Annotated in this window: 51 protein-coding genes and 1 riboswitch (2 of these 52 only partly in view); of the genes, 26 read left to right on the top strand and 25 right to left on the bottom strand. The window is 73.6% G+C overall.

Annotated elements, in window-relative coordinates:
* Positions 1-2002 carry the 3' portion of a M1 family metallopeptidase gene (locus HN031_RS16040; RefSeq protein ID WP_172272269.1) on the top strand. Its footprint begins 983 nt before the window's first position, so only the last 2002 of its 2985 coding nucleotides appear in the window; its start codon lies beyond the left edge, outside the window; it ends in the stop codon at positions 2000-2002.
* 101 nt (positions 2003-2103) lie between these two features.
* Positions 2104-2541 carry a YiiD C-terminal domain-containing protein gene (locus tag HN031_RS16035; RefSeq protein ID WP_216652513.1) on the top strand — a complete coding sequence of 146 codons (438 nt, stop codon included), beginning with the start codon at positions 2104-2106 and terminating at the stop codon, positions 2539-2541.
* A gap of 85 nt (positions 2542-2626) precedes the next feature.
* Here HN031_RS16035 and HN031_RS22375 read toward each other — a convergent pair whose 3' ends face one another.
* Positions 2627-3493: a carbohydrate kinase family protein gene (locus tag HN031_RS22375; RefSeq protein ID WP_172272266.1), complete on the bottom strand. Its 867-nt coding sequence runs from the start codon at positions 3491-3493 to the stop codon at positions 2627-2629.
* Complete coding sequence (locus HN031_RS16025; protein WP_172272264.1) at positions 3490-4245, bottom strand: hypothetical protein; 756 nt, start codon at positions 4243-4245, stop codon at positions 3490-3492. The genes HN031_RS22375 and HN031_RS16025 overlap by 4 nt, the downstream gene beginning before the upstream one ends.
* Positions 4246-4318: 73 nt before the next feature.
* Here HN031_RS16025 and HN031_RS16020 point away from each other — a divergent pair, with 73 nt between their 5' ends.
* A complete protein-coding gene (locus HN031_RS16020; RefSeq protein ID WP_172272262.1) occupies positions 4319-4942 on the top strand; it encodes an SGNH/GDSL hydrolase family protein in 624 nt (207 codons plus the stop codon).
* Here HN031_RS16020 and HN031_RS16015 read toward each other — a convergent pair.
* Positions 4930-6138: a radical SAM protein gene (locus HN031_RS16015; RefSeq protein WP_253943490.1), complete on the bottom strand. Its 1209-nt coding sequence runs from the start codon at positions 6136-6138 to the stop codon at positions 4930-4932. The two genes, HN031_RS16020 and HN031_RS16015, sit on opposite strands and share 13 nt — an antisense overlap.
* A gap of 72 nt (positions 6139-6210) precedes the next feature.
* Between HN031_RS16015 and HN031_RS16010 the strand changes: the two genes are divergently transcribed.
* From HN031_RS16010 to HN031_RS22050, 3 genes are read left to right on the top strand one after another with little or no spacing between them, the layout of a single operon-like run.
* Positions 6211-6633, top strand: coding sequence for a hypothetical protein (locus tag HN031_RS16010; protein ID WP_172272260.1), 423 nt, complete (start codon positions 6211-6213; stop codon positions 6631-6633).
* 35 nt (positions 6634-6668) lie between these two features.
* Positions 6669-7508, top strand: a complete 840-nt coding sequence (locus HN031_RS16005; RefSeq protein WP_172272258.1) for an aldo/keto reductase — start codon at positions 6669-6671, stop codon at positions 7506-7508.
* Between the two features lie 25 nt (positions 7509-7533).
* Entirely contained in the window at positions 7534-8259 is a 726-nt protein-coding gene (locus HN031_RS22050; RefSeq protein WP_172272256.1) for a peptidylprolyl isomerase, read from the top strand.
* Here the strand turns inward: HN031_RS22050 and HN031_RS15995 are convergent.
* Positions 8246-8680, bottom strand: a complete 435-nt coding sequence (locus HN031_RS15995) for an OsmC family protein (RefSeq protein WP_172272254.1) — start codon at positions 8678-8680, stop codon at positions 8246-8248. The genes HN031_RS22050 and HN031_RS15995 overlap by 14 nt on opposite strands.
* Positions 8681-8778: 98 nt before the next feature.
* On the opposite strand from HN031_RS15995, the gene HN031_RS15990 reads away from it, so the two are divergent.
* Complete coding sequence (locus HN031_RS15990) at positions 8779-10848, top strand: carboxypeptidase regulatory-like domain-containing protein (RefSeq protein ID WP_172272252.1); 2070 nt, start codon at positions 8779-8781, stop codon at positions 10846-10848.
* 24 nt (positions 10849-10872) lie between these two features.
* Here HN031_RS15990 and HN031_RS15985 read toward each other — a convergent pair whose 3' ends face one another.
* On the bottom strand, positions 10873-11016 hold the full coding sequence (locus HN031_RS15985; protein WP_172272250.1) for a hypothetical protein: 144 nt from the start codon (positions 11014-11016) through the stop codon (positions 10873-10875).
* Between the two features lie 169 nt (positions 11017-11185).
* On the opposite strand from HN031_RS15985, the gene HN031_RS15980 reads away from it, so the two are divergent.
* Positions 11186-12016, top strand: coding sequence for a formate dehydrogenase accessory sulfurtransferase FdhD (locus tag HN031_RS15980; protein WP_172272247.1), 831 nt, complete (start codon positions 11186-11188; stop codon positions 12014-12016).
* A gap of 304 nt (positions 12017-12320) precedes the next feature.
* Here HN031_RS15980 and HN031_RS15975 read toward each other — a convergent pair whose 3' ends face one another.
* A complete protein-coding gene (locus HN031_RS15975) occupies positions 12321-13745 on the bottom strand; it encodes an HNH endonuclease signature motif containing protein (protein ID WP_172272244.1) in 1425 nt (474 codons plus the stop codon).
* A gap of 220 nt (positions 13746-13965) precedes the next feature.
* On the opposite strand from HN031_RS15975, the gene HN031_RS15970 reads away from it, so the two are divergent.
* The 4 genes from HN031_RS15970 to HN031_RS15955 all read left to right on the top strand — a co-directional run bounded on the left by HN031_RS15970 (position 13966) and on the right by HN031_RS15955 (position 21142).
* A complete protein-coding gene (locus HN031_RS15970; protein ID WP_172272241.1) occupies positions 13966-15150 on the top strand; it encodes an exonuclease SbcCD subunit D in 1185 nt (394 codons plus the stop codon).
* A complete protein-coding gene (locus tag HN031_RS15965; protein WP_172272238.1) occupies positions 15147-18128 on the top strand; it encodes an AAA family ATPase in 2982 nt (993 codons plus the stop codon). Before HN031_RS15970 ends, HN031_RS15965 begins: the two co-directional genes overlap by 4 nt.
* Before the next feature lie 81 nt (positions 18129-18209).
* A complete protein-coding gene (locus tag HN031_RS15960; RefSeq protein WP_172272234.1) occupies positions 18210-19730 on the top strand; it encodes a TldD/PmbA family protein in 1521 nt (506 codons plus the stop codon).
* Positions 19730-21142 carry a metallopeptidase TldD-related protein gene (locus HN031_RS15955; RefSeq protein WP_172272231.1) on the top strand — a complete coding sequence of 471 codons (1413 nt, stop codon included), beginning with the start codon at positions 19730-19732 and terminating at the stop codon, positions 21140-21142. The genes HN031_RS15960 and HN031_RS15955 overlap by 1 nt, the downstream gene beginning before the upstream one ends.
* 33 nt (positions 21143-21175) lie before the next feature.
* Here HN031_RS15955 and HN031_RS15950 read toward each other — a convergent pair whose 3' ends face one another.
* The 13 genes from HN031_RS15950 to HN031_RS15890 all read right to left on the bottom strand — a co-directional run bounded on the left by HN031_RS15950 (position 21176) and on the right by HN031_RS15890 (position 33998).
* Positions 21176-22462 (bottom strand): serine hydrolase domain-containing protein, encoded by a 1287-nt coding sequence (locus HN031_RS15950; RefSeq protein ID WP_172272228.1) that lies wholly within the window; start codon positions 22460-22462, stop codon positions 21176-21178.
* 31 nt (positions 22463-22493) lie between these two features.
* Positions 22494-25316 (bottom strand): aminomethyl-transferring glycine dehydrogenase, encoded by a 2823-nt coding sequence (gcvP, locus tag HN031_RS15945; protein WP_172273683.1) that lies wholly within the window; start codon positions 25314-25316, stop codon positions 22494-22496.
* Between the two features lie 124 nt (positions 25317-25440).
* Positions 25441-25548: riboswitch (glycine riboswitch) on the bottom strand.
* Between the two features lie 93 nt (positions 25549-25641).
* Positions 25642-26253 (bottom strand): MerR family transcriptional regulator, encoded by a 612-nt coding sequence (locus tag HN031_RS15940; protein ID WP_322424249.1) that lies wholly within the window; start codon positions 26251-26253, stop codon positions 25642-25644.
* 212 nt (positions 26254-26465) lie between these two features.
* Positions 26466-26933, bottom strand: a complete 468-nt coding sequence (locus tag HN031_RS15935; protein WP_172272225.1) for a bifunctional nuclease family protein — start codon at positions 26931-26933, stop codon at positions 26466-26468.
* Between the two features lie 252 nt (positions 26934-27185).
* Positions 27186-27926 carry a MerR family transcriptional regulator gene (locus HN031_RS15930; protein WP_172272222.1) on the bottom strand — a complete coding sequence of 247 codons (741 nt, stop codon included), beginning with the start codon at positions 27924-27926 and terminating at the stop codon, positions 27186-27188.
* Between the two features lie 3 nt (positions 27927-27929).
* A complete protein-coding gene (locus HN031_RS15925; RefSeq protein WP_172272219.1) occupies positions 27930-28442 on the bottom strand; it encodes an FHA domain-containing protein in 513 nt (170 codons plus the stop codon).
* Between the two features lie 107 nt (positions 28443-28549).
* A complete protein-coding gene (gene gcvH / locus HN031_RS15920) occupies positions 28550-28936 on the bottom strand; it encodes a glycine cleavage system protein GcvH (RefSeq protein ID WP_172272216.1) in 387 nt (128 codons plus the stop codon).
* Positions 28937-28981: 45 nt separating this feature from the next.
* Positions 28982-29749, bottom strand: a complete 768-nt coding sequence (locus tag HN031_RS15915) for a DUF881 domain-containing protein (RefSeq protein ID WP_172272213.1) — start codon at positions 29747-29749, stop codon at positions 28982-28984.
* Positions 29742-30074, bottom strand: a complete 333-nt coding sequence (locus HN031_RS15910; RefSeq protein ID WP_172272210.1) for a small basic family protein — start codon at positions 30072-30074, stop codon at positions 29742-29744. The genes HN031_RS15915 and HN031_RS15910 overlap by 8 nt, the downstream gene beginning before the upstream one ends.
* Positions 30071-30970 carry a DUF881 domain-containing protein gene (locus HN031_RS15905; protein WP_172272207.1) on the bottom strand — a complete coding sequence of 300 codons (900 nt, stop codon included), beginning with the start codon at positions 30968-30970 and terminating at the stop codon, positions 30071-30073. Before HN031_RS15905 ends, HN031_RS15910 begins: the two co-directional genes overlap by 4 nt.
* Positions 30963-31568, bottom strand: a complete 606-nt coding sequence (locus HN031_RS15900) for a CDP-alcohol phosphatidyltransferase family protein (RefSeq protein WP_172273677.1) — start codon at positions 31566-31568, stop codon at positions 30963-30965. The genes HN031_RS15905 and HN031_RS15900 overlap by 8 nt, the downstream gene beginning before the upstream one ends.
* Positions 31569-31582: 14 nt before the next feature.
* Positions 31583-32644: a hemolysin family protein gene (locus HN031_RS15895; protein ID WP_172272204.1), complete on the bottom strand. Its 1062-nt coding sequence runs from the start codon at positions 32642-32644 to the stop codon at positions 31583-31585.
* Positions 32634-33998 carry a hemolysin family protein gene (locus HN031_RS15890; protein WP_172272201.1) on the bottom strand — a complete coding sequence of 455 codons (1365 nt, stop codon included), beginning with the start codon at positions 33996-33998 and terminating at the stop codon, positions 32634-32636. The genes HN031_RS15895 and HN031_RS15890 overlap by 11 nt, the downstream gene beginning before the upstream one ends.
* A gap of 232 nt (positions 33999-34230) precedes the next feature.
* On the opposite strand from HN031_RS15890, the gene HN031_RS15885 reads away from it, so the two are divergent.
* The 3 genes from HN031_RS15885 to HN031_RS15875 are packed head-to-tail and all read left to right on the top strand — an operon-like array spanning position 34231 to position 37784.
* A complete protein-coding gene (locus tag HN031_RS15885; RefSeq protein WP_172272198.1) occupies positions 34231-35724 on the top strand; it encodes a sulfatase-like hydrolase/transferase in 1494 nt (497 codons plus the stop codon).
* A gap of 5 nt (positions 35725-35729) precedes the next feature.
* Complete coding sequence (locus tag HN031_RS15880) at positions 35730-36815, top strand: SLC13 family permease (RefSeq protein ID WP_172272195.1); 1086 nt, start codon at positions 35730-35732, stop codon at positions 36813-36815.
* Between the two features lie 42 nt (positions 36816-36857).
* Positions 36858-37784: a threonine/serine dehydratase gene (locus HN031_RS15875; RefSeq protein ID WP_172272192.1), complete on the top strand. Its 927-nt coding sequence runs from the start codon at positions 36858-36860 to the stop codon at positions 37782-37784.
* Between the two features lie 32 nt (positions 37785-37816).
* On the opposite strand, the gene HN031_RS15870 is transcribed toward HN031_RS15875, so the two are convergent.
* Positions 37817-38950: a CDP-glycerol glycerophosphotransferase family protein gene (locus HN031_RS15870; RefSeq protein WP_172272189.1), complete on the bottom strand. Its 1134-nt coding sequence runs from the start codon at positions 38948-38950 to the stop codon at positions 37817-37819.
* A gap of 57 nt (positions 38951-39007) precedes the next feature.
* The gene (locus tag HN031_RS15865) at positions 39008-40486 is read right to left on the bottom strand and encodes a glutamine synthetase beta-grasp domain-containing protein (RefSeq protein WP_172272186.1); all 1479 of its coding nucleotides are present in this window, start codon (positions 40484-40486) and stop codon (positions 39008-39010) included.
* 133 nt (positions 40487-40619) lie between these two features.
* Here HN031_RS15865 and HN031_RS15860 point away from each other — a divergent pair, with 133 nt between their 5' ends.
* The 4 genes from HN031_RS15860 to HN031_RS15845 are packed head-to-tail and all read left to right on the top strand — an operon-like array spanning position 40620 to position 48130.
* Entirely contained in the window at positions 40620-41531 is a 912-nt protein-coding gene (locus HN031_RS15860) for an ATP-binding cassette domain-containing protein (protein ID WP_367650786.1), read from the top strand.
* Positions 41528-42214, top strand: coding sequence for an ABC transporter ATP-binding protein (locus tag HN031_RS15855; protein WP_322424258.1), 687 nt, complete (start codon positions 41528-41530; stop codon positions 42212-42214). The genes HN031_RS15860 and HN031_RS15855 overlap by 4 nt, the downstream gene beginning before the upstream one ends.
* Before the next feature lie 10 nt (positions 42215-42224).
* Positions 42225-45434, top strand: coding sequence for an FtsX-like permease family protein (locus tag HN031_RS15850; protein ID WP_172272183.1), 3210 nt, complete (start codon positions 42225-42227; stop codon positions 45432-45434).
* Positions 45434-48130, top strand: coding sequence for an FtsX-like permease family protein (locus tag HN031_RS15845; RefSeq protein ID WP_367650819.1), 2697 nt, complete (start codon positions 45434-45436; stop codon positions 48128-48130). Before HN031_RS15850 ends, HN031_RS15845 begins: the two co-directional genes overlap by 1 nt.
* Before the next feature lie 35 nt (positions 48131-48165).
* Here HN031_RS15845 and HN031_RS15840 read toward each other — a convergent pair whose 3' ends face one another.
* Both HN031_RS15840 and HN031_RS15835 read right to left on the bottom strand, forming a co-directional pair.
* Complete coding sequence (locus tag HN031_RS15840) at positions 48166-48630, bottom strand: SRPBCC domain-containing protein (protein WP_172272177.1); 465 nt, start codon at positions 48628-48630, stop codon at positions 48166-48168.
* 64 nt (positions 48631-48694) lie between these two features.
* Positions 48695-49609 carry an EamA family transporter gene (locus HN031_RS15835; protein WP_172272174.1) on the bottom strand — a complete coding sequence of 305 codons (915 nt, stop codon included), beginning with the start codon at positions 49607-49609 and terminating at the stop codon, positions 48695-48697.
* A 73-nt stretch (positions 49610-49682) separates the two neighbouring features.
* On the opposite strand from HN031_RS15835, the gene HN031_RS15830 reads away from it, so the two are divergent.
* Complete coding sequence (locus HN031_RS15830; protein ID WP_172272171.1) at positions 49683-50612, top strand: LysR family transcriptional regulator; 930 nt, start codon at positions 49683-49685, stop codon at positions 50610-50612.
* Positions 50597-52354: an acyl-CoA dehydrogenase gene (locus HN031_RS15825; RefSeq protein WP_172272168.1), complete on the top strand. Its 1758-nt coding sequence runs from the start codon at positions 50597-50599 to the stop codon at positions 52352-52354. Before HN031_RS15830 ends, HN031_RS15825 begins: the two co-directional genes overlap by 16 nt.
* 30 nt (positions 52355-52384) lie before the next feature.
* Here HN031_RS15825 and HN031_RS15820 read toward each other — a convergent pair whose 3' ends face one another.
* Together HN031_RS15820 and HN031_RS15815 are read right to left on the bottom strand one after the other, a co-directional pair.
* On the bottom strand, positions 52385-53452 hold the full coding sequence (locus HN031_RS15820; RefSeq protein WP_172272165.1) for an AI-2E family transporter: 1068 nt from the start codon (positions 53450-53452) through the stop codon (positions 52385-52387).
* A 269-nt stretch (positions 53453-53721) separates the two neighbouring features.
* Positions 53722-54048 (bottom strand): hypothetical protein, encoded by a 327-nt coding sequence (locus tag HN031_RS15815; protein WP_172272162.1) that lies wholly within the window; start codon positions 54046-54048, stop codon positions 53722-53724.
* A 191-nt stretch (positions 54049-54239) separates the two neighbouring features.
* Between HN031_RS15815 and HN031_RS15810 the strand changes: the two genes are divergently transcribed.
* The 5 genes from HN031_RS15810 to HN031_RS15790 all read left to right on the top strand — a co-directional run.
* Positions 54240-54422, top strand: coding sequence for a hypothetical protein (locus HN031_RS15810; RefSeq protein ID WP_172272159.1), 183 nt, complete (start codon positions 54240-54242; stop codon positions 54420-54422).
* A 69-nt stretch (positions 54423-54491) separates the two neighbouring features.
* Positions 54492-55226, top strand: coding sequence for a TetR/AcrR family transcriptional regulator C-terminal domain-containing protein (locus HN031_RS15805; RefSeq protein WP_172272156.1), 735 nt, complete (start codon positions 54492-54494; stop codon positions 55224-55226).
* Positions 55227-55374: 148 nt separating this feature from the next.
* A complete protein-coding gene (locus HN031_RS15800) occupies positions 55375-56067 on the top strand; it encodes a GAF and ANTAR domain-containing protein (RefSeq protein WP_172272153.1) in 693 nt (230 codons plus the stop codon).
* 190 nt (positions 56068-56257) lie between these two features.
* Positions 56258-56764: a general stress protein gene (locus HN031_RS15795; RefSeq protein ID WP_172272150.1), complete on the top strand. Its 507-nt coding sequence runs from the start codon at positions 56258-56260 to the stop codon at positions 56762-56764.
* 98 nt (positions 56765-56862) lie between these two features.
* Positions 56863-57671: the 5' portion of an AGE family epimerase/isomerase gene (locus tag HN031_RS15790; protein WP_172272147.1), read on the top strand. 1342 nt of this gene lie beyond the right edge of the window; 809 of the gene's 2151 nt are visible here — the first part of the coding sequence; the start codon lies at positions 56863-56865; its stop codon lies beyond the right edge, outside the window.

The raw sequence follows: 57671 nt of genomic DNA, 5'->3' as shown, positions 1-57671 counted from the left end.
CGGCGTCGTGGTCGACACCGTGCCCAGCGGCATCAACTACGCCCTCGAGACGCAGGACCGCTCGTTCTTCCCGAGCACCGGCTCGGTCAACGGCAACACGCTGATCCACGAGCTCGTCCACCAGTGGTACGGCGACAACGTCACGCCGCAGCTGTGGACCGACATCTGGATGAACGAGGGCATGGCCACCTGGGGACCGAGCTGGTACACCAACGTGCTGGCGTCAGCCACGCCCAACCCGGGCGCGACCGAGACGACGTACTTCAACAGCTGGAACAACACGGCCTCGACGAGCCCGAACTGGGCCACCCCGCCCGGCGCGCAGACGAATCCCGCGAACATCTACGGCTACCAGACCTACACGCGCGGCGCCCAGTTCTGGGAGGCGCTCCGCACGGCGCTGCGCAACGACGCCTTCCTCGAGGTCGTCCGGGAGTGGCAGACCCGCCACGCGGGCGAGAGCCGCAGCGGGGACGACCTGAAGTCCCTGGCCGAGGAGGTCTCGGGACGCGACCTCGACGCGTTCTGGCAGGACTGGATCCTCGACGGCGACAAGCCGGCCTGGCCGAGCAAGTACGACCTCACCCTGGCCGGCGAGCCTGCGTCGACGCCGCAGCCGGGCGGCACGCTGACCTACCAGCTCACCGCGGCCAACGTCGGCAAGGTCGCGCTGACCGACGGCATCGTGGAGGTCGACCTGGTCGACGTCCTGGACGACGCGAGCATCGGCACCCTGCCCGACGGCCTGGTGCTCGACGGCACCACGCTGACCTGGACCGTGCCCTCGACCGCGGCCGGGTCCTCGGCCACCGCGACCTTCGACGTCGTCGCCGACGGTGACGTCTCCGACGAGACGCTGCGGGCGACCGCGGTGCCCACCGGCCTCGGCGGCCTGTGCTCGACCGCAGGCTGCGCCAGCGAGGCAGCCGTCGGCGTCCAGCCGCTCACCCCGTCGGGCGCGCCGGAGGTCACCGGCACGTTCGCGGTCGGAGGCACGGTCACCGTCAGCACGCCCGGCTGGCGTGACGGCACGAGCCTCTCCCACCAGTGGCTGGTCGACGGCACTCCCGTCGAGGGCGCCACCGCGGCGACCTTCACGCTCCGCCCCGACGACCTGGGCAGGACGGTCTCGGTCGCGGTCACCGGCAGCCACCCCGACTACTCGCCCGTCACCCGGACCAGCGCTGCGGCGACCGTCGCTGCGGGCACGCTCGGCAGCACCCCGACGCCGACCATCCAGGGCGACGCGGTCGTCGGCGCCACCGTCACGGCGCTACCGGGTGCCTGGGACGACGGCGCCGCGCTGACGTACGAGTGGTTCCTCGACGGCGAGCCGGTCGGCGCAGGCGCCAGCCGGACCCTCGGCGCGGCCGACGTCGGCAAGCAGCTCGAGGTCGCGGTGACGGCGACGAAGGCGGGTTACACCGGTGTCACCCGGCGGAGCGCCGCGGCGACGGTCTCCGAGGGCCGCCTCCAGGCCACTCCCGCACCCGTGGTGTCCGGGACGGCGACGTTCGGCGAGACGCTGACCGTCAGCCCCGGCACGTGGGACGGGGGAGTCTCGGTGGGCTACCAGTGGCTGCGCGACGGCGTCCCGGTCGCCGGCGCCACCGGTGCGTCGTACGTCCTCGGGCTCGACGACGTGAGGACGCGCATCAGCGTGGCGGTGACGGGGACCAAGCCGGGCTACGCCGCGGTGACCACCAGGAGCGCCACGACGTCGGCCGTCGCCCGGGCCCGGTTCGGCACCGTGGTGGCGAAGATCGCCGGGAAGGCACAGGTCGGCCGCACGCTGAAGGCGCGGGTCCGGGGCATCGGCACGGATCCGACCGTGCGCTACGCGTGGTACGCCGGCAAGAAGAGGCTCGGCAGCACGCCGACGCTCGAGCTGCGCAGGGGACTCCTCGGCAGGAGGGTGACGCTGCGCGTGACCGTCCGCGAGGCGGGCTTCGTCACCACGACCGTGAGGAGCAAGCCGACCACCAAGGTCACGCACAGGTGATCCGCGTGTGTCCCCGGGCGTCCGTGAGTGCCCGGGGACACAGGGTTCCCCGCATCGTCCGCACATTGCCGCACGCCGCCGGATGGCCTATACCTGCGTAGGTGGAGGCATCCCCGTCCCTGGCATCGGTCCCGATCCTCGAGGCGATGGGGATCCGGGTCGTCGAGCTGCGGCCCGGCTTCGCTGCCGCCGAGCTCCCGCCCGAGCCCAACACGAACCACTTCGGTGTGACCTACGCCGGCTCGCTGTTCAGCGTCGCCGAGATGCTCGGCGGCGTGCTCAGCCTGGCGACCTTCGACCTGGAGGGTGAGCTCGCGGGGTTCGTGCCGCTGGTGAAGGAGTCGACGATCGGGTTCCGGCGACCCGCGCTGGGCGTCGTACGCGCCACGGCGTCGCTGGCCCGGGACGAGGTCGATCGGGTCCGCCGCGAGGCGTCGGCGACCGGCAAGGGCGAGTTCGTCCTCGAGGCGACGCTGACGGACGCCCGGGGCGAGGTCGTGGCGTCGACGGTCGGGACCTACCAGCTGCGGCGCTTCTGAACGGTCCCAGGAGGGGCTCCACCCACATCGAAATATCGCCGATAACTGACATTATGTCAATAAGCGTTCATCGAGGACGCCCCGGTCAACCCTCGTGCAGTCCCCCCACCTCACCGGCCAGGTGCGGACCACTGAGGCAGACGACAGCCCGCGCTGCTCCCGCGTCCAGTGACCCACGCAGGTCGGAGCCGTTCCACCGGGCGACGAGGAAGCCGGCGAAGAACGCGTCGCCGGCGCCGTTGGCGTCGACGACCTCGACGTCCTGAGCCTCCGCATCCACCCACGCGCCGCCCGGACCGACCGCCGACGAGCCGTCCGCGCCGTGCGTCACGACGACGGTCCTGCCGTCGGCGGCGACCCGCTCGGCGTACGCCCGCCAGTCCGGCATCCGCTCCGACGACAGCTGCAGGTGGTCCGCGTGGCTGAACGGCTCGTGGAAGGCGGACGTGCCGTCGTAGTCGTGCAGGTCGCTCCACGTCGGCACGCCCGCATCGCGCGCCCATGCCACCCACGGCGCGGACGCCTCGGACAGGTCGACGACGACGAGATCAGCGTCGAACAGGTGTTCGTCCGCGTCCCGCGACGTCCACGGCTCGGCGGGCGAGGGCAGGTGGGTGTAGATGGAGACGCGCTCCCCCGCGTCGGTCATCAGGTTGACGTGCCGCTCGCACCGCCCGCTGCGACTCGGTCGCGCGACCACGCGGACCCCCGCCGCCTCGAGGCTCCCCCGCACCCGCGCGCCCACGTCGTCGGTGCCGAGCACCGTGAGCAGCGTCACCCGGGCGCCGAGGGCGGCGAGGTTGAGCGCCTTGCCCGCGGACGTGCTTCCGAGGGTGCTCCAGGAGCGCTCGGCGAAGTGCGTGCCCGGCACGGGGTCCGGGAGGGCGGCGAGGTGGATGATCTCGTTAGCGCTGGCCGGGCCGACGACCAGCACGCGCGGCGCGGTGGTCACCGGACCTCGCGCCGGGCAGCGAGCGTACGGCGGCTCACGACCGCCGCTCGCCAGAGGATCACCAGGAAGCCGATCGTCACCGCCCGGACGAGCCACGCCAGCCACGGCTCGCGCGGCTCGGTCGTGCCGACGACGACCCCGATCCACTCCACCAGGTGGTCCCCCCGCGTCATCGGCTCACCGGTGTCGGGAACCGCCCATGCCAGCGACGACGCCACCACGGCGACCCACGGCATCAGGGCCGTCATCGCCGCGACGTCGTACCACTGTGCGTCAACCCCTGGCCGTCGGACGTCGGTGAGGAGCACGACCGGTCCGACGACGAGCAGCAGGGTCGGGATCGGGAGCAGCATCGTGCCGATGCCGGCGCTGATGAGGAGCGCGCTGCCCCACGACGTGCCGTCGGTGAACAGGCTGACGATCGTCAGGACGACGCCGATGGCGAAGACGAAGAGCAGCTGCCAGCACGCCCGGAGCCACGCTGCGCCCTCGACCGGCGCGCGGTCCTGACGACGCGGCCACCACGCGGCGACGAGTCCACCGGCCAGCGGAATCACCCCGCTCGCGGCTCCGGCGACGTCGGCCCACCACGGGGCGTCGAGGCCGTCGTCGTACCAGTCCGACCACAGCACGGTGGCCGCAGCGACCGCCGCCACCTGCAGCGCCACCCCGCCCCACAGCGCGGGGTGCCACGGCTCGCGTGCGACGAGGCCGAGATCGGTGTCGCTCGCCGTCGTGGTGGTCTCGTGCATGCTCTCCCCCGCCGACTTCCGGAGGCGCCAGCGTGCCACAACGGGCCTTGGTCGCGTCTGCTGTGCTGGGGCCATGACGGCTCGGCTGGCGCTCCTCGGTGACTCCATCGCGTGGGGGCAGGGCGCTGCCCGCGAACGGGACCGGCTGGGGCCCCGCCTCGTGGAGGGCCTGGCCGTGCGCGCGATCGACGTCGAGCTGCGCACCTTCGCCGTTCCCGGGGCCCGCAGCTCCGGGCTCGCCGCCCAGGTCGACTCGGCCCTCGGGTGGGCCCCCGACGTCGCCGTGGTCGTGATCGGTGCCAACGACCTCACCCACCGCGAGCCGGTCGCCCGGGCCGTGCGCGCGCTCGCGGACGCCGTACGACGCCTGCGTGCGGCCGGCAGCGAGGTGGTCGTCGCCCCGGCCCCCGACCTCAGCGCCGTCCCGCACGTGCCCGTGGCGCTGCGCGGGGTGGTCCGTGCCGCGGGCGACGCCTTCCGGGCCCAGCAGGCCGCGGCCACGAACGCCGAGGGCGGCCTGGTGGCCGACCCCGACCAGCGCGCGTCGCACGCCTTCGCCGCCGACCCCTCCCTGTTCTCGGCCGACCGCTTCCACCCCTCGAGCGCCGGCTACGCCGTGATCGCCGACGCGCTGCTGCCGGCCGTCGTGGACGCCGCGTCGGAGGTGGGCGCCGGCGGTCGGAGTCAGGTCCAGTAGAGGACCCGGCACTGCGGCAGCCGTTGCGCGAGCTGGTCCTCGAACCACCGGCGCAGCTCGCCCATGACCTCCTTGGGGTAGACGTGCTTGCTCGTGCCGAACCGGCCCCTCTTGACGGACCTCCGGGCCTCGTCCATCTCGAGGGTGGTGCGGGGGTACCAGCCGAGCAGGACCTCCTTGCTGCTGGCGGTGAACCGGTGCGTGATCAGCTCGGCGGTCAGGTCGAGCTCGGGCACCTCCGCGACCGCGGCTTCCACGAGGTCGAGAAGGTGGCCGTAGTGCTCGCGCCAGCCGTCGAGCGGCATGATCGGTGCGATGGTGAGCCCCACCGGGTAGCCCGCGGAGGCGAGCCGGCGCAGCGCGGCGAGGCGCTGCTCGAGGGTGCTCGTCCCGCCCTCCCATCGACGGGTCACCGGCAGGCAGTTCACGCTGAACCGGACCCGGGTCCGGCCAGCGTGGGCCAGGTCGACGAAGCGGTCGACGTCGCCGTACTTCGTCGTCCACCGCAGCTGCACCGGCGCGTCCCAGGCGCCGAAGTGCTCGACCGCGCGCTGCCAGCTGCCGGTGACGTGGTCGAGCGCCAGGGGGTCGGTGTAGCAGGACGCCTCGAACGTCGTCCCCTCCGCGCTGCGTGCCCGGGAGCGGCTGGTCACCGTCCCCGTGCCGACGTAGTCGGTCAGGCCGGCGAGGATCCCGTCGAGGTCGGCGTACACGCGGGTGACGGGTGGTCCGGACAGCGAGCCGGCCAGGTAGCAGTACTGGCAGTGCGCCGGACAGCCCTCGGCGAGGTCGACGCGCCAGTCCGCGCTGGGGGCGATGGGCTGCAGCGTGCGACGGCTCGGCGGGCTCACGACCACGGCCAGCGTCGACTTGGCCCGCGCGTACGTCTCCCGGTCCGTCTCGCCGCGCACGCCCGTCAGCCGGTTGGCCCTGAGGCGCTCGACCTCGATGCCGAGCGCCTCCACGCGCTCGACGATCCGCCGTCCGTGCTCCTCGTCGAGGGCTGCGGGGGTGACCACCACCCGCTTGGGGGTCCAGCGCCGCGCGGGGCGGCTCGGCGGCGCCAGCGCCGACAGGTCCGTCTCCGCCGTGACCTCACCGCTCGCGCTGTGCGGCAGCGGCTGGTCATCGCGCGCCAGTGGCTCGGTCAGGTCCACCTCCGCGTCGGTGGCGGGAGTCGCTGCGTCGTCGGGCATGTCTGGGCCGTTCCCCTCCGCGGGCTCGGCATGCCCCCGCGTAGTCGTCGCGCCACGGGGTACCGGGCCCCCATGTCGACGCTCGTGATGATGCTCCTGGTCGTGCAGGTCGTCGGGGGCGCCTACCTCTTCGGCGCCGTCTCCACGGCGGGTGCCAGCTTCAGCACCGCACGCGCCACCCGGCTGCCACCCCTGCTCGTGTTCGGCCACGCCATGCTCGGCCTGGCCGCCCCGACGTTGTGGATCGGCTGGATGGTCACCCGCGCGGACCCCATGGTGTGGGTGACGCTCGGGTCCCTCCTGCTGAGCATCGCCGGCGGCATCGTCATGCTCTCGCGCACCGCCGGCCACTCCGCGACGCTGGAGCGACCCGCGACCGACCCGGCCGACGTGGCGGTCGTCGAGAAGCAGATCCCCAAGCCGGTGCTGGCCGGCCACGGCCTGCTCGCGGCGGTGCTGGTGGCCTGCGTGGTGGCCGTCGGCCTGGGCGTCTGACCCTCCTCCTCGCGTGCCCCCCTAGGTTGGAGCGCATGGCTGAGATCCCGACCCACACCCTCAACGACGGCACCACGCTGCCCGCCATCGGCTTCGGCACCTACCCCCTCCGCGGAGAGGACGGCACCGCCTCGATCGTGAGTGCGCTCGAGGCCGGCTACCGGCTCGTCGACACAGCGGTCAACTACGAGAACGAGACCGAGGTCGGCGAAGCCCTCCGTCGGTCGGGGCTCCCCCGCGACGAGGTCTTCGTGACCAGCAAGATCCCCGGTCGCCACCACGGCTACGACGACGCCGTCGCATCGGTCAGGTCCTCGCTCGAGCGGCTGGGGCTCGAGCGCACCGACCTCCACCTCATCCATTGGCCGAACCCGGGCCAGGGCAGGTACGTCGAGGCGTGGCGGGCCCTGGTCGCGCTCCGGGACGAGGGCCTCGTCCGATCCATCGGTGTCTCGAACTTCACCGAGGAGCACCTCGAGCGGATCATCGACGACACCGGTGTCACGCCGGCCGTCAACCAGGTCGAGCTGCACCCCCGCTTCCCGCAGGAGCACATGCGGGCGGTCCACGACCGGCTCGGCATCCGCACCGAGGCGTGGAGCCCGATGGGCAAGCGCCGGGCCCCGCTGGAGGAGGACGCCGTCACGTCCGCGGCGCAGGCGCACGGTGTCTCCCCGGGCCAGGTCATCCTCCGCTGGCACGTGCAGCTCGGGTCGCTGCCAATCCCGAAGTCGGCGGACCCCGGCCGGCAGGCGCAGAACCTCGACGTGTTCGGCTTCGAGCTCACTTCCGAGCAGGTGGCGGCGATCTCCTCGCTCGCCGAGCCCGACGGCCGGCTGTTCGGCGGGGACCCCGACACCCATGAGGAGATGTGACCCGCGGCTCGTTACGATCGGCGCCATGCTGAAGCGACTTGCCGCCGTGGCGACCTGCCTGTCCGTCCTCGCCCTCGCCGGGTGTGGCACCGAGAACGACGTGGCGGACGACGTCGCGGAGGACACCTCGAGCGCCTCGCCGTCCGAGAGCGAGTCGCCGGAGGCCTCGGAGACCGCCGCCGGTGAGACCGCGACGTGCGACTACCCCGCCGACGGCCAGCAGCCGGCGCGCGAGGTGGAGGCTCCCGACACCGAGGCGCAGGCCGAGGGCACGGTGGCAGCGACCATCACCACGAACTTCGGCGACATCGGCCTCACCCTCGACGCGGCGGCCGCCCCGTGCACGGTGAACTCGTTCGTCTCGCTGGCCGAGCAGGGCTTCTACGACGACACCCCGTGCCCGCGCATCGGTGACCAGGAGGGCTTCGGGATCCTGCAGTGCGGCGACCCCACGGGCACCGGCTCGGGCGGCGCGGGCTACTCGTTCGCCGACGAGCTCACCGGCGACGAGACCTACCCCGCCGGCACGCTGGCGATGGCCAACGCCGGGCCGAACACCAACGGCTCGCAGTTCTTCCTGGTCTTCCTGGACTCGCAGTTCCCGCCGAGCTACACCGTGTTCGGCACGATCGACGAGGCCGGCATCGGCGTGATCGAGGACATCGCAGCGGAGGGCAACGACGCCTCCAGCCCGGCCGGTGGCGGTGCGCCCAACAAGGACGTCACCATCGAGAAGGTCACGGTCGGCTGACCGGGTCGTAGACGACCTCCTCGCCGAGCTGCACGGTCCTCGAGACCGAGCAGAGCCGGTCGCGCGACATCTCGATCGCCGCCTGCACCCGGTCGCGGGCCGCGTCGCCCTCGGGTCCGTCGGGGAACCGCACGTCGAAGGACACGCGCAGCCCGGTCATGTGGTTGCCGAGGTCGTCGCGCACCTTGTGGCCCTCGGCGTGCACCTCGAACGTCGTGCTGGTGGTCCGCTTGTGCGTGATCGCCTCGACGTCCAGCGCGCTGCACCCGGCGATGGCCGCCAGCAGCAGCTCGACCGGCGTGAAGTCGGGGTCCTCTCCCCCGGTGCCGAAGAACGTCTCCCCGCCGCGGGCGTTCGTGGCCTTGAACCGGGCCGGTCCGATGCGGGTGAGCTCGATGCTGCGCAGGCTGTCGTCCGTCATGGGCGCCACCCTGCCAGAGCCGCGGAAGCGCGCCCTTCCCGCCACGGCGGTGCCTCGCTACCCTCCTCGGGAGGCAGGTCCACCGGGGGGAGCCGCGCATGGCACGCAGGTCCGCACCGCTCCTGGCTGCGCTCGTGGCCGGGCTCGTGGTCGTCCTGGCGGTGGGTGCACCCGCGCTGGCCCTGACGGACCGGTGGGCCGCCTGGGCCCCCGTCCAGGGGTCGTCCAACGCGTTCCGCACCACGATGACGCAGCAGTCGCCGGGCTTCCCGGCCGCCGCCGTCGCGTCGGACTCGCGCTCCCCCGTGTCGCTGCCCGCCGGCACCAGCGCCGTCCTCGGCGCCGGCACGCCGCCCGGCCAGAAGTACGGCACGAGCAGCGGCAGCCCCTACCTGCTGCTGCGACCGAGGGCCGACACGGCGACCTCCCCCTCCACGACGACCTACACCTTCGACGCCCCGACGCCCGACACGGGCTGGGCGTTCGTGCTCGGCGACGTCGACGCGGACGCCGTACGCGTGGGCGCCACCGACGCCGAGGGTGACGCCGTGCCGGCCGCCGAGGTCTCCTCGTGGTTCGCCGGCGCCTTCAACTACGCCGGCGGGACCGACGTGCCGACCTGGAACCCCGCGACATCCACCCTCGGCGGCAACGCGGCGGCGACCGACACCGACGGTGCCAGCGGCTGGTTCGAGCCCGACATCCGGCTCACGAGCCTCACGCTCACCTTCACCCGCCGCGCGGGCTTCCCGGTCTACCAGACCTGGTTCGTCAGCCGTGCCCGTCCGGTCGGCGGCACCGTGACGACGCCATCCGGTGACGCCTGCACCCCGGACCGGACCACGCTCACCCTCCTCTCGCCGTACGGCGAGGTGCTCGGCACCACGACACCCGCTCCCGGCGGGACCTACTCCTTCGGGGAGGTCGCGACGCAGGCCGGCTACGTCGTACGCCTCGACGCGCCGGACGACTGCGCGGTCGTGGGTCCGGCGGAGCGCACGGTGTCCAACCGGGGCAACGACGACGATGCCGCGTCGCGCGCGGCTTTCGCCGTGCGGGACATCGTGCCGCAGCCCGTGAGCGGCACCGTCCGTGACGCCGCCGGCGGGGTGGCGGGTGTCGTCGTCAGCCTCACCGCACCCGGGGGCGGCGTGGTCACCACCACGACGGGCGCGGACGGGACCTACCTCTTCGACGCCAACGCCGTGGGCACCGGCTACACCATCTCCATCGGCGTGCCGGCCGGCTCCGGCGCCGGTCCGGCCGGGACCAGCATCACCGGCGTCGAGGTCGCCACCCAGCCGGTCGAGGACCAGGACTTCGTGCTCGTCGACCTGCCGTCCGTCACCGGCACCGTGACCGGCGGCGGCCAGGGGCTCGGCGGGGTGCAGGTCGTGCTGACCCCGGCCGGCGAAGGACCTCCGTTGACGGTGGCGACCGCCGGCGACGGCACCTACGAGCTCGACGGCGTGCCGCCGGGCGACTACACCCTGGCGGTCGTCGCACCCGCGGGGTACGACGCTCCTCCCCCACGCGCGATCACCGTCCCAGCCAGCGGCCTGGCCGCGCAGGACGTCGCCCTGACCCGACCCGGTGCCGTGGGCGGCACGATCACGCGCGACGGAACGCCGGCGGCCGGCGTCGAGGTGGTCGTCGACGGTCCCGGTGGCCAGCAGGTCCTGGTCACGGACGCGGAGGGCGGCTACTTCCTCAACCAGCTCGTGGCCGGCACCTGGACGGTGACCGTGCGCGCCCCCGACGGCACCGTCGTGACGGGCGCGTCGGCGCAGACCGCGTCGATCACCGTGGCGGGCGAGGTGCGCGGCGGGCTGGACTTCGTCCTCGCCACCGCTCCGACGACGTCTCCCTCCCCCACGACGTCGCCGACGCCCACGCCGAGTCCGACGACCGCCGGCCCGTCACCGACCGCATCTCCGACTCCCACCCCGGAGCCGACCCCGGAGTCCACGCCGACCGTCGATCCCACCGACGAGCCCACTGACGAGCCCACGGACGAGCCCACGGACGAGGACGGCGGCGACACCGACCAGCCGGTCGTGCTGCCGGACACCGGGGGCCCCTCGCGGTGGCTGGGGGTCGCCAGCGCCGGGCTCGTCCTCCTCGGGCTCGCCCTTCTGGTGGTCAGCCGACGCGGGCTGCGTCCCTGACCTCCGTCGCTTACCTCCCCAGGATCAGCGGGTGGCGCGGCGTGCGGCGCGGCGGGCGCGACGCTCCTCGCGACGGGCGATCTCCACGTCCCGCAGGAGTGCACGGTCCTCGGCCGAGTGAGCCCGCGCATCGACGAGGCTGAGGGCGAGGTGCACTTGCGTGGTCATGGAGGTCGATCCTTCCGAGGGCTGATGGCCCTCGCGTCGCGAGCGGGAGTGTAAGAAGCGGCCGCACCGTTGCGGCTCTTACATCCTACGAGCGCCGCACCGCCCGACCGGCATCCCCGGCGGGGTGACGTCGACCACCACGCGCAGCCCCACCGGATAGTCTCGTGGAGTGACGAGCGAGCGTGGGAGGCGGCCGGGGCCGTCGGTCCGGACGCGCGTCGTGGAGCACACCACCGACGCGGAGATCCCCCGCGAGGACCGGCTCATCACCGAGGAGCCCCTCGAGATCCGCGTGCGCGCCGGGGTGCTGGAGCCGCGTCGCGCATGGGTGACCATGCGGACGCCGGGACACGACTTCGAGCTCGCCGCCGGCTGGCTGGTCAACGAGGGGCTCGCCACGGCGGACTCCCTGGCCCAGGTCGCCTACTGCACCGACGAGGACCTCGCCCCCGAGCAGGAGTTCAACGTCGTGACGGTGTCCGTCACCGGCACCGCCGCCGACCTCCCCCACCGCCACGTGGCCGCGTCCGCCGGGTCGTCGGCGTGCGGCGTGTGCGGCAAGGACAGCGTCGCGGAGGCGCTGGAGACCCGGTCGGGGACGGCCTGGCCCGGCCCGCGTCCCGGTGCGGACGTCGTACGACGCCTGCCGGAGGCGCTGCGGGAGCGACAGCAGCTGTTCGCGAAGACGGGCGGCGTGCACGCGGCCGGGCTCGCCGCAGCGGACGGAAGCATGTTGGTGGTCCGCGAGGACGTCGGGCGCCACAACGCCGTCGACAAGGTCGTGGGCGCCCGGGTGCTCGCCGGCGAGCCTTCAGCGGCCGCCTGCTTGGTCCTCAGCGGACGGGTGGGCTTCGAGCTCGTGCAGAAGGCCGCGGCCAGCGGCATCGGGTCCATCGTCGCCGTCGGCGCCCCCACCAGCCTCGCGGCTCGGCTGGCCGCCGAGGCGGGCATCGACCTGTGGGGCTTCACCTCGCCGGGGCGGACGGTCCGCTACTGCTGATGTCCTTGGCCGGGGTCGGTCCCCCCGGCGATCGAACAGCCGGGATCGCCGTGGTCGACAGGGGCCGACCGGACCAACCGGGAGGACCACCTCACCGTCCTACCTGACAAGGCGAACGTTGTGGGCTTCGTGGTCGCGTAGCCCCGTGCATGGGATCCGTTGGTCGCAAACTGGACGCCGGCGGAAGTCCGTCGTCCCTGAGGCGGCGTTGAAGCGGTGACGAGGCTTCTCGCGGCGGGCGTTCAGCTGACGGAGCGCCACGAAGCCCCCGCCGGCAGGTTGCTCGGCGGGGTGTGGAGCGGGGTCATGGTCGGTCGGGCGGGTCCGCCCCAGCAGCAGCGCCACTGATCCGGGTGGTCCCGGTGCGGTCGCGTCGGTAACGATGGCCGTGGGGGCTGGTCCACTCGTAGACGCCGATTCCGGTCACCTCGTAGCGCCAGCCGGTGTGGGTCTTGAGGCGGTGGTGCCAGCGGCACTCCGGTGCGAGGTTCGAGGACACGGTCGGCCCCGGCTGGGGAGTGCCCTCGGCGTCGGCGTCGTGGTCGTACGGGACGACGTGGTCGATGTCGCAGGCTCGGGCTGGTCGGGTGCACCACGGGAAGACGCACGTGCGGTCGCGGAGGATCACCTGTTCGCGGATCCGGTCGGGGATGTCGTAGCCGGGTGCGGTGAGCTCCGCGTTCAGGTCGATGACCGGCTTGACGGTCACCTTGGTGCGGGAGTCGCGGCACCAGTCCTTGACTTGCCCGAGGAGGACGAGCCGCTGGCCCTCCTCCATCCGGCCGGTGGGACCGAACACGGTCTCCAGCCCGTCGAGCCCGTCGAGGCTGGCGTCGAAGTGGGCGTGCAGGACGACTTCCCGGGCGATGGGCAGGCCGTCCTTGCTCCTGGCGGCGGTCGAGCCCTGGGTGTGGAGGTCGAGTGCGGTCTGGGTGCGGGCCAGGTCGCCCAGCGCTGCGGACCGTCGGGCGTCGAGCGAAGCGTGTGAGCCGAGTGTTTTCAGCGTCTCGGCGCCGTGGGCGAGGGCTCGGTCGAGGTCGAGGGCGTCGGCGATGTCCAGCTCGGCCTCGAACCGCAGGGTTCCGGCGTAGTGCACGTCCTGGTCGTGCACCGTCGCGTGGCGCGGGTCGACCGCCAGGTAGCCGTCCTCGGGATCCGCAGTCGGGTCGAGGGTGTCGAGGTGGTGGCGCTTGATGGTCTCCGCGACCAGCCGGTCGAGCTGCGCGGGACCGACCCGGCCGGCGACGGCCGCGACTTGGGTGTCGACCCACCGCGCCGCCTCGATAGTGAGGGAGGGGGTGGCGTGGATGGTGGCTTCCGCGACGGTGCGGGCCCGCCAGGCCGGCACCGCACCGGCGTGGACCTGTGCCCACAGGCGTGGGAGGCGGTGCCGCAGCTCGAGGGCGTGACCGATGAGCCGCTTCGCTGACGTCGACGAGATGCCGAGGACGGTGCCGAGCTCGGCGATGCAGAACTCCGCCACCGCCGGGCACCCCTCGCCGGCGATGGGCTCCTCGTGCTCGAGGCCGTACCGGCCACCGTCGCTGAACACCGCGGCGCTGTGGATTGACTCCGGCGGGTGCAGGTCGGCCCAGCCGGCGGCGAGGTCGAGCTGCCGTGCAGCCGCGGCGTCTTCGTCACTTCGAGCGGAGCGGATCGAGGCAAGCAGCGCCGAGGCGGAGAGGTCCTCGACCTCAGCTCCGGGTGCCGCTGCCAGCGTCTCGATCATGTGTTCGATTTTACGGACAACCACCGACAACGGACCACGGCCGTATAGGGCGGTAGTGCCAGGCGCACGACCGCAGGAGCCGCCCGAGGGCACGCCGGTGGAGCCGGGACGCCCGCCAGACGACAAGAACCAGCAGAGAGTGAGCCGGCCCTCCCACACCACACCCCCGGCCCGGCGTGGTGAGCCGACGGGTGTCGGTGCGGCGATCTACGGTCGGCGTGTGCGCATCCTCCACACCTCTGACTGGCACCTGGGGAGGTCCTTCCACCGCGAGGACCTCCTGGGGCACCAGGGTGCGTTCATCGACCACCTGCTCGAGGTGGTCGAGTCCGAGAGGGTGGACGTGGTCGTTGTGTCCGGCGACGTCTACGACCGCGCGCTCCCCCACGTCGACGCCGTCACCCTGGCCGACGAGGCGTTCTCGAGGTTGGCCGCCTCGCGTGCCCGGGTCGTGGTGAGCAGCGGCAACCACGACAGCGCCCGGCGGCTGGGCTTCGGGTCGCGGCTGATGGACGCCGCCGGTGTCTTCGTGCGCACCGACGCCTCGACCGTCGGCACGCCGGTCGTCCTGGGCGACCGTCACGGCGACGTGGCGATCCACGCCATCCCCTACCTCGATCCTTCCGCGCTGCTCCACCCGTGGGGCCTCGGGCACCGCAGCCACGAGGCCGCGCTGAGCGAGGCGATGACCCGCGTACGCGCTGACCTCGCCGCGCGTCCCCCGTCCACCCGCTCGGTCGTCCTGGCTCACGCGTTCGTCGCCGGCGCCACCCCGTCGGAGTCCGAGCGCGACATCAGCGTCGGCGGCGTCTCACGGGTCGCCACGAGCGTCTTCGACGGCATCGACTACACCGCTCTCGGGCACCTCCACGGTCCCCACGTGCTCTCCGACGCGCTGCGCTACTCCGGCTCCCCGCTCGCCTACTCCTTCTCGGAGGCCGACCAGGCCAAGGGCACGTGGCTCGTGGAGCTCGATGCGACCGGCTTCTCGTCGGCGACGTGGATCAGCTCGCCGATGCCGCGCCGGCTGTCGCGGATCACCGGCACCCTCACCCAGCTCCTCGAGGACGCCTCGCTCGCCGACGTCGAGCAGCACTGGGTGCAGGCGACGCTCACCGACGAGCGCCGACCGGCTCGCGCCATGGAGCAGCTCCGCCGCCGCTTCCCGCACACCCTCGTCCTGCAGTTCCCCACGCCCCCGGCCGAGCCGGCGGCGCCGACCCGGCCGGCCACCGGCACGAGCGACCACACCATCGCGCTCGACTTCGTCCGCCACGTACGCGGGTCCGCGGCGACCGACGCCGAGACGGCCCTCCTCCAGGAGGCCGTCGACGCCTGCTGCCACGACCCCGACCAGGACGTGCTGGTCGGGGCGCCGAGTGGTCGCGCGGGTGAGGCGACATGAGGCTGCACCGCCTCGAGGTCGAGGCGTTTGGGCCGTTCGCCGACCGCGCCGAGGTCGACTTCGACGCGCTCTCCGACGCCGGCCTCTTCCTGCTCAGCGGACCGACCGGTGCCGGCAAGTCCAGCGTGCTCGACGCCGTCTGCTTCGCCCTCTACGGCGACGTGCCGGGCGACCGCTCGGCGGCCAAGCGGCTGCGCTCCGACCACGCGGCAGCGGACGCCGTCCCCCGGGTGGTCCTCGAGGCCACGCTCGCGGGCCGACGGTTCCGGATCGACCGGTCGCCTGCGTGGACCCGCCCCAAGAAGCGGGGCGTCGGCACCACGACAGAGCAGGCGCGCGTCGTCATCTCCGAACGGCGTCCCGCCGCCGACGGCGCCGTCGAGTGGCACCCGCTCAGCACCCGGCTCGACGAGACCGGCCACCTGGTCACGCGCCTGGTCGGCATGACGCTCCCCCAGTTCTGCCAGGTCGCACTGCTCCCCCAGGGCCGGTTCCAGGCCTTCCTCCGGGCCCGGTCCGATGAGCGCCACGCCCTGCTCCAGCAGGTGTTCCAGACCGAGCGCTTCGACCGGATCGAGAAGTCGTTGCGCGACCGTCGGGTCGAGCTGCGGCGCGCGTCCGAGTCCCACCACACCACCGTCGCCGACCTCGTCAGCCGGGTCAGCGAGGTCGGTGGTGATGACGCACCGGCCGAGTGGCCCGCGGACCCCGAGCTGCTCAGCGGCTGGATCGAGGCGCTCGGGGCCGCCGCCGGCGCGGCCTCGGCGGCGCAGGCCGCCGAGGTCGAGCGAGCCGCCTCGGCCGAGGTGGCCGCGGCGGCAGCCTCCGCCGCCGGCATCGAGCTCGCCGGGCTGCGCGCCACGCACGCGGCCGCCCACCGTGCCCGGTCCGACCTCGAGGCCGCCGCTGCAGGGCACGCCGAGCGCCGACGACGCGTCGACCGGGCGCACCGGGCGCGCGCGGTCAAGCCACTCCACGAGCTGGCGGTCCGCGCCATGGCGGACGTCGCCGACCTGCAGAGGCGACAGTCGACCGCACACGCCGCGCTCGAGGACCTGCTCGGCACGTCCCTCGACGACCAGCAGGTCGCCGAGCACCGCACCGCGGCGGCGCGCACCCTCGCCGAGGTCGTACGCCTCCGACCGCTGCAGCGCCAGGCTGCCGACCTCGAGCGCGAGCTGGCGCGTTGCACGCGCCGGAGTGCCGAGACCGACGCCGAGCTCCTCCGGGTCGCGGCCCGGGCCGACGCCGTCCCGATCGAGCTCGAGCTCGCCCAGCCCGCACTGACGGCGGCACGCGACGCCGAGGTCCTCGTTGCGGCGCTGGCCGGTGAGCTCGAGGTGGTCCGCACCCGGATCCGGGCTGCGCGGTCCGCCGAGGCCCTCGACTCCCAGCTGCGCGCCGCCGAGCGGTCCCTCGCCGAGGCGACCGAGGCGCGCCTGCTGGCCCGTGAGGCGCTGGTGGAGATCCGCGAGCAACGCCTCGACGGCATGGCCGCCGAGATCGCGGGGCGGCTGGCGGTCGGCGCGAGCTGCCCGGTCTGCGGGTCGGCCGACCACCCCCACCCCGCGGCGCCCGCGCCGGGCGCGCCCGACGAGGCCACCGAGCGCGCGGCCCGACGGGAGGTCGACGACCTCGAGGTCGTGGTGGAGGCTCACGCCCAGCAGGTCCGCGGCATCGAGTCCCGGCTGGCGGCCCTGCGCGCCGAGGCGGGCGCGACGGCCGCGCACCTCCTCGCCGAGGAGGAGGACGCCCGCACCCGTCTGCAGCGCGCCCGCGCCGAGGCATCGCGGGTCGGCGACCTCGCTGCCCGCGTCGAGGCCCTCCTCGCCGAGCGCGAGTCCCTGGCCCGTGACCGCGAGTCGCTGGGAGCGACGGCGGCAGCACTCGAGACCGAGGCGGCGGTCATCGCGTCCCGCCTGGCGTCGCTGCGCGACCAGCTCGCCCTGGTCGTCCCGGACGGGTCCGACCTCGACCGCGTCACCGCCTTCCACCAGCGGGTCGAGGCGCTGGCCCACCAGTGCGCCGACCTGGCCGCCGACCTGGCGCGGGCCCGGTCCACGTCCGACAGCACCCAGCTGGCAGCCGACGAGACGGCCGCGCAGGCGGGTTTCGAGTCCTCGGTCGCAGCGGCCGCCGCGTGGCTCCCCGACGACGCGGTGGCGGACCTGCACCAGCAGGTCGAGCGCCACGAGCGTGAGGCCGCGCGACTGGCCGAGGCGCTCGCGGACCCTGAGCTGGCCCGGGCAGCGGCTGGCGAGGCGCCCGACCTCGAGGCGCTCGCCCGGGCCCACCACCGGGCCAAGGAGGAGCTGGCCACCGCTCGCCTCGAGGAGCTCGGACTTCGCGAGCGCGTCGAGCGGCTCCGCGGGCTCGCGGCGACGGTCGAGGCGGGACTCGCCGCCTGGTCGCCCGTCCGGCGCGAGCTCGACCTGGTCGCCGACCTCGCCGCCCTGGTGGAGGGCAAGCACCCCGACAACCGGCTCCAGATGCGGCTCTCGGCCTACGTCCTGGCGCACCGCCTCGGGCAGGTCGTCGACGCGGCCAACCTGCGCCTGTCCTCGATGAGCGACCAGCGCTACTCCCTCGTGCACACCGGCCGCCGCGGCGCCGGGGAGACGCGCGGCGGGCTCAGCCTGCTCGTCCGCGACGACTGGACCGGCGACACCCGCGACCCGGCGACCCTGTCGGGCGGTGAGACGTTCGTCGTCTCGCTCGCCCTGGCGCTCGGGCTGGCCGACGTGATCACCGACGAGGCGGGAGGCACCGACCTCGACACCCTCTTCGTCGACGAGGGCTTCGGGTCGCTCGACGCCGAGACCCTCGAGGACGTCATGGACACCCTCGACACGCTGCGCGACGGTGGTCGGGTGGTCGGTGTGGTCAGCCACGTGCCCGAGCTCCAGACCCGCATCCCGACCCAGCTGCGGGTGCACCGGGGCAGGGCGGGCAGCCGGACGACGCTCAGCCTGGCCTAGCGCCGACGGCCCACGGCAGTCCCGCACGACACCCCGGCCACCCGTCGTGCGGACCACGTGGCTCGGGATAGGTTCGTCCGCATGAGTGCGCCCGGGCTCGACCCGACCTTCAGCGACCTGCCGCACCGTCGCCTCGGCGACGTCGCCCTGGCCCGAGCGCAGGAGCTCGGTGCCAGCCACGCGGACTTCCGCCTGGAGCGCAACCGCTACCAGTACCTCGGCGCCCGCGACGGCGTCCTCCAGACCGCCAGCGACGCCGAGGACCTCGGCTTCGCGGTGCGCGTCGTCCACGACGGCGCCTGGGGCTTCGCCTCGGGCGTGGTGCTGACCGACGACGAGGCCCGCCGCGTCGCCGAGACGGCCGTCGCGGTGGCCAAGGTGGCCGCGGCGATGACCACGACGCCGGTCGAGCTCGCGCCCGAGCCGGTCCACGACGACGTCACCTGGATCTCGGCCTACGAGACCAACCCCCTCGACGTACCCACCCCCGAGAAGGCCGCCCTCCTCGTCGACTGGACGCAGCGGCTGCGCAGCGGTGCCGCCGTCGCCCACGCGACGGCGTTCCTCCAGCAGGTGCAGGAGAACAAGTACTACGCCGACCTGTCCGGCACGCGCACCACCCAGCAGCGCGTCCGCCTGCAGCCCGGCTTCGAGGCCACCGGCGAGGACGCCGAGAGCGGGATCTTCGACTCGATGGCCTCCATCGCCCCGCCGGTCGGGCGCGGCTGGGAGTACCTCACCGGCGGGCACTGGGACTGGGACGCCGAGCTGGCCGAGGTGCCCGAGCTGCTCGCGGAGAAGCTGAAGGCGCCCAGCGTCGAGGCCGGGACGTACGACCTGGTCGTCCACCCCTCCAACCTCTGGCTCACGATCCACGAGTCGATCGGCCACGCCACCGAGCTCGACCGCGCCTTGGGCTACGAGGCCAACTACGCCGGCACGTCGTTCGCGACCTACGACAAGCTCGGCACCCTGCAGTACGGCTCGCCCGTCATGAACGTGCAGGGCGACCGCACGCAGGAGCACGGCCTGGCCACCGTCGGCTACGACGACGAGGGCGTCCAGACGCAGAGCTGGGACATCGTCCGCGACGGCGTCCTCGTCGGCTACCAGCTCGACCGGTCGATGGGTCACCTCAAGCCGGAGCTCAACGACGGCCGCTCCAACGGCTGCGCGTACGCCGACTCGCCGGGGCACATCCCGATCCAGCGGATGGCCAACGTGTCCCTCGTGGCCGGTGCCGACGACCTCACCACCGACGACCTCATCGGGCGCGTCGAGCGCGGCATCTACGTGGTCGGTGACAAGTCCTGGTCGATCGACATGCAGCGCTTCAACTTCCAGTTCACCGGCCAGCGGTTCTACCGCGTCACCGACGGCAGGCTCGACGGGATGCTGCGCGACGTCGCCTACCAGGCGACCACGACCGACTTCTGGGGCTCGATGGAGGCGGTCGGCGGCCGGGACACCTGGGAGCTGCACGGGGCGTTCAACTGCGGCAAGGCCCAGCCCGGCCAGGTTGCCGCGGTCAGCCACGGCGCCCCGACCGCGCTCTTCCGGGGCGTCAACATCCTCAACACCATCGACGAGGCAGGCCACTGATGTCCCCCTCCCTGCAGCCCTCCGCGCACCTCACCGCCCAACAGCTGGTCGAGCACGCGCTCGCGACGTCGAGCGCCGACGACTGCATCGCCATCGTCCGCGACACCACCAGCGCCAACCTGCGCTGGGCCAACAACACGCTCACCACGAACGGCGTGATGACCGAGGTCTCCATGACCGTCGTCAGCTTCGCCGCCGTCGGCGGAGGCGTCGCCACCGGCTCGGTCTCCGGCAGCGCCTCCACCCTCGAGCAGGTCACCGCCCTCGTGACCGCGGCGGACGCGGCGGCGCGCGCCGGCTCGCCCGCCGAGGACGAGGCGGAGCTCGTGGGCGACGTGACGTCCCCCGACTGGGAGACCGGGCCCGAGACCACCGACATCGGCGTCTACGACGCGTTCGCCCCGGCGCTCGGCGAGGCGTTCGTGCAGGCCACCGCCGAGGACCGGCTCCTCTACGGGTTCGTCAACCACGACGTCGCTACGACCTACCTCGGCTCGAGCCGCGGGCTGCGGCTGCGCCACGTGCAGCCCACGGGCCACTACGCCTGCACCGGCAAGGACACCTCGTTGACCCGCAGCGCCTGGACCGGAGGTGCCACCCGCGACTTCCGCGACGTCGACGCGGCGGCGATGGCCGCCACCGTCGCGCAGCGGCTCCGGTGGGCCGAGCGGCGCATCGACCTGCCCGCCGGTCGCTACGACACCATCCTGCCGCCGTCGTCGGTGGCCGACCTGATGATCGACGCCTACTGGGGCGCCGGCGCCCGCGTCGCGCACGAGGGCGAGTCGGTCTACAGCCGCCGCGGCGGCGGCACCCGGATCGGCGACAAGGTCGCCGCGCCCGGGGTGAGCCTGTTCTCCGACCCGGCACACCCGGGACTGGAGTGTGCGCCGTTCGTCATCGCCGGCGCCTCGGACAACACCGACTCGGTCTTCGACAACGGCCTGCCGCTCGGGCGGACGGACTGGATCCGCGACGGGCTGCTCACGGGCCTCCTCCAGACCCGCCACTCGGCCGGGATGACCGGACAGCCCGTCACGCCGATGGTCGACAACCTCGTCCTCGAGGTCGGTGACGGTGCCGGCACGATCGGCGACATGGTCTCCGGCACGCAGCGCGGCCTGCTGCTCACCTGCCTGTGGTACATCCGCGAGGTCGACCCGCAGACCATGCTCCTCACCGGCCTGACCCGCGACGGCGTCTACGTCGTCGAGGACGGCGAGATCGTCGGCGCAGCCAACAACTTCCGGTGGAACGAGAGCCCGATCGACCTGCTCAACCGGTTCAGCGCCGCGACCGAGTCGGTGCCCAGCTTCAGCCGCGAGTGGGGCGACGACTACTTCTCCCGCACCGCGACGCCGGCGCTGCGGATCCCCGACTTCAACATGTCGAGCGTGTCCCAGGGCGTCTGAGGCAAGCGTCCGGCCGGGGCCTCCCACCGCGCGTCAGCGTGGGTGGCCGCCCGGGATGTCGACATCGGGGTCGTAGGGCGTGCGCGTGTAGACGAACGTCGCGCACTCGAGGTTGCGGATGCTCCCGTCCGGTCGGCGTACGACGTCGAGGCGCTCGCCGCGGTGGTAGCCGAGCACCCCGACCAGGGCTCCGTCGACGAGCTCGAACCGGTCGGTGACGACCCCGCCCCGCGCCATCGCCCGCAGCTCGAGGCCGTCGTTGTGCCAGCGCACGTCGTAGGCCGTGTTGCCCCAGAACCAGACGCCGGGCAGGCCGTGCACCGGCCCGGGCAGCACCACCGTCGGCCGCCACGGCGCCGGCCGCCCGTCGTCGGCGTCGGGGTCGCCCTCGATGAGCGACACCGCCAGCTCACGCGGGTCGATGCCGGTCGTGGCGTTGGTGAGCACCACCGAGCCGATCCCGCTGTCCGGGTCGACGTGGAGGGCGGCCAGGAAGCCCGGCATCGAGCCGTTGTGCCCGACCAGCCGGCCACCGGGGTGCAGTCCCAGCATCAGGCCGAGACCGTAGTCCGGGGTCACCGGGCGGTGCATCTCCGCCAGCGTCGCCGGGGCGAGGACGTCGGGGCGGCCGCCGCCCAGCACCTGCCCCCACGTGACGAGGTCGGCCAGGGTCGACCACAGCTGACCGGCCGGCGCCATCGCGCCGGTGTCGGTCAGCGGCTCGTGCACGCGGATGCCGGTGAAGTGGTCGACGCTCCACCCCGCCTGCGCGCCCGGGCGCGGGAGGTACGACGTCGTACGCATCCCCAGCGGCCGGAGGAGCCGCTCGGCCACGAGGACCCGCCACGGGGCGCCGAGCCGGCGCGCGACCACCTCGCCGAGGAGTGCGTAGCCGAGGTTGGAGTAGTGGAACCACTCCCCCGGGCCGGCGACCCGGCCCGCACCGTCGTTGGCCGCGGCCAGCGCTGCGAAGTCCCCACCGCGGGTGCGTTCCCACCACGCCCCGCGCGGCTCGCTCTGCATGCCCGAGGAGTGCGCCAGCGCCTCACGGATCGTCGCCTCGCCGTAGCCGACGTCGCCGAGGTGCGCCGACAGCGGGTCGTCGAGGTCGAGCAGACCGGCGTCGCGGGCCTGCATCACCAGGACCGCCGTCATGGTCTTGGTGATCGACCCGATCCGGTACTGCCCGTCGAGGCCCGGCGCGTCCCCGGCGCCACCGGCCCACACGGCGCCGTAGCGGTCGAAGACGGCACCGACCACGGACGTCAGCCGGCCCTCGGCCTGCGCGACGTCCAGCAGGCGCTGTCGTTGGTGGCTCACGGGGAGACCCTAGACGGCGCCTGCCGCACGGTCAGTCCTGGGCGAACGCCTCCGGCGGCGGGCAGGCGCAGACGAGGTTGCGGTCGCCGTAGGCCTGGTCGATGCGCGCCACCGGGGGCCAGTACTTGTCGGAGTCGATGCCCTGCGGGAAGACGCCGAGCTCGCGGGAGTAGGGCCGCTCCCAGTCCCCGACCAGCGCGCGGGCGGTGTGCGGGGCGTGGCGCAGCGGCGAGTCCTCGGGCGTCCACTCGCCCGCCTCCACCCGCGCGATCTCGCCGCGGATCGCAATCATCGCGTCGCAGAACCGGTCGATCTCGGCCAGGTCCTCGGACTCGGTCGGCTCGACCATGAGGGTGCCGGCGACCGGGAACGACATGGTCGGCGCGTGGAAGCCGTAGTCGACCAGGCGCTTGGCGACGTCGTCGACGCTCACGCCGCTGGCCTTGGTGATGCCGCGCAGGTCGAGGATGCACTCGTGGGCGACGAGGTCGCCGTGCCCGCGGTAGAGGACCGGGAAGTGCTCGCCGAGGCGGTGCGCGACGTAGTTGGCGGACAGCACCGCCACGGCGGTGGCCCGGGTGAGGCCCTGCGCGCCCATCATCCGGATGTAGGCCCAGGTGATCGGCAGGATGCCCGCGGAGCCGTACGGCGCCGCGCTGATCGGGCCGATGCCCTGGCGCTTCTCCGCCTCCGGGTGCCACGCGTGCGAGGGCAGGTAGGGGGCGAGGTGGGAGCGTACGGCGACCGGCCCCACGCCGGGACCGCCACCGCCGTGCGGGATGCAGAACGTCTTGTGCAGGTTGAGGTGGGAGACGTCGCCGCCGAACTCGCCGGGACGCGCGTAGCCGAGCAGCGCGTTGAGGTTGGCGCCGTCGACGTAGACCTGGCCGCCGTGGTCGTGGACGATCTTGCACAGGTCGGTGATGGTGTCCTCGTAGGCGCCGTGCGTCGAGGGGTAGGTCACCATGATCGCGGCCAGCGACTCGGCGTGCTGGTCGCACTTGGCGAGGAGGTCGTCGAGGTCGACCGACCCGTCGTCGGACGCCTTGACCACGACGACCTTCATGCCGGCCATCACCGCCGAGGCGGCGTTGGTGCCGTGCGCCGACGACGGGATCAGGCAGACGTTGCGGTCGGTGTCGCCGTTGGCACGGTGGTAGCCACGGATGGCGAGGAGGCCGGCCAGCTCGCCCTGCGACCCGGCGTTGGGCTGCACGGAGACCTTGTCGTAGCCGGTCACCTCCGCGAGCCAGCGCTCGAGGTCGTCGACGAGCTCGCGGTAGCCGGTCGCGTCCTGCGCCGGCGCGAACGGGTGCAGGTCGGCGAAGCCGGGCAGGCTCACCGGCTCCATCTCCGTGGTGGCGTTGAGCTTCATCGTGCAGGAGCCGAGCGGGATCATGCCGCGGTCGAGCGCGTAGTCGCGGTTGGACAGCTTGGCGAGGTAGCGCAGCATCTGCGTCTCGCTGTGGTGGGAGTTGAAGACCTCGTGGGTCAGGAAGTCCGTGGTGCGGCGCAGAGCCTCGGGGAGGCCGGCCGCCGTCGCGTCGGTCCCGGCCGCCACGCCGAAGGCGCGGAGCACGGCCGCCACCGTCGAGGGGCTGGTCCGCTCGGAGGTGGACAGCCCGACGTGGTCCTCGTCGACGAGCCGCAGGTGGAGCCCGACCGTGCGCGCCGCGGCGACGACCTCGCCCGCGCGGCCCGGCACGGCGACGGTGAGCGTGTCGAACCAGGTGTCGTTGACGACCTCGAGGCCGCCGGCGCGGAGGGCGGCGGCGATCCCGTTGGCGTGGTCGTGGATGCGCTGGGCGATCCGCCGCAGGCCCTCGGGTCCGTGGTAGACCGCGTACATCGACGCGACCACCGCGAGCAGGACCTGAGCGGTGCAGATGTTGGACGTGGCCTTGTCGCGGCGGATGTGCTGCTCGCGGGTCTGCAGCGCGAGCCGGTAGGCCGGACGGCCCTCCGCGTCGACGGAGACGCCCACGAGCCGACCCGGCAGGTGCCGCTCGAGCCCGGCGGAGACCGCCATGAAGCCGGCGTGCGGCCCGCCGTAGAAGAGGGGTACGCCGAAGCGCTGGGACGAGCCGACGACGACGTCGGCCCCGAAGGTGCCCGGCGCCTCGAGCAGGGCCAGGGAGAGGATGTCGGCGGCGACGACGACCAGGCCGCCCCGCTCGTGGGCGGCCTCGATCACCGGGCGAGGGTCGGGAACGGCGCCGGACGCGCCGGGGTACTGCACCAGTACGCCGCACAGGTCACCCTCGGGCAGGCCGTCGCGCAGGTCGGCCACGACGACCTCGATGCCGAGACCCTCGGCGCGGGTGCGGATGACGTCGATCGTCTGGGGCAACGCGTCGGCGTCGACGACGAAGGGCCCGGTCGCGGTGCGCTGCGCGCGGCGTACGAGCGTCATCGCCTCCGCCGCCGCGGTGCCCTCGTCGAGCAGCGACGCGTTGGCGGTCGCCAGCCCGGTCAGGTCGGCCACCACGGTCTGGAAGTTCAGCAGCGCCTCGAGCCGGCCCTGGGAGATCTCGGGCTGGTAGGGCGTGTAGGCGGTGTACCAGGACGGGTCCTCGAGCACGTTGCGCCGGATGACGGGCGGGGTGATCGTCGCGTGGTAGCCGAGCCCGATCATCGCCTCGGCGGGGCGGTTCTGCGAGGCCAGCGTGCGCAGCGCGCGGGCGGTGGCCTCCTCGTCGAGCGCGTCCGGCAGGTCGAGCGCCGCGGCGGTGCGGATGCCGCCGGGGACGGCGGCGGACATCAGCGCCTCGAGCGACTCGTGGCCCACGGCCTCGAGCATGTGAGCGACGGCCGCGTCGTCAGGGCCGATGTGGCGGGCGACAAACTCGCCCAGCGTGGTCCCGGTCGAGTCGGTCGGGCTGTCGGTCGAGCTGTCGGTCGAGGTGGCGTCCGGCACGGGCACTCCTTGAGGTCACTCGGATGACCTCCCATCTGTCGGCCCGGTGGCCTCCAGAGTGCCAGCCCGTGCGGTCCTGGTGCCTGAGAGGTTCCGGGAGGAATTGCCCCTTCGGCGCACTGCGACCTGCCACGAGGACCGGCCGCAACGACTCTCCCGCACGGGATGTCGGCATCTGCAGTTTAGCGATACGCAACACAAATGGGCGAAGCCGCCCGGGTGCGGGCGGCTTCGTCGGAGGTTCTGCAGTGCTGGGGAGCGTTCAGCCGGTCTGCCGTGCGGCGCGGCGGGCGGCGAGCTCGTCACCGGCAACGGTGGAGCCGGGCTCCTCCGCGGTCCGCTCGCTGGGCAGCTGGGCGAGGGTGCCCTCGATCTCGCGCCAGACGCCGCCGATGGCGATGCCGAACACGCCCTGACCGCCCTGGAGGAGGTCGATGACCTCGTCGTTGCTGGTGCACTCATAGACCGAGGCCCCGTCACTCATCAGCGTCACGCGCGTCAGGTCGTCGGTGCCGCGCTCACGGAGGTGGGCGGTGGCGGTGCGGATCTGCTGCAGCGAGATGCCCGCGTCGAGCAACCGCTTGACGACCTTGAGGATCAGGATGTCGCGGAAGGAGTAGAGCCGCTGCGAGCCGGAGCCGGCGGCGCCGCGGACGCTCGGCTCGACGAGGCCGGTCCGGGCCCAGTAGTCGAGCTGGCGGTAGGTGATGCCGGCCGCGTTGCAGGCCGTCGGGCCGCGGTAGCCGGTGTCGCTGGGGAGCGGGGAGACGTCGTCGGCGAAGAGCAGGCCCTGCTCCTCGGCGAGGTCGGCCGCCTCGGCCGCAGCCTTGATCCCGGCCGCGTCCGCGCCCTGCTCGTTCTCGTTGCTAGCCACTGTGACCCTCCAGGTCAGTTCCTCCGCTGAGCGGTAACTCCTGGGGGAAGGGCCCGCCCGGCGCCGGTCTGACCGACAACCACAGCGGTGGAGTTACAACAGAGACAGTTCACCGTAAGCCCGCGCGCACGGGTTGTCCATCCACGCGAGCGGCGTGTCGCCAACCCTCAACCTCAGGTCGAGGGTGAGAGTTTCTGGCGGTGCCGCTGGGGCTAGTGGGACTCGAAGTCGTCGGGCGAGACATGGTCGAGGAACTCGCGGAACCGCTCGACCTCGTCCTCCTGCTCGGCCGGGACGGCGAGGCCGGCCTCCTCGAGCACCGCCTCGGCGCACACGATGCGCGACCCGGTGCGCAGGGCCAGGGCGATGGAGTCCGACGGGCGGGCACCCACCTCGGCACCGCCGTCGAAGACCAGCTGCGCGAAGAAGATGCCGTCCTGCATGTCGACGATGCGAACCTCGTCGAGCCGCTGCCCCGTCGCCTCGAGCACGTCGCGCATCAGGTCGTGCGTCAACGGACGCGGCGGGGTGACCCCCTGCTGCGCGAAGGCGATGGCGGTGGCCTCGACGGCCCCGATCCAGATGGGGAGGTAGCGCTCCCCTGTCACCTCCCGCAGCAGCACGATCGGCTGGTTGGAGGGCATCTCGACGCGGACTCCGACGACGTCCATTTCGCGCATGTCCCCACCCTACTCACGGCCCCTGATCTCGGAGGGGGTGCGGGGCTGGTCCTGCCGAGCGGTGAGTGGCGCAGGTTTCCTGGGCGCAGAACCTGTCTCACTCACCGCTCGCGGTCAGAGCGGCGCCCGGTGGCGGCGGCCTGTCGGACAGGACAAACCCGCGGTTGCGCGGCCAGCCCAGCGGCGTACGCCCCCACCGTCGGACTTCGTCCTGTCCGACAGGCCGTACGACGACCGCGGCAGGCGGGCGGGTCAGCCCCGGTCGAGCCCCACCTTGACGAGCGTCGCGTGGAGCCGGACGGACAGGGCGGCGATCTCGGCGGTGGCGTCCTCGGCGCGGCCCTTGGCGGCGGCGTCGCGACCGCGCGCGAGTGGCGCGACGACCTGCTGCACGAGCCCGACCTCACGGTCGGCGGCGGTCTTGAACGCGCGCAGGTGGCGCGGCTCGAAGCCGAAGTCGGCGAGCTCGCGGGCGGTCTGCGCCACGACGAGGGCGTCGCTGTTGAAGTGGCCGGTGCCCGTGCGGGCCGAGACCAGCCCGTACTGCTCGAGCTGCGACAGCAGGTCCTCGGAGATGTCCGCGACCTTGATCAGCTCGCGCCGCGAGAGGCGCAGGTCGCTGGCGCGGCGGAACGACTCCGGGCTGGGCAGGCCGTCGGCGCTCAGGGCCACCTTGGGCACGGTCGGAACGACGCCGTCAATGGCCGGCGGCTCGAGCCCCCGGTCGATGGCGTCGAGGTGCTCGCCGATGACCTTGTGCGGCAGGTAGTGGTCGCGCTGCATCAGCAGGATGTAGCGCAGCCGGTCGACGTCGGCGCCGGAGAACTTGCGGTAGCCGGCGGGCGTGCGCTCCGGCTTGACCAGGCCCTGGTCCTCGAGGAAGCGGATCTTCGAGATCGTCACCCCCGGGAAGTCGGGGCGGAGCTGGTCGAGGACCTGCCCGATGTTGTAGCGGGCGCCGCGACTCGATGCCGAGGACGTCGGGGCACTCACGGATCAGCTGTCCGGGTGGGAGGAGAAGAACACCAGGCGGTACTTGCCGATCTGCACCTCGTCGCCGTCGTTGAGCTCGACGGAGTCGATGCGGTCGCGGTTGACGTAGGTGCCGTTGAGGCTGCCGACGTCGCTGACGGTGTAGCCGGCGCCCGAGCGACGGAACTCCGCGTGCCGCCGGGACACGGTGACGTCGTCGAGGAAGATCTCGCTGTCGGGGTGACGGCCGGCGCCGACGACGTCGGTGTCGAGGAGGAAGCGGCTGCCGGCGCTGGGGCCGCGCTGCACGACGAGGAGGGCGTGGCCCTCGGGCAGCGCGTCGACGGCCGCGGCGTCGACCGGGCTCAGCTGGCGGTCGGAGGACTCGCGCTGGTCCGGCGCGCCGAAGGTGATGGTGGCCGTGGTCTCGACGGGGGTCGGCCCGGCGTCCTCCCCGCCGAGCAGCTTCGTGCCGCACTGGGCGCAGAAGCGGGCGTCGTCAGGATTCTGCTTCCCACAGTTGGTGCAGAACGGCATGTGAGCTCCTCGACGGATCGACACTGAACCCTCAGCCGAGGGTTGAGGTTGATGGTTCGTCCGAACCTACCAGCCATCTGTCGGGCGGCGCGGACGATCGTGCGCGGTCAGCCCTCGAGGCCGGCCTGGTAGGCGGCGGCGTCCATGAGGCCGTCGACCTGCGATGCGTCGGAGACGCTCACCTCGAACAGCCAACCGGCCTCGTAGGGGTCGCTGTTGACCAGCTCGGGCGTCGAGTCGAGCGCCGAGTTGGTCGCCACGACCTCGCCGGTCACGGGGGCGTAGATGTCGCTGACCGACTTGGTGGACTCCAGCTCGCCGCAGGTGTCGCCCGCGGTCACCGCGTCGCCGACCTGCGGGAGGGAGACGTAGACGATGTCGCCGAGCGCGTCCTGGGCGAAGTCGGTGATCCCCACCCGGACCGAGCCCTCGGCGTCACCGGGGGTGCGGACCCACTCGTGCTCGCTGGTGTACTTCAGGTTCTCCGGATACACGTGGGGTCTCCTCGGGGACGCAGGTCTGGTGGGGTGATCGGCAGGCTACTGGCCCGTCCCGAACTCCGCATACTCAGGTCGGGACGCCTCGCGGACGCTGGTGATCTCCACCGTCTCGAGCTCCTCGATCGTGACCGTGGCGCCGTCGAGCGTCTCCAGGGTCTCGACCGGGCCGGTGGAGAAGGTGAGCGCGGTCCGCAGGATGTGCGGGTCGCCGATCACGTCGAGGACGTACGGCGGCTCCAGCAGCTCGCCGTCGAGCTCGATGCCGCCCACGCCGTCCTCGAACGAGCTGTCGGCGCCGAGCCGGATCGAGTCGTTGAACTCCATCGCCTCCGCGCCGGCGGTGCGCAGCTCCTGGATGGTGTCGAGCAGCGACCCGACGCTCACCCGGGTCTCGGACTCGCCGATCGTGACGCGGAGGCCCTGGCCGGACACGGGCACCAGCCCCGCGATGACGTTGAGGGTGCGCAGCCGCTGCTCGGCCTCGTCGAGGGCGGCCGAACGGGCCTGGTTCTCGTCGCGCAGCTCGTCACGGCGGGCCTCGAGCCGGTCGACCTCGCGACGGGCCCGCTCGGCGGTGCCGGTCAGGCCGTCGAGCACCTGGATCAGCTCGCTCTCGCGCAGCCCGGCGTAGGTGTCGTTGGAGTTGGTGTCGCGCACCTGGACGACGAACGCGAAGCCCAGCACCGCCAGGAGCACCCCCACCACCGCCTGGCGGCCCGATGGCCGCATCAGCGCGTCGCGCATCCGCTCACGACCGGGGCTCTCCTCGGTCGCAGGCTCCTGCGTGGTCGGGTCCTGCTCAGGCATGGAAGACGTGCCTGCGGATCGCTGCGACGTTGGAGAAGATCCGGATGCCGAGGACGACCACCACGCCCGTGGTCAGCTGTGCGCCGACCCCGAGCTGGTCGCCGAGGTAGACGATCGCCGCGGCGATCACCACGTTGCTGACGAACGAGACGACGAAGACCTTGTCGTCGAAGATGCCGTCGAGGTAGGCCCGGAGCCCGCCGAAGACGGCGTCGAGCGCGGCCACCACGGCGATGGGCAGGTAGTTCTGCAGGCTGAGCGGGACGTCGGGGGCGAAGACGAGGCCGGCGACGATGCCGAACAGCAGCCCGAGTGCAGCGATCACGGCGAGCTCGCCTCCCCTTCCGTCGCGCCGTCCGGATCGGCGTTGAGCTCGATCACATCACGCAGCGCCCGCTCGGGCGCAGACGGCAGCCGGATGTCGTCCACATTCTCCGCCGAGTAGAGGAACCCGAGACCGTTGACCAGCGTGAACCACTCCTGGCCGGTGCTGGTCTGCACCAGCCTGGCCTGCAGCGTCCGGGGGTCGCCGATCGCCGAGACGACGTAGGGGGCGTTGACCGGGCGACCGTTGACGTGGATGGCGCGGTTGGTGTTGCGGATGCCGCCGAGGACGTTGATCCGCTGGTCGTTGACGGCGATCGCCTCGGCACCAGCCTCGAACAGCCCGTTGACGAGCAGGGCGAGGTCCTCGTCGCGGATCTCGTCGTTGATCTCGACGTCGGGCCGGTTGTCGACGGTCATCCGCACCCCGGGCCCGTGCACCGCGGAGTAGCCGGTGGTGAGCTCGGCGCGCCGGATCCTGGCCTCGCTGTCGTCGAGCTGCGCCTGGACCTTCGTGTTGTTGCTCGCCAGCGCCTGGTTGGACTCCGCGAGCTCGGCGACCTGGGACTGCACGCCGCGCAGCTGGTCGCGCCGGAGCTCGACCTGCTCGATGAGGGCGGCCCGGCTGAGCTCGTCGACCTCGGCCTGCCGGTCGGTCTGCGCCGCGACCACGGCTGCCCCGACGCCGAGCACCGCGACGGCCGCGAGGCTGGCCCAGTGCGGACGCCGCGACGACGGAGCGGGCTGCTCCCCCGCCGCCGCCCGCTTCTGGGCGACGTGAGCGTAGTCCTCGTCCATGGAGCGCGCGGTGATGAGCGTCAGCAGCGGCGTCGTGACGTGGTCGGGGAGCCGCCGGGCGGTGTCCTCACCCTGCTCGGGCGCGCGGGTGTCAGCCATGGTCCGACACCGGCGTACGACGGCGCGGGGTCTCGCGCAGCAGCGTGCGGACCTGCCAGGCGTAGAGCAGACCGGCCCACCAGTAGAGGCCGATCCCCCACCAGGCGAAGGCCCAGCCGAAGGTGCGGGCCAGGGTGGCGACGATGCCGTCGCCCTCGCCGAGCAGCAGCAGCGGGAAGGCGTAGAGGAGGTTGAAGGTCGCGGCCTTGCCGAGGAAGTGGACCGGCAGCGCCGAGAAGCCGCGGGTGCGCAGGATCGGCACCAGCCCCCAGAGGAAGAGGTCGCGCAGGGGCAGGGCGAGCGCGACCCACCACGGGATGATGTCGCGCAGGTAGAGCCCCACCACGACGGCGAGGATGTAGAGCCGGTCGGCCACCGGGTCGAGGATCTCGCCGAGCTGGGAGTACTGGTCGAGCCTGCGGGCCAGCCAGCCGTCGAGGAAGTCGGTGAAGCCGGCGACCATGAGCACCACGAGGGCGATGGCGTCCGCCTCCGGGCCGAGGACCAGCCAGAGGAACAAGGGCACGCCTGCCAGCCGCACCACACTGATGATGTTGGGCACGGTCCAGACACGGGCTGCTCCCTCGGACACGAGCAGACCCTACCGAGCGCTCAGGCGTCCACGCCCGACACGTCGTGGTGTGCCGCGTCGCGGATCTCGCCGACCAGCTCCTCGAGCACGTCCTCCAGCGTCACCAGTCCGACGACCTGGCCGTCGCGCTGCACGACGCGCGCCATGTGGGCGCCCTTGACCTGCAGGCTCTCCAGCGCGTCGTGGAGCAGGTCGTCGGGGGCGACGGTGGCGAACGGGCGGATCCACTTGTCCTCGATGACCCGCGAGCGCTTGTCGTCGTCGGACTCGAGGGCGTCCTTGATGTGGAGGTAGCCCAGCAGCGTGCCGTCCGAGGCGGCGACCGGGAACCGGCTGAAGCCCGTGGCGGCACAGACGGCCTCGACGTCGGCCACCGTCGACCCAGGGGCGACGGTGGCCAGGGTGTCGGGCGCCATGACGATCGACAGGACGGACTTCTCGGTGAAGCCGAGGGCACCGGCGAGCCGGTCGTACTCCTCGGCCTCGATCAGCCCCTCCCCCCGCGACTCCTCCACCAGCGCGGCCACCTCCTCGCGCGTGAAGCTGGAGTGCACCTCGTCCTTGGGCTCGATGCGGAGCAGCCGCAGCGTGGCGTTGGCGACGAGGTTCATGCCGGCGATCACCGGGCGCAGGACGGTGACGACCACCATCATCGGCGGGCTCAGCACCATGGCCGCGCGGTCGGCGCCGGCGAGGGCGATGTTCTTGGGCACCATCTCGCCGAGGACGACGTGGAGGTAGACCACGATCGACATCGCCACCACGAAGGAGACGGGGTGGAGGAAGTCGTCGGGGACCCGGGCCAGGTGGAAGACCGGCTCGAGGAGGTGGGCGACGGCCGGCTCGCCGATGGCGCCGAGGCCGAGCGAGCACACGGTGATGCCGAGCTGGGCGCCCGCCATCACGAGCGAGACGTTCTCCATCGCCCGCAGCGTCGTGCGCGCGGCCCGGGAGCCCTCCTGCGCGCGCGGCTCGATCTGGCTGCGCCGGGCGGCGAGCAGGGCGAACTCGGCGCCGACGAAGAACGCGTTGAGGGCCAGCAGCACGACCGCGAGGGCGACGCCGAAGAGGTCACTGTTCACGGCCGGCCCCCTCCCCCGGCTCGGGGGAGACGGCGCGCAGGTCGAGTCGGTCGATCCGCAGCCCCTCCATCCGCTCCACGGTGAGGGTGACCAGGCGCTCGCGCAGCTCGCGCGGGTCGCTGCGGTCGGGCACCGGGACCTCGATCCGGTCGCCGGGCTCAGGGATCTTGCCGAGACCGCGCATCACCAGCCCGGCGACGGTGTCGTAGTCCTCGTGGTCGGGCAGCTCGATGTCGGTGGCGTCCTCCACCTCGTCGGGACGCAGCAGCCCCGACAGCGTCCAGCTGCCGTCGCGCCGCTGGCGGATCCGCGCGCCGAGGCGGTCGTGCTCGTCGGAGATGTCACCGACGATCTCCTCCACGACGTCCTCGAGGGTCACGATGCCGGCGTGCCCGCCGTACTCGTCGAGGACGACGGCCATCTGGAAGCCGTCCTGGCGCAGCAGCGCGAGGAGCGGGTCGAGGCGCAGGCTGTCAGGCACGACGACCGGCCGGACCATGACGTGCTTGATCCGGGTCGTGGCCCGCTCGTGCACCGGCACCGCGACGGCGTGCTTGACGTGGACCGTGCCGACGACGGTGTCCTCGGCGTCGAGCACCGGGAAGCGGGAGTGGCCGGTCTGGCGGGCCAGCTCGACGACGGCGGAGACCCGGTCGCCCTCCTCGACCGTCGTGGTGCGCACGCGCGGGGTCATGATCTCGCCGGCGGTGCGGGTGCCGAACTCGACCGACCGCTCGACGAGCTCGGCGGTGTCGGCGTCGAGGGTGCCCTGGTCGGCCGAGCGCTGCACGAGGGAGGCGAGCTCCTGCGCGCTGCGGGCGGACCGGAGCTCCTCCTGCGGCTCGATGCCCAGGCGCCGCACGATCGCGTTGGCCGAGCCGTTGAGCACCTTGATGGGTCGCGCGGTGAGGGCGGTGAAGCCGCGCATGAACCCCTGGGTCGCGCGGGCGGTCTCCAGCGGCCGGGCGATGGCGATGTTCTTGGGCACCATCTCGCCGAAGATCATCGTCACGACGGTGCCGAGGACCAGGCCCAGCGCGAGGGACAGCGGCGACACCGCGCCGTCCGGCACCCCGGCGGCCGCGAGCGGACCGTCGATGAGGTCGGAGATGGCCGGCTCGGCGAGGAACCCGATGGCCAGGTTGGTGACCGTGATGCCGACCTGCGCGCCCGAGAGCTGGGTCGACAGCGAACGCAGCGCGAGCTGTACGCCGCGCGCGCCCTCGTCACCGGAGGCGGCGGCGCGCTCGACGCTCGGCCGGTCGACGGTGACGAAGGAGAACTCGGCGGCGACGAAGAGCCCGCACGCGGCGACGAGCGCCAGCGAGACGAGGAGGAGCACCAACGGGGTCACGACGCGCGCCCGGAGCCGAGTGCGGTCGTGCGGGGACTTTGACTATCGTCCATGGTCGGCGCTGGGGTTCCTTCTCTGGGCGGTTCTCGGCGTCGGCAAGGGTCAAGCGTAACGGTTGCGGCTCCCCCCGTCCCAGTCGTCGTGTCGCTTTGGGAAGGCGCCCCCGCGACCCCTAGTCTGGCCGCCACACTGGGGAAGATCAGGACCTTCGGGGTCTCGGCGGGGGATGTGGATGCGAGCGTGGGCACAGTCGGTCACGGCTGCACTCCTGGTGGTGCTCGTGGCCACCCTCGCGACGGTCACCGCCAACGGTGACTCGGCCGATCCCGGCTCGGTCCGGATGGCCCAGGGCACCCAGTCGCCCGACAGCGCGCCGGACGCCGACGGGCGCCGTCCCAACCTCGTCTTCGTCATGACCGACGACATGCGCGACGACGACCTCGACCACATGCCCCTCACCCGCCGGCTCCTCGTGGAGCAGGGCATGGAGTTCACCGACGCGATCTCCCCCCACCCGCTGTGCTGCCCGGCGCGCGCCCAGCTGGCGACGGGGCAGTACGCGCAGAACAACGGCGTCCAGCACAACAAGGGCGTCCACGGCGGCTTCGAGGCGCTCGACCCGACCGAGGAGGCGAGCAGCTGGTTCCGCGACGGGGGCTACAGCACCGGGTTCGTCGGCAAGTTCCTCAACGGCTACGGACCCGACGACGTACGACCGGCCGGCTGGTCGCGGTGGGACGCGCTGACCCGGGGCGTCTACGACTACGTGAACTTCTCGATGACCGGCGACGGGGACCCGCGCCACTACACCGGCAGCCACGTGACGTCGGTGATCGAGGAGCGCACCAACCAGCACATCCGCGACTTCGCCCGCGCCGGTGACCCGTTCGTGGTCTACGCCTGGCACCTCGCGCCCCACTACCGGATCACGCCGGAGGGCGGCCGCGGACTGCCCCCGGCAGCGCCCGGCGACGAGGACGTGCTCCTCGACGAGCCCCCGGCGTCCTTCGACGACCCCGCCTTCAACGAGGCGGACGTCTCCGACCAGCCGTCCTACCTCCGCCACCTCTCCCCCGCCTCGCGTGACGACGTGCGGGCCGAGAACACCGCCCGGCTCCAGTCGCTGCAGGCAGTCGACCGCGCGGTCGGCTCGATGGTGGCGACCCTCGAGGCGCAGGGCGTGCTCGACGACACCTACATCGTGTTCACCTCCGACAACGGCTACTCCCTCGGCGAGCACCGGTTCACCGGCAAGGACGTGCTCACCGACGAGGCGATGCAGGTCCCGCTGGTGGTGCGCGGCCCCGGCATCGCTCCGAGCAGCACGTCGGACCTGCCGGTCACGCTGGTCGACCTCCCCGTCACCTTCGCCGGGCTCACCGGGGTCGCCCCGCAGTGGCAGGTCGACGGGACCTCGCTGGTGCCGACCCTCCTCGGTGCCGAGCAGTCGTTCCGCGACACCACCCTGATCCAGACCGGACGCAAGCTGGAGACGGGGTGGTCGCACCGCGGCGTCCGCACCGAGCGCTACCTCTACGGCACCGACGGCCGCGACGCCTTCCTCTACGACCGGCTCGTGGACCCCGACGAGATGGTCAACGTGGTCGACGACCCGCGCTACGCGGAGGTGCTGGCCGCGCTCGAGCTGCGCCGCACGCTGCTGGTCGGGTGCGCGGGCTGGACCTGCAACCAGGTCTTCGGCCCGCTCCCCGAGCCGGCGTCCTGACGCACGTGCCCGAGCTCGCCGGGACCGTCCTGGCGCAGGTGCTGCCGGTCGCGGTGTTCCTGCTGGCCATCACGGTGACGGCCGAGGTCGCCCAGCTCGCCGGTGTCTTCGACGTCGCCGCGCACGCCCTCGCGCGGCGGGCGCGGCACCGCGTGGTGCTCCTCTGGCTGACGTTCGCCGCCCTTGCGGTGGTGTGCACGATCGTGCTGAGCCTGGACACCACGGCCGTGCTGCTGACACCGGTCGGGCTGGCGGTGGCGCAGCAGACCGGCATCTCGCCGATGCCCTTCGCCCTGACGACGCTGTGGATCGCCAACACGGGCTCGCTGCTGCTGCCCGTGTCCAACCTGACCAACCTCCTCGCCGTGCACCGCTTCGAGGAGCTCGGCGCGGGACACGGTGACTACGTGCGCACGGCCGCGCTGCCGGCGGTGGCCGCCGTCGTGGCCACGCTGGTCCTCGTCGCCGTCCTGCAGCGCCGGGCGCTGCGCGGGACGTACGCCGTCGACCCGCCCGCGGAGCCCCACGACCGGGTGCTGCTGGTGGTCGCGGCGGCGGTCTGCCTGCTCGTGGGTCCGCTGTTCGCCGTGGGTCTCGAGCCGGCCGCCGTGGCTGTCGGGGCCGCGCTCGTGCTGCTCGCGGCGCTGGTGTGGCGGGCTCCCGGCCTGCTGCGCGAGGTCAGGCCGCCGTGGCTGATGGCCGGCGCCTTCGTGCTGGTCGCCGGGCTGCTGCGGCTGGCGCAGGCCGATGGCCTCCTCGACTGGCTGGCCCCGGCCGTCGGGACCGGCACCCGCACGCTCGACCTGCTCCACCTCGCCGGGGCGTCGGCGGTGGCCGCGAACCTGGTCAACAACCTGCCGGCCTACCTGCTCGTCGAGCCGTCGGCGGCCGACGACACCCGCCGCCTCGTCGCGACGCTCGTCGGGGTCAACGCCGGCGCGCTCGTCACCCCGTGGGCGTCGCTGGCGACGCTGCTGTGGCTCCAGCGGTGCCGCGCCGCCGGCGTCCGGGTGCCGCTGCTGCGCCTCGCCGGGTGGGGCGCCGTGTGCGCCACCGTCGCCGTGGTCACCGCCACGCTCGCCATCCGCTGAGTCGCGGCCCGCCCGGCGCGACCGGTCGCCGATACTGGCGCGGTGACGATCACCCGCGACGACGTGCTCACCGCCCAGCAGCGCATCGGAGGCCGGATCCGGCGCACGCCCCTCCTCGCGCCGGCCGACGGCGACGGCGTCTGGCTCAAGTGCGAGCACCTCCAGCACTGCGGTGTCTTCAAGACCCGCGGCGCCTTCAACCGGCAGCTCGCGGCACTCGAGTCCGGCGAGCTCGGCGAGGCCGGCATCGTCGTGGCGTCGGGGGGCAACGCCGGGCTCGCCCAGGCCTTCGCCGCCCGCGCCCTCGGCATCCGGGCGACGGTCTTCGTCCCGGAGACCGCGCCCGAGGTGAAGGTGCAGCGGATCCGTCAGTACGGCGCCGACGCGCGTCGCGCCGGCACGGAGTACGCCGAGGCCTACCGGGCCGCCGTCGCGTTCGCCGAGGAGCGGGGCGCGGCCTTCGCCCACGCGTACGACCAGCCCGAGGTGGCCGCCGGCGCCGGCACGATCGGCGAGGAGGTCCTCGAGGACGAGCCGGGCATCGACACCATCGTGGTCGCCGTGGGCGGTGGCGGTCTCTACGCCGGGATCGCCGCGGCGGTGCGCGGGCGCGCCCGCGTCGTGGCGGTGGAGCCCGAGCGCATCCCGACCCTCCACGCCGCCCTGGCCGCGGGCCACCCGGTCGACGTCGAGGTGTCCGGCATCGCCGCCGACTCGCTCGGCGCCCGGCGGGTGGGCGACCTGGCGTTCGCCGCCGCGCAGGCCGAGGCGCCGGTCTCGGTCCTCGTCAGCGACGAGGCGATCGCGGCGGCGCGGACGCACCTGTGGGACGAGTACCGCATCGCCTCCGAGCACGGCGCCGCCACTGCTCTCGCGGGCCTGCTGTCGTCGGCGTACGTGCCCGGCGCTGGCGAACGGGTCGCCGTGGTGGTCTGCGGCGCCAACACGGACCCCGGCACGCTCGCCTAGCGCGCCGGCGGCCCGGCTCAGGCGGTGCTCATTCAGGCGGTGATGGCGCCCCCCGCCTCGTCGAGGAGGCGGTCACGCAGGGCGACGAGCTCGGACACGGCGCCGAGGAAGCGCACGGTGCTGTCGCCCACGTGCAGGTCGTCGAAGTAGTGGTGGCGCATCGCGGTCCGGGCGAGGCGGTGCTCGTCGTGCTGGAGGCGGTCGCGGAGCAGCTCGCTCAACCCGTCGACCTCGCCCGGGCGCACGACGTCCGCGCACCGGCTCAGGGGGACGTGCTGGCGCAGCCGGTCGTCGTCCTCGTGGCGGTCGGTGAGGACGATCGGCTTGTCGGTGTGGAGGTAGAGCCAGTCGAGGCCGACCGACGAGACGTCGGTGACGATCACGTCGCACACGGGCATGACAGCGAGGATGTCGCCCTCGACGACCGCGGTGTGCCCGGCGCCCGGCTCGCGTCCGGCCGCCTCCGCCACGACGTCCAGGACCTCCCGGTGGGCCGCCGCGACGGCGGGGGTGCGGCTGGTGACGACCTTGGGATGCGGCTTGTAGACCAGCCGCACGCCCGGCACGGCGAGGACGGCGCGGACGATGGCCGGGCCCATGACGTCGACCGAGGTGTAGTCGTTGTAGGCCGCGTCGCCCTCCCAGGTCGGCGCGTAGAGCACCGTGGAGCGCTCGCTCGGCTCCAGCAACGGCGTCCGCCGCAGGTCGAGCTGCGGCCGGCCGATGCGCACCAGACGTCGGGCGTCGAGCTCGAGGAGCTCGGCGACGTAGCGCTGCACCGCCGCCTCCCCCGCCACGAACACCCGGTCGTAGGCCTTGGCGTTGTTGCTCGCCATCGACTGCTTGTCGCTCTCGCCGTGGTTGACGTGGACGTGCAGGCGACGGCTGTCGAGCAGCGAGTCGAAGTTCTGCACGGAGTTGTTGCAGTAGAGGACGACCTTGGCGTCGAGCTCGGCGTAGACCGCCGACAGGTCGGCCAGCGTCGGCGCCGTGACCACCCGGAGCCGCGTGCGGGCCGCGACGAGCTCCGCGGCCTCGGGATCGCGCAGGACGAGGCACACGCGGTGGACGTCGTCGAGCACCTCGAGGACCTCGAGCCACTGGACGAGCTGGTAGGTCCGGCTGGGGTCGCCTGCGAAGTAGGCGACGACGGGGACGGCGTTCACGACGGAAGTCTAGTGCGGCGACCACCCGCCCGATGACGAGTCCCGGAGGTCGGCCGGTCAGCCGACGTGCCAGTGGCGGCGGACGAGCTCGTCGCGCGCGGCCTGGTCCTTGCCCATCTTCTTCACGAGGTCCGCGTCCGCGTCCGAGCGGAGCCGCTCGAGCACCGCGTCGACGAGCTCCGCGGGGAACACGCCGTCGGCCTCGAACAGGTCGCGCCGCTCCTCGAGGGCGTCGGCGGACTCGGCGCACGAGGACGGCAGCTGCTCGAAGTCGTCGTGGTCGGCGGTGCTGAGCCGCTCGGCGACGTCGAGGCTGTCCGGGTCACCGAGGCCCTGCCGGGCGGCGACCGCCATCCCGGCCAGGAGCAGGTGGACGTCGGCCGAGCCGTCGGCCAGCCGCAGCTCCACCGTCTGCGCGTGGACGGCCGGCTCGGGGACCGGTCCCGAGCGGCCCGGGTTGGCGTGGGCGACCATGCCAGGCAGCACGTCGCCGTTCCAGGCGAGCGGGACGCGGACCAGCCCGGTGCGGTCGGTCTCGCCCCAGGAGATGCCCTCCGGCGACTCGTCGCCCTCGGTGAAGCGCAGGTAGGACGTGGGCACGGTGTTGCCGAACGCGGTGAGGGCCCTGGCCGACGAGAGGTAGCCGGCGATCAGCCTGCGGCCGGTGTCGTCGAGCCCGGAGGGCCCCACGATCGCGTTGGCCCCGTCGCGCACGAGGCGGCTGTGCACGTGCAGGCCGCTGCCTGCCCCGTCGCTGCTGACCGAGGGTGCGAAGGTCACCTCGAGGCCGTGCGCGTGGGCGACCTCGCGCACCACCCACTTGGCCAGGACGAGCACGTCGGCGGCCTGCTCGACCGGGACGGGCAGGAACTCGATCTCGTGCTGCACCAGCTGCCGCTCCTCCTCCCGGATGTTGCCGACCTCGCCGTGGGCGTACTTGAGCTGCACCCCCATCGAGGCCAGGTGGCCGAGCACCTGCTCGCGCACCCGCTGGCCCTTGGAGAACGGCGCCGACTCCTGGTAGCCCCGCTCCTCCTCCACCGCGAAGATCTCCTCGACCGGCCCCACGAGGTAGTACTCGAGCTCGCCGAAGGCCTCGAGGACCATGCCGGTCTCCCGGGTCAGCGCCTCGGCCGCCCGGCGCACGACCTGCTCGCCGGCGTACGGCAGCGGCTGGCCGTCCTCGCCGTAGAACGAGCAGATCACGTCGAGGGACGGCCGCTCCCCGAACGGGTTGACGAAGGCGGTGCGGTGCCGCGGGACGATGTAGACGTCGCTGGTGGCGGCGTCGGTGCCCTCGAAGATGCTGGAGCCGTCGACGCGCTCACCGATCGTCAGCACCTGCTCGAGGTGGTCGCGCGAGCTGATCGCGAACGCGATCGTCTTGAGGCGCCCGTCGCCGCCCACGTAGCGCAGGTTCGCCTGCCGCAGCTCGAGCTCCTCCGCCGCCCGGACCAGGTCGTCGGTGGTGAACTCGGCGGCGGGCTTGTCGAGCAGGCGCACCAGGGGGTGGGGCTCGAAGGCGTCGGTGGTCATGCCCATTCCTACCAACACCGCCCTGATGCCCGACCTGATGCCCGCCCTGATGCCCGATCGCCCCGGCTGTGACCCGGCTCACTGCTAGCATCGCGCCGGCGCGCGACATCAGGGGGAAGCAGGTGGTGGACCGGTGCTGAGGCTCCCGGCAGCGCCTCCGCGCGAGCAGGAGTTCGGCCACGACGCCCTCGTCGTGTGCGACAACCTCGTGCGGATCTACCAGTCCGAGACCATCGAGGTGCAGGCCCTGCAGGGCTTGGACCTGCTCGTCCACGAGGGCGAGATGGTGGCCCTGGTGGGGGCCTCCGGGTCGGGGAAGTCGACGCTGCTCAACGTCCTGGCGGGTGTCGACGCGCCGACCGCCGGCCGCGCGCGGGTCGCCGGGCACGACCTCGCCGACATGTCGCGCACCAAGCAGGTGCGCTACCGACGCCACGTCGTCGGGTTCGTGCGGCAGCAGGCGTCGCGCAACCTCGTCCCCTACCTGACGGCCGGCCAGGTGGTCGACCTGCCGATGACCATCGCCGGGCTCCCCCGCGCCCGGCGCGGCGCGCGCACCGAGGAGCTGCTCGAGCTCCTCGGCGTCGCCCACTGCACCGACCGTCGTCCCCTCCAGATGTCGGGCGGCGAGCAGCAGCGCGTCGCCATCGCCGTCGCGCTCGCCAACGAGCCGCGTCTCCTCCTGGCCGACGAGCCGACCGGGGAGCTCGACAGCGCGACCGCGGCCGAGGTGTTCGCCGCCCTGCGCACGGTCAACCGGGAGCTCGGCGCCACCGTCGTGGTCGTCACCCACGACGCCGCGGTGAGCGGCCAGGTCGCCCGCACGGTCGCCATCCGGGACGGACGCACCAGCAGCGAGGTGGTCCGCAGCGACGCGGACGCCGGCTCGCCCGCCACGGCCGAGGAGTACGCCGTGATGGACCGCGCCGGCCGGGTGCAGCTGCCGCGCGAGTTCCGCGAGGCGCTCGAGCTCACCCGCCGCGTCCGGCTGGCGCTCGCCGACGACCACGTCGAGATCCGGTCCGACCGCCGCGAGGACGGGTGAGCGCCCCCACCGAGCCGATGGTCGCCGTGCGGGGGCTCGTCCGGACGTACGGGACCGGCGGCACCGCCGTGCACGCGCTGCGCGAGGTGTCCTTCGACGTGGCACCCGGCGAGATGGTCGCCGTGGTCGGCCGGTCCGGGTCCGGCAAGACCACCCTGCTCAACGTCGTCGGCGGGCTGGACCGGCCCGACGCGGGGACGGTCCGCGTGGACGGCACCGAGGTCACCGACCTCGACGAGCAGGGGCTGAGCCGGCTGCGGCGCGACACGATCGCCTACGTCTTCCAGACCTTCGGCCTCGTCCCGGCGCTCACCGCCGCGGAGAACGTCGGCGTCCCGCTGCGGCTGCGGCACACGCCCGTGCCCGAGCGCGAGGAGCGGACCGCCCTGCTGCTGGACCTGGTCGGCCTGCGCGAGCACGCGCTGCAGCGGCCGGCGGAGCTCTCCGGCGGACAGCAGCAGCGCGTGGCCATCGCCCGCGCGCTCGCCGGCTCCCCCCGGCTCCTGCTGGCCGACGAGCCGACCGGCCAGCTCGACACGGAGACGGGCCTGGCCGTGATGGCGCTGCTGCGCGCGGTCGTGGAGTCCGAGGGCGTGACGGCGGTCGTCGCGACGCACGACGCGGTGCTGATGTCGCTCGCCGACCGGGTGCTCACGATCTCGGACGGGCGGGTCGACGGCTGATGGCCCGGCCGTGCTGACCCTGGTCCTGCGCCGCGCGTACGTCCAGCGACGGCTGCTGACCGCCGTCGTCCTCCTCGTCGCCCCCGCCGCCACCCTGGTCGGGGTGTGCGCCCTCATGCTGGGCGCCACCGCGGACCGCGCCTTCTCGGTGGAGGTCCGGCGGGCCCCGCCCGCCGACCTGGGCGTCACCGCCTTCCTGGTCGAGGTCGCGGGGGACGACGTGCCGGCGGCCCGCGCCGAGGCGGCCGCCGTCGTCGAGGACGTCCTCGCGCCGATGCGCCCCTCGCTCGACGTCACGGCCACGTCCCGGCTGCGCCGGCTCGACGGGGACGACGGCCGCCTGGCCTACCTCACGGGCACCGACGCGCTGCCCGCCCGGGCCGACCTGGTGGCCGGCCGCTGGCCGACGGCAGCCACGATCGGGGCCGGTGGTGGGAACGGCGCGGGCCCCGACGCGGTGCTCGAGGCCGCCGTCCCCGCCACGACGGCGCGCCTGCTGGGGCTCGCCCCGGGTGACGAGGTGGTGCTGGGCCGCGAGGTCGGGCTCGACGGCAGCGACGTGCCGGTCACGGTCGCGGTGGTCGGCACGTTCCGGCCGCGTGCGGATGTGGAGTGGGAGCGGGACCCGCTGGCCGGGGCCGGGTTCGCGGCGGCGTACAGCGACGGGCTGGAGGCGGCCCCCACCTACGGCCCCTTCGTGCTGCGGGAGGCGGCGTTCGCGGCGTCCGGCTCGTTCGCCAAGGGGCTGCGGGTGACCGGCCACCCCCGGCGCGCGCTGGCCGGCGACGAGCCGCTGCGGGCGGCCGCGGGGTCGCTCGGCGACGCGTCCCGCCGGCTGGCCTCCGGGGTCGGCGACCGCGCCCGCATCACCCGGCTCGCCTCCGACCTGCCCACCACGCTCGAGCGCGTGCACGCCCAGCAGGCGAGCACCCGGGCGACCGTCGTGGTGGTGCTGCTCCTCGGGACCGCCCTCTCGCTCGCCGCGGCGCTGCTGGCCGGGTGGCTGGTGGCCGCGGTCCGCGAGGACGAGCAGGACCTCCTGCGGGCGATGGGGCTCGACCGGCGCCAGCAGGTGGGCGCCGCGACGCTCGAGGCGCTGCTGCTGGCGTGCCTGGCGGCGGCAGTCGCGGTGCCGGTGGCGGCCGTGGTGCACTCCCGGCTGACGCACCTGCCCGACCTGCGGGCAGCGGGGTTGGAGCAGCCGCCCACCGTCTCGGCGCTGCTGCTGCTCTCGGTGCTCGGAGCGGCCGTGGCCCTGACGATGGCCCTCGTCGCGACGAGCGCCGGCACCGCCCGCGGTCCCGACCCCGTGTCGCGTCCCGGCGTGCTGGTCCGGCTCGGACTCGCCCCCCTGCTGCTGCTCGTCGCGGTGGCCGCCTGGTGGCAGCTGCGCTCCCAGCCGGCGACCGCCGCCCGTCCCGGCGACGTCACGCTGGCCCTGGCGCCCGTCGTGTTCGTCGCCGCATCGACCGCGCTCGCCGTACGCGTCGTGCCGGTGCTGCTGGGGTGGGCGGCGCGAGTCGGGATCCGCTCGCGCTCCTTCGTCCTGCCGCTGGCCGCCCAGCAGGCCGCCCGGCGGCGCCACACCGGCACGGCGATGGTGCTGGTCGCCGCTGCGGCGGCGTGCGCGGTCTTCGGGGTCGCGCTGCGCACGACGTGGCAGCAGTCCCAGGAGGACCAGGCGGCACTGCGCGTCGGCACGGACGTCGCCCTCGCCCTGCCGGCCCCGGCGGGGCTGCAGGAGGCCCGCGAGGTAGCCGCCGCCGTCCCGGACGGGTCCCCCGACCCGGTCGTCTCACCGGTCATCCACCGTCCGCTGGCGCTCGGTCGCTACGTCGGGCAGGAGGGTCGGCGTCCGGTGCTCGTGGCGGTCGACACCCGGCACGCGGGGGCGCTGCTGCGGGGGCGCACGGAGCCCGGGTGGGACTGGGCCGGTGTCGGCGAGGCACTGGCGCCCGAGGGGTCCGTGGCGGGGGTGTCCCTGCCCGAGGACGGGGAGGGCGTCCGGCTCCGGGGACGGAGCCCGCGAGGCGCCGCACTGACGGTCGCGCCCACCGCGGTGGTCGAGGACCCGTCCGGGTTCCGCGCGTCGGTCGGTGCGCGACCGCTCGCGCTGGACGGACGCCCGCACCCCCTGGAGTGGACCAGCCCCCTGGGCTCCGGGCTGCGGCTGGTCGGGCTCCGGCTCGAGCTCGACGGCGACCCCGGCGCCGCCCCGAGCACCGACGCGGACGTCGAGGTCGTCGTGACGGTCCCGGCCGCCGGCGACGGGCTCGACGACGGTCCGGCCTGGCAGCTGCTGCCGCTGCAGCAGGACAGCCCGGTCGCCGGTGCCGCCGTCTCCGTCGAGCCGACCGGGGCCGGCACCGAGCTGCGGGCGAGCCTGGGGATCAACCTCGCCTACTACGCCTACACGGGTGCCGACGTCCTGGCCAGTGCCTTCCCCACTCCCCCGCACGTCCCCGTCGTCGTCTCCCAGGACCTGGTCGACGCGGTCGGTGCGCGGGTCGGGGACGAGCTGTCCGCCCTCGTCGGCGATGCGGTCCTGCTGCTGCGGGTGACGGCGGTCGTGCCCACCGTCCCGTCCGCGCCCGGCCAGGTCGCCGTCCTGGCCGATGCCGACATGCTGTCGCGCGCGTTGATCGACGTCGGCAGGCTCGACCCGGTCGTGGACGGCTGGTGGGTGGGACGTCCGCCCGCGGCGACGGCACCGGCCCTGCGCTCGCTCGGCCTCGGGGAGGTCACCGTCCGGCAGGACGTCGCCGACCAGCTCGCCCAGGGCCCGCTCCGGGTCACCGTCCCGACGACGCTGCTGGCGCTGGTGGCGGTCGCCGTGGTGATGCTGGCCGCCGCCGTGGGGCTGGTGCGCAGCGCCGAGCGGCAGCGCCGCTCCTCCGAGGTGGTGCGCCTCCGGGCGCTGGGACTGTCGCGCCGGGACGCGCGACGGCTCCTGGTGGCCGAGCACCTGGCGTTCTTCGTCCCCCTCGTCCTCGTCGGGACGCTCGTCGGCCTCCTGGCGGCCGTGTCGCTGGGGCCGCACCTCGTCCGCTCCGACCTCGGCGCCGCTCCCGTCCCGGCTGCCGTCGCGACCTGGTCGTGGGCGACCGAGCTGCTCCTCGTGGGCGGGCTGGTGCTGGTCACCCTCGTGCTGACCGCCGGCCTCGCGGCGGCCCACGTCCGCAGGTCGGACCCCGCCCAGCTGCGAGCCGGTGACCTGTGATGCGTACACCCCGCCTGCACGTCGCCACCCTGCGGGGTCGCTGGCGCGCGGACCGCGGCCTGCTCCTCCTCGCCGGCCTCGTCGTGGCCCTGACCACTGCCCTGACCGCGGCCGTCGCGCCGCTCGCCGAGCGCACGGCCGACCGCGCCATGGCCGCGACCGTGGGTGACGCCGGGTCGCGCAGCGCCGTGGTCGCGACGATGCCGGAGTGGTACGACGACCCCCGCGGCAAGACGCGCGACCCGACCACGGCCGTGCAGGTGCGCCAGGACGCCGACTACGCCGACCAGGCCCTGCCACCGGAGATGGCGTCGGTGCTGCGCCCCGGCGTCACGACCATCATCACGCCCGACCTGCAGCTGCTCGACGCCGGCCCGGGACGCTTCCTGGAGCTCGTCCACCTCGACACCCCCGCCGGCCCGCCCGCCGTCAGCTGGACCCGGGGAGGTCCGCCGCGGGCGAGCGTCGGACCCCGCCGGGCCGACGCCGCAGTGGATGCCGGCGCCGGCCCGTGGACGGTGCAGGTCGCCGTGTCGGAGACCGTGGCCGACGCGCTCGGGCTGCAGGCCGGGGACCGCCTGCCGGCCCGGGACGAGCAGGGCCGGGAGGTCCGGATCCGCGTCAGCGGCACGTTCGCGCCGGCCGACGAGGACGACGGGGTGTGGGGGCTCGCGCCCCGCCTCCTGCAACCCGCCCAGGGGAGGTCCGACGGCGTGCCGTTCACCTCGGCGTCCGCCCTGGTCTCCACCGCGTCGCTCCCGGACCTCCGCCTCGGCCTCCCGGCCGACGACCTCACCCACCGGGTGGTCTTCGGCCCCGAGCCCGAGCGGGTGCGATGGGACCGGTCCGCGGCGCTGGGGCGGTCGGTGGTGGGCCTGCAGTCGTCCGCCGGGCTCGCCCGGGGCGACATCTCCTGGGACAGCCTGCTCGGCGGGGTCCTCGACGACGGCCGGGCGCAGGTCGCGTCCGCCCGCGGCCAGGCCCAGGTGCTCCTGGTCGGGCTGGTGACCTGCGCGCTGCTGGTGCTCGTCCTGGCGGCGCAGCTGCTGGTGCGCCGGCGCGCGGGCCCGATCGCCATGGCTCGGCAGCGCGGCGCCGCGGTGGTCGACGTCGCGGGCGAGCTGCTGGTGGAGGCGGTGGTCGTGGCGGTGCTCGCGGCGGCCGCGGGGCTGGGCGTCGTCGTGCTGCTCACCGGGTCCGCCGGATGGGGCTGGGCCGTGGCGGTGGTCCTCGCGGCCGCGTCGGCGGCGCCCGTCCTCGGTGCCTTCGCCGCCGTCCGGGCCGCCGGAGGCCGGCGGGCGCCGGCCAACCGCGCCGCGCGTCGTACGGCCGCCCGGGCGGTGCGACTGCGGCGGCTCGCCGTCGAGGCAGCCGTGCTGGTGGTGGCCGCGACGTCCTACGTCGCCCTCCGTCAGCGCGGTGTGGTGGGCGTCGACGGCACCGACGGCGACCTCACCGCGGCCGGCGCGCCGACCTGGTGGGCGCTCGCGGTCGCGGTGGTCCTCCTCCGCCTGCTGCCGCCGGTGCTCCGGCGGGCGGTGCACGCCGCGCGCCGCTCCTCGGGGGGCTCGCTGTTCGTCGTCGCCGCGCGCCTGACGGAGACCGGCAGCCGTGCCCTGCCGGTGCTGGTGACCACAGTCGCGGTCACCCTCACCACGCTGGGCGCCGCGCTGGCCGCGACCGAGCGCGAGGGGCAGGCGGAGGCAGCCCTGGCGGCGGTCGGGGGCGACGCCCGCCTCGACGCCACCCCCACCGCTGCGCTGGACGAGGTCGCCCGCCGGCTGTCGGACGCCCCGGGGGTCCGGGCCGCGGTCGCCGCGCGGGTGGAGGACGGGGTGCAGGTCTCGTCCCGCGGCCTGACCGAGACCGTGCGGGTCGTCGTCGTCGACGCCGCGGCCTACCAGCGGCTCCTGGAGCGCAGCGACCTCCCCGACGCCCCCGACCTGGCGCGGCTGGGGACGGCACCGGACGGCACGCTGCCGGCGCTGCTCCTCGGCGACGACGCCCTGCGCGACGACCCGGTGCTGCGCTGGGAGGGCGCCAGCGTCCCGTTCGATGTCGTGGGCACGGCCCCGGACGTGGGTGCCTCCGTCGATCCCGTCCTAGTGGTCGACCGCGACGACCTCGCCGACGCCGGCGTCGGAGCAGCACCCGGCACGGTCTGGGCGGTGGGCCCCGGCGCAGAGGGAGCACTTCGTGCCGTCGACACCGGGAGCATCCCGGTCGACACCGTGGTGGGCCTGGACGACGAGCTGGACCGTCGTCGGGACGCGCCGCTCCCCTCCGCCCTGCTCCGGCTGGCGGTGGTGGCGTCGCTCCTGGTGCTGGCCCTGGCGGCGCTGGGAGCCGTGCTCGCCGCGGCCGCCGAGGCGCCGGCCCGCGCGGAGTCCCTCGGACGGCTCCGCGCCCTGGGCATCCCCGACCGTGACCTGAGCAGGATCGTGGCCGCCGAGCTCGCGGTCCCGGTCGTCGTCGCCGGCCTGGTCGGCGTCGCGTCGGGGATCGCGTGTGCGTACGCCGTCCTCGCCTCGCTGTCGCTCGAGCGGCTCACCGGCCAGTCCGGGCCACCCGCGGTCGTCGTGCCGTGGTGGACGGTCGTCGCCGTGGCCGTGCTGGTCGCCACCGTCGTGGTGGTGGCCTCGCTCGAGTGGCGCCGACTCCGAGGACGGCCGCTGGCAGAGCTTCTGCGGAACTGACGCGCCGGGCCCCCGCGTCGCCTGCCCGCTGTCGCTCAGGTGCGACGAGAGACGTACCCGTCCAGGTTGCCCAGCGTGGAGGCGAGGGCAGCTGCGTGGTCTGCGCTGGAGATGCCGTCGGGGACCCCCGTCGCCGTGATCGCGACGCGCGTGCCGCCGTCCACCGGCTCGAGCGCCCACGTGAGCGTCATGGTCCCGGCGAAGCGAGGGTCGTCGGAGACGAAGTCCGCCTCCTCGACCAGCCGACGCGGCGCGTCGACGCTGACGAACCGCACCTCGACCACGTCGGTGTTTCCGCCCGACTTGCCAAGAGTCGCCTCGTCGTCGTACGTCAGGACCAGGCAGTAGCCGCCACCGGCCCTGGCATCGAAGTGGGTGAACCGGCCGGACATGCCGGCAGGGGGCAGCCACACGGTCCTCGCGTCCTCATCGACGAGCGCAGCGAAGACGTCGTCGCGTGGCGCCGTCACCACTGCCTGTGCCTCGTCAGTGTGGCTCATCCGTGCAGTGTGGCAGGCCGAGACGGACTCGCGTCCGGCAGCACCGGGACCTGGCAGCCGCGGATCACGGCGTCGCGACAACGTCGTCCGCTGGCGCCTCGCGGGCTGGACGTACGACCGCGGTGGCCCGCGGTGGGCGCAGCGCGACCAGCACGCCGACCAGCAGGATCACTCCCCCGGCCAGCTCCGCCGCGTTGGGCTGCTCGTCGAGCAGCGCCCACGCCGACGCCATGGCCACGACCGGGGCGAGGAGCACCCAGGGCACGACGGCGCTGGAGGGCCACCGGGCGAGCAGGCTGTTGAAGATGCCGTAGCCCACCAGCGAGGCCAGGCCGGCGGTGTAGAGCGTGGACAGGACCGCGGTCCACGACAGGCCCGTCAGCGCCGATCCGACCGCGGCCGGACCGTCCACCAGCAGCGAGAGGCCGAGCAGCGGCACCGGCACCACGAGCGCCGACCAGACCGTCAGCGACAGCCCGCCGGAGACCCGGGCGGCGCGGGCCACGACGTTGCCGACGCCCCACGACAGCGCTGCCATGAGGCACAGGAGCAGGGCGAGGAGGGGGACGTGACTGCTCCGCCCGAGGCTCACCACGACCAGACCGACGACCCCGAGCGCGACGCCCGCCGCCTGTGCGGGCGTGGGGGCCTCCCGCAGCACGCCCGCCGCGATCGCCACGGTGAAGACGACCTGGGCCTGCAGCACCAGCGCCGCCAGGCCGGGTGGCATGCCGGCCGCGATGGCGACGTAGAGGAAGCCGAACTGGCCGAGCGACATGAACAGCCCGACCGCGACGATGGTGCGCCAGGGCGCGTCGGGGCGCGCGACGAAGAAGATCGCCGGGACCACGACGGCGGTGAAGCGCAGGGCCACGAAGAGCAGCGGCGGCACGTCCGCCATGCCCCAGTCGATGACGACGAAGTTGAAGCCCCAGATGGACGCGACGAGCGCGGCGAGCAGGGAGTCACGGGTGGTCACCGGACCAGTCTCGGTCCCGACGTCGATGAAGCACCAGCGATGCCTGGTGCACGTCACTGTGTAGCATCGCTTCATGATCGACCTCGGCGCGCTCGCCAGCCTCCGCGCCGTCGACACGCACGGGAGCGTCGTGGCCGCGGCCGAGGCGCTCGGGTTCACACCCAGCGCGGTGTCGCAGCAGGTCAAGCGCCTGGAGAAGCAGACCGGCGTCGCCCTGCTCGAGCGGGTCGGGCGTGGCGTCATGCTGACCGCGCACGGCCGGTTGCTCGTCACCGACGGGTCCCGGCTCCTCACCGACCTCGAGCAGCTCGAGTCGGGGCTGCACCGCGACTCCGGGCGGGTGGCCGGGCGCCTGCGGGTCGCTGCGTTCTCCACGGCGATGCGTGGGCTGCTCGCCCCCGTCGTCCGCGACCTCCTGCTCGGCCACCCCGACCTCACCCTCGCCCTGACCGAGCGCGAGCCCTGGGACACGGTCGACCTGGTGGCGTCCGGGCAGCAGGACCTCGGCATCGTGCACAGCTGGGGCGACGTGCCGCTCCACGTCCCGGGCCACCTCGTCGGGGTCACCATCGCCCACGACGTCGCCGACGTCATCGTCCCGCGCGACCACCGCCTGGCCCGACACACCCAGGTCTCGCCGCGCGACCTGGTGGACGAGGCGTGGGTCGCCACGCCCGAGGGCACGATCTGCCGCCAGTGGCTGAGCCGGATGTACGACGGCACCGACCGCACCCCGCGCATCGCCCACGTCGCGATGGAGTTCGACTCCCACCTCGCGCTCGTCGGCGCGGGCCTCGGCATCGCGCTCGTTCCCCGGCTCGGTCGCCGACCGCTCTCCGACGACGTCGTCGCCGTGGCGGCCCACCGACCCACACCGACGCGGGAGATCACCGTGCTGCACCGGGCGTCGATGGTCGAGTCGCCCGCCGTGCGCGCCGTCGTCGAGGCCCTCCGCCGACCGTCCACCGACCCGCACCGAGGAGACCCATGCCGTCGCACCTGATGTCCCGCCGAGACCTCGACTTCCTGCTCCACGAGTGGCTGCGGGTGTCGGAGTCGCCTGAGGGGACCGTCGACCGGGAGACCGTCGACGCCGTGCTCGACCTCGCGGAGCAGGTCGCCACCCGCTGGTTCGCACCGCACAACCGCCGCAACGACAGCGAGGAGCCGCGGTTCGACGGGACGCGGGTGCACGTCCACGACGAGGTCGCGCCGGCCCTGGCGGCGTACTTCGAGGCGGGGTTCGGCGGGATGACGATGCCCGAGGAGCTCGGCGGGTCGGACCTCCCGGTGGTGGTCGCCCAGGCTGCGGACCTCTGGTTCAGCGCGGCCAACGTGGGCACGGCCGGCTACCCGTTCCTCACCAAGGCCAACGCCAACCTGCTCCGCGCCCACGCCACCCCCGAGCAGGTCGCGACCTGGGTGCAGCCGATGGTCGAGGGCCGCTTCTTCGGCACCATGTGCCTGAGCGAGCCGCAGGCCGGCTCGTCGCTGGCCGACGTGACGACACGAGCCGTGCCGCACGACGACGGCACCTGGCGGGTGCGCGGCAACAAGATGTGGATCAGCGGCGGCGACCACGAGCTGAGCGACAACATCGTCCACCTCGTCCTGGCCCGGGCCGCCGGGGCGCCCGCCGGCGTCAAGGGACTGTCGCTCTTCATCGTGCCCAAGGTGCTGCCGGACGGGTCCCGCAACGACGTCCAGCTCGCCGGGCTCAACCACAAGATGGGGATGCGCGGCATCACCAACACGCTGCTCAACTTCGGCGAGGCCGACGGTGCCGTCGGCTACCTGGTGGGCGACGAGAACCGCGGGCTGGCCTACATGTTCCACATGATGAACGAGGCCCGCGTCGGCGTCGGGACGAGCGCGGTGGCCCTGGGCTACTCCGGCTACCTGCACGCCCTGGAGTACGCCCGCACGCGTCCGCAGGGGCGCCCGATCGGGGCCAAGGACCCGGCCAGCCCGATGGTGCCGATCGTCGACCACGCCGACGTGCGCCGGATGCTGCTCGCGATGAAGTCGTACGTCGAGGGCGGCCTGGCCCTCGAGCTCTACTGCGGCCGGCTGCTCGACGAGGAACGCACCGCCACCGACCCCGCCCGCACCCGTGAGGCCCGGCTGCTGCTCGAGATCCTCACCCCGATCGCCAAGAGCTGGCCCTCGCAGTGGTGCCTGGCCGCCAACGACCTCGCGATCCAGGTGCACGGCGGCTACGGCTACACCCGCGAGTACCCGGTCGAGCAGCTCTGGCGCGACAACCGGCTCAACCCCATCCACGAGGGGACCCACGGCATCCAGGCCCTCGACCTGCTCGGCCGCAAGGTCACCATGGCCGACGGCGCCGCCGTGCACCTGCTCGCCGCCCGCATGCGCGACACCATCGAGCGGGCCGCGGCGACACCCGGCGCCCCGGCCACCCACGCGGCGGAGCTCGCGGCCCACCTGGACCGCACGCTCGAGGTCACCGCGGCGCTGTGGGCCACCGGCGACCCGGCGCTCGCCCTCGCGGACGCGACGACGTACCTGGAGGTCCTCGGGCACCTCGTCGTCGCCTGGTTGTGGCTCGACGTGGAGCTCGTCGCCACGCGGGCGGAGACCGCGACGGACCCCTTCCACGCCGGCAAGCGCGCCGCGGCGCAGTACTTCTTCACCCGTGAGCTGCCCCGGCTCGGGCCGCAGCTCGACCTGCTCGCGGGGATGGACCGCCTGCTCGTCGACCTCGACCCGTCGGTGCTGTGACCGCGTCGCGCTGCCCGGCGATGCCGGAGGTCAGCCGGCCGGTGGGGTGACGGCGGGCTCGGCGTGCCCGCCCGAGCGCTGGTCGACGACCTCGTCGAGGTAGCGCACCACGACGGCCAGCACGGCTGCCACCGGGACCGCGAGGAACGCGCCGGTGATGCCGAAGAGCGTGCCGCCGAGGGTCACCGCGAGCAGCACGACGGCCGCGTGCAGGTCCATCGACCTCGACTGCAGATAGGGCGAGAGCACGTTCCCCTCGAGCTGCTGCACCACGAGGATCAGCAGCAGGACGAGCAGCGCCCCTGTCACTCCGTTGGAGACCAGGGCGATGAGGACCGCGATGATGCCGGCGACGAAGGCGCCGACGATGGGCACGAAGCCGGCGAAGAACGTGATCACGGCGAGCGGGACGGCCAGCGGGACCCCGATGACGAGCAGCCCGGCACCGATCAGCACGGCGTCGATCAGCGAGACCAGCGCCTGGGTCCGGATGAACCCGCCGAGCGTGTCCCAGGACCGCCGCCCCACGGCGTGGAGGTGGGGACCGGAGGTGGGACCGGTGAGGCGGCTCAGCCACGGCAGGAACCGGTGCCCGTCCTTGAGGAACAGGAAGCTGAGGATGAGCACGAGCACCAGGTTGACCACGCCGTTGGTGATGGCCGAGACCCCGGTCAGCACGCCGGAGGCGATGCTCCCGGCGGACCCGGAGAGGCGCTCCTGCAGGCCCTGCAGCCCGGCGTCGATCTGCTGCGCGGACACGAAGTTGGACTCCTGCACCCAGTCCTGCACCCGCTGCAGGCCGTCGCTGGCCCGATCGACGATGTCGCCGCCCTGCGAGGCGACGGAGGGCGCGATGGTGAAGCCCACGGCGACGACCACGAGGATCGCGCCCAGCATCGTCGCCGCGGCGGCGAGCCCGTTCGGCAGGTGCGCCCGGCGGCGCAGCAGGCCCGTCACGGGCGACAGCACGGTGCACAGGATCAACGCCATCAGCACCGGGAAGATCACCACCCAGGCGTACTTGACGACGTAGCCCAGGATCACCAGGCCGACCACGATGAGCGTCAGCCGCCAGCTCCACCGCGCGGTCCACGACACCCCGTCCCCGATCAGGGACTCCCGGGAGGGCCCGGCGACCACGTGCGCGACCGGTGCCGAGGATGCCGCAGGTGCCGCCGGCGCCGACGGTGCCGCGGCGGAAGCGCCGCTCCGGCTCACCGGCCGTGGCGTCGGGTCCTCGGGGTCGGTGGCGGGCGCATCGGCGTCATGGGAGGGCTTCACACCCGGGGGTACCCGCCGGGACATCTCGCATGAGCCGCGCCCGTCCGGCGGGGTGCCCGCGGGGCGTGCTCAGGAGTGCTCGCGAGTCAGGTGCCGACCTCGCCGGAGCCGTCGAGGAAGGTCCGCATCCGCAGCGTCACGTCGGTCCGGCTCATCCCCGCCCGCTGCTCGAGCAGCCACGCGAGGCCTCCGAGGGTCAGCACGAGGCCGCCCATCAGGCCCGAGGCGTCGACCTCGAGCTCGTCGGTCGCCGGGTCGACCGTGATCCGCACGGCCCGGATCTCGTTGAGCCGCTCGAACGCCAGGCTGAGCGCGTCGACCGTCTCGTCCTGTCCTCGCGGGTCGTCGTCGAGGACCGACAGCAGGTCCACCAGCACGTGCCCGGCGAGGCGGCCAGCCTCGGCTCCGTCCATGTCGACCTCCTGGGACGTGTTCGTCACCCGCGACCGGTCGGATTGCCGGTCGGTCTGCCGTCGGACTTCCGGTCGGGTCGAGACCTGCGCTCGTCGCGGAGACGGGGGGCTCGTGCCTGAGCCCCCTTGCGCACCCGCGTCCGAGGAGGCAGTGTTTACGACGTAAAGTCTCCGGCTCGAGGACGGTCCCGATGGCAGCCCCCAGCACGTCTCCCACACCCGCGGCCAGCACGTGGGCGTTCCTCACCAGGAACGAGCTCACCTGGCGCCAGGCGACGGAGGGCTGGGCGGTGCTGACGGCGCTCGGCGCCTTCGCGGCGACGGCGGCCGCGTTCTTCAAGCTGGCGCGCGTCGTCGGTCGTACCCGCTTCTGAGGTCATCCGCCGAGGCGACGTGCGGGCGGCGGTCCCCGCGCTAGTGTTCGGCGACAAGGGGGTGTTGCCATGGCACAGGACTACCCGGACGCGGACCTCGCGGCCGTGAACGACGAGCCGCCCCCGTCCGGCCGCGTGCCGCTGAGCCGGCAACGCATCGTCGATGCGGCCCTCGACTACATCGACGCCCAGGGCCTGCCCGGACTGACGATGCGCCGCCTCGGTGAGCAGCTCGGCGTGGAGGCGATGGCGCTCTACCGCTACGTCCCCAGCAAGGAGGACCTCCTCGACGCCGTCGTGGAAGACCTGGTGGCCCAGGTGCGCGCCGACGACGTCGTCCTCGACGAGCCGCGCGACGGCTGGCAGGACTTCCTGCAGCGCATGGCGCACGGCGTCCGCCGCATGGCACTGGCGCACCCCAAGGCCTTCCCACTGGTCGCCTCGCGCCCGGCGGAGGCCCCGTGGCTCCGCCCGCCGCTGCGCAGCCTGGAGTGGGTCGAGACCTTTCTGTCCGGACTGCTCGCCGAAGGCTTCAGCGACGACGCCGCCATCGACGGCTACCGGGCCTACACCAGCTTCCTGCTGGGCCACCTCCTCCTCGAGGTCGCCGTGCACGGTGCGGACGTGGGGCCGCTGGACGTCCTGGACGACCAGACCGGTGAGCCCGGGACGGCCGATTACCCCACCGTGTCCCGCCTGCGGAAGCCTCTGTCCGAGGACCGCTCCGCCGTCGAGTTCGAGGAGGCGCTCGAGGCGCTCCTCGACCGGATGACCGTCGATCGCAACGCCCACATCAGGGGCTGAGCACCGGGCTCGCGGGTCGCGCGCCCGGACCTCGTGCGCGGTCGCCGGCGTCGCGGGGTGTCGGCCGACCCGTTTATGATGTAAACAGGGGCCGTGCACCGTGAGCACCGGTGCCACGGACGTCGCGCGCGACGAGGGAGAGAGTGACGTGAGGGAGACGGCCCCGCGCCTGGACGAGTTCACACGCCTGACGCGCGCCCTCGCGGCCGCCCCGGACGAGTCCACGCGCCTCCAGCTCGCGGTCGACTCGACCGTGTCGCTGGTCACGAGCTGCGACCATGCCGGCCTCACCGTGAACCAGAGGGGCGGCGTGCTCACGCGCGTCGGCAGCGACGACGTGGTGCAGCGGGCCAACGAGCTGCAGTCCGAGCTCGGCGAGGGCCCCTGCCTCGACGTGACGCGCGACCAGGACACGCTCGTCATCCCCGACCTGGCCACCGCCCGCCGCTACCCGACCTGGGCGCAGCGGGTCCACACCGAGCTGGGGGTGGGATCGATGATGTCGCTGCTCGTCTACACCGACCAGCACTCCTACGGTGCGCTCAGCCTCTACGCCGACATCGGTCGTCGCTTCGACGCCGACGACCTGGCCAGCGCCCAGGCGGTGGCCGGTCACCTCGCGGTGACGCTGTCCGCCGGTCGGGAGATCGAGCACCTCAGCATCGCCATGCACAACCGCCTGACGATCGGGCGCGCGCAGGGCATCTTGATGAGCACGCTCGACATCGACGCCGACGCCGCGTTCGACTACCTCCGCCGCATGTCCATGGAGTCCAACCGCAAGGTCGTCGACCTCGCCGAGGAGATCGCCCGGACCCGGGCGCTCCCGCCCCGCCCGTGACGCCCGGCGGGCGACACCGTCCGTGGCGGGTGGCTCCGCGGCCCGCTTCTTGAGCCGCGGAGCCCGGTCGGTGACCCGCAGCCTCCGGCGGGCCTGACGACCGTGGCCGCACGGTGCCCACGAGGTGCCGTCCCATACGTGGCTCGCGGGCACGGCGTCTTCTCGACATGGTGCGTGCACACTGGGACGCATGAGCATGTCCACCCCCGGTGCCGCCCCGTCCTCGCCCCTCAAGCTCCAGTTCCCGCAGTCGCTCGCGGTCTACGACGACTACGCGGCCGCGCAGAAGAGCGTCGACTTCCTCGCCGACCAGGAGTTCCCGGTCGAGCACCTGATGATCGTCGGCACCGACCTCAAGCGCATCGAGCGCATCACCGGCCGACTGACCTGGGGCCGTGTCGCCCTCGGCGGCATCCTGTCCGGCCTGTGGTTCGGCGTCTTCGTCGGCCTCATCTTCGCGCTCTTCACCACGTCCGACACCTGGCAGGTGCTGCTCAGCACGGCCTTCTTCGGAGCGACGTTCGGGCTGGTCTGGGCGCTCATCGGCTACGCCTTCACCCGTGGCCAGCGCGACTTCTCCTCGGTGACGCAGGTCGTCGCCACCAGGTACGAGGTCCTGGTCGAGCACAAGCACGCGGCACGGGCGCGGGAGCTGCTCGCCGGTCTCCCCGGAGCCCTGCCCAACCCCTTCGCCTGAGCCGCGCACGCCTGCCACAGGCCAGCGGTCTAGCCCATGGGGTCCGCTCCTGGCGGAGGGGCGCATAGTGGGGAATCTCGGCACCTGGAGGCGTCCTCATGACGACGGCAAGCACCAGCGTCCCAACCGCGCTCCTCTGCGGACTGGCACTGGCTGCCGGCCTCGCCGTAGGACCGGGCACGACTGCAGTCGACGCGCCGGCAGCCGAGTCGGCCGTGGAGGCGGAACCGGGTGTGCTCGGCGGCGACACATGGCTGGAACACCACCGCGAGGACCTGCTCCCCTACTGGGACACCCCGTCCGCCCTCGGCGTTCCGGTGGGCAACTTCCCGTCCTGGCGCGGCCGCGACGGTGAGCTCCTGACCGACCCCCCGGTCCGGAGCCAGCGCGGCCTCCCGACCCTCGCCCGTGGCGTCTACGGCTACTCGGTCGCCTTCCTGCTCACCGGGGAGGCGCGTTACCTCACCTACGCCAAGGCAGGCATCGACTGGATCAACGCGCACGCTCGCGACACCGTCCACGGTGGCTGGTTCGGGGTGCTGGACGTGAACGGCGCTCCGGCCGACCGCTTCGCACGCAAGGAGGTCTTCGACCTCGCGTCGTTGGGCCTCGCCTTCGGCATGTACTACAACGTCACCCGGGACCCGGCAGTGGAGGCCGACCTCCTCGCCGTCCGGGACCTCCTCTTCGAGCGCTACTACGACGCCGAGACCTCCCGCATCAAGGACGCCGTGGACTTCACACAGTCCACGGAGGTGGACACGGGGGGCAACGGCGGCGACATCACCAACTACCTCGTGCCCGGCTCGGCGCTGCTGCTGCCGAACATCGACGTGTTGAGCGACCCTGCCCGGCGCCAGCAGTTCCGCGACGACCTCCGCCTCGTGACCGAGCAGCTGGTGGCGCG

The organism is Nocardioides sp. zg-1308 (genome assembly GCF_013155375.1).
Classification (GTDB): Bacteria; Actinomycetota; Actinomycetes; order Propionibacteriales; family Nocardioidaceae; genus Nocardioides; species Nocardioides renjunii.
The sequence above is the reverse complement of the archived record's forward strand: the minus strand, read 5'-3'. Positions and strand labels throughout refer to the sequence as shown.

Coding starts and splice junctions, on each gene's coding strand:
- HN031_RS16025 (WP_172272264.1), bottom strand. CDS start 4,245: ATGCACGAGACCACCACGACGGCGAGCGACACCGATCTCGGCCTCGTC.
- HN031_RS16020 (WP_172272262.1), top strand. CDS start 4,319: ATGACGGCTCGGCTGGCGCTCCTCGGTGACTCCATCGCGTGGGGGCAG.
- HN031_RS16015 (WP_253943490.1), bottom strand. CDS start 6,138: ATGCCCGACGACGCAGCGACTCCCGCCACCGACGCGGAGGTGGACCTG.
- HN031_RS16010 (WP_172272260.1), top strand. CDS start 6,211: ATGTCGACGCTCGTGATGATGCTCCTGGTCGTGCAGGTCGTCGGGGGC.
- HN031_RS16005 (WP_172272258.1), top strand. CDS start 6,669: ATGGCTGAGATCCCGACCCACACCCTCAACGACGGCACCACGCTGCCC.
- HN031_RS22050 (WP_172272256.1), top strand. CDS start 7,534: ATGCTGAAGCGACTTGCCGCCGTGGCGACCTGCCTGTCCGTCCTCGCC.
- HN031_RS15995 (WP_172272254.1), bottom strand. CDS start 8,680: ATGACGGACGACAGCCTGCGCAGCATCGAGCTCACCCGCATCGGACCG.
- HN031_RS15990 (WP_172272252.1), top strand. CDS start 8,779: ATGGCACGCAGGTCCGCACCGCTCCTGGCTGCGCTCGTGGCCGGGCTC.
- HN031_RS15985 (WP_172272250.1), bottom strand. CDS start 11,016: ATGACCACGCAAGTGCACCTCGCCCTCAGCCTCGTCGATGCGCGGGCT.
- HN031_RS15975 (WP_172272244.1), bottom strand. CDS start 13,745: ATGATCGAGACGCTGGCAGCGGCACCCGGAGCTGAGGTCGAGGACCTC.
- HN031_RS15965 (WP_172272238.1), top strand. CDS start 15,147: ATGAGGCTGCACCGCCTCGAGGTCGAGGCGTTTGGGCCGTTCGCCGAC.
- HN031_RS15960 (WP_172272234.1), top strand. CDS start 18,210: ATGAGTGCGCCCGGGCTCGACCCGACCTTCAGCGACCTGCCGCACCGT.
- HN031_RS15955 (WP_172272231.1), top strand. CDS start 19,730: ATGTCCCCCTCCCTGCAGCCCTCCGCGCACCTCACCGCCCAACAGCTG.
- HN031_RS15935 (WP_172272225.1), bottom strand. CDS start 26,933: ATGCGCGAAATGGACGTCGTCGGAGTCCGCGTCGAGATGCCCTCCAAC.
- HN031_RS15925 (WP_172272219.1), bottom strand. CDS start 28,442: ATGCCGTTCTGCACCAACTGTGGGAAGCAGAATCCTGACGACGCCCGC.
- HN031_RS15915 (WP_172272213.1), bottom strand. CDS start 29,749: ATGCCTGAGCAGGACCCGACCACGCAGGAGCCTGCGACCGAGGAGAGC.
- HN031_RS15905 (WP_172272207.1), bottom strand. CDS start 30,970: ATGGCTGACACCCGCGCGCCCGAGCAGGGTGAGGACACCGCCCGGCGG.
- HN031_RS15885 (WP_172272198.1), top strand. CDS start 34,231: ATGCGAGCGTGGGCACAGTCGGTCACGGCTGCACTCCTGGTGGTGCTC.
- HN031_RS15865 (WP_172272186.1), bottom strand. CDS start 40,486: ATGACCACCGACGCCTTCGAGCCCCACCCCCTGGTGCGCCTGCTCGAC.
- HN031_RS15845 (WP_367650819.1), top strand. CDS start 45,434: ATGCGTACACCCCGCCTGCACGTCGCCACCCTGCGGGGTCGCTGGCGC.
- HN031_RS15840 (WP_172272177.1), bottom strand. CDS start 48,630: ATGAGCCACACTGACGAGGCACAGGCAGTGGTGACGGCGCCACGCGAC.
- HN031_RS15830 (WP_172272171.1), top strand. CDS start 49,683: ATGATCGACCTCGGCGCGCTCGCCAGCCTCCGCGCCGTCGACACGCAC.
- HN031_RS15825 (WP_172272168.1), top strand. CDS start 50,597: ATGCCGTCGCACCTGATGTCCCGCCGAGACCTCGACTTCCTGCTCCAC.
- HN031_RS15815 (WP_172272162.1), bottom strand. CDS start 54,048: ATGGACGGAGCCGAGGCTGGCCGCCTCGCCGGGCACGTGCTGGTGGAC.
- HN031_RS15810 (WP_172272159.1), top strand. CDS start 54,240: ATGGCAGCCCCCAGCACGTCTCCCACACCCGCGGCCAGCACGTGGGCG.
- HN031_RS15805 (WP_172272156.1), top strand. CDS start 54,492: ATGGCACAGGACTACCCGGACGCGGACCTCGCGGCCGTGAACGACGAG.
- HN031_RS15795 (WP_172272150.1), top strand. CDS start 56,258: ATGAGCATGTCCACCCCCGGTGCCGCCCCGTCCTCGCCCCTCAAGCTC.